The sequence below is a fragment of the Spirillospora sp. NPDC048911 genome (assembly GCF_043198015.1).
Taxonomy (GTDB): Bacteria; Actinomycetota; Actinomycetes; order Streptosporangiales; family Streptosporangiaceae; genus Spirillospora.
The window spans coordinates 57,276-114,946 of the sequence record NZ_JBICUD010000011.1 but is presented as its reverse complement, the minus strand read 5'-3'; the positions used below and the strand labels follow the sequence as shown (position 1 = coordinate 114,946).

Genomic DNA, 57,671 nt, shown 5'->3' with positions numbered 1-57,671 from the left:
GCCGGTGGCCCAGTGGCTGGCCGATCTCGATGAACGAGGCGTACCGGCGACCCTGCTCATCATCCCCGGGCCGTTCGGCGGGGGCCCGGGGCTGGCGGGCGCGCCCGATCTGGTGTCGTTCGTTCACAAGGCCGTGGGACGGGGCCACGAGCTCTCGTTGCACGGCTTCCTGCACGAGGGCGTGCCAGGAGGTCCACGCTGGCGTCGGCACGTGAACCAGTTGGTGGCCCGTGGGGCCGGTGAGTTCTGGTCCCTGTCCGAAGAGCAGGCACGTGAACGGCTTAGGGCAGGGCTGGAAGTGCTCGCGGACGCGGACATCGGCGTCGTCGGCTTCACTCCGCCCGGTTGGCTGGCTTCTCCAGGGACCCGGCGTGCTCTGGCGGCTCTCGGGTTCGCCTACTGGACGAGCCATCTGGCAGTGCATCGGCTACCGGATGGACCGACCCTCCGTATGCCTGCACTCTCGCATCGGCCTGGCGGTTTCGGTGAACGGACGGGCGCTCACGTGATGGTGGAGGCATCCCGAACGTTGGCCCGCGCACGTAGGCCGTTCCGCATCGCCCTGCATCCGGCGGATCTCGCCAGGCCAGGTCTTCGCCGCGCCGCACTCGTGGCCATCGACCAGGCGATGGCCTCGGGCGGCAGGCCGGCAACGTACGAGACGCTGGTGACGGAGTGAGAGTCGTACAGCTGGCGAACCTCTACAGCCCTGTCTCAGGTGGGCTCCGCACAGCTGTGGACCGGCTCGGCAGGGGATACGTGGAGGCGGGACATCAGCGGGCCCTCGTCATCCCGGGCCCCACGTACACGCGCAGACATACCGAGGCCGGGCTCGTCATCACCGTTCCAGGCCCATCGGTGGCGCCCGGCTACCGTTTCGTTCTCGATCCTCGCCCGGTGCTGCGCGTCCTAGGACGATTGCGGCCGGACGTCATCGAAGTCTCGGACAAGGCGACCCTGACCGTGGCGGCACGCTGGGGACGTCGCCGTGGCGTGCGAACGGTGTTGTTCTCCCATGAACGACTGGACGCGATCCTTGCGCCGCGTACACCTGGCTGGGTGCCGCTAGAGGCCGTCGCAGACCGCTGGAACCGCCGCCTGGCCGCGACGTTCGACGCGGTAGTGGTCACCTCGGCCTTTGCCGCCGCCGAGTTCGCCCGGGTAGAAGCCCCTGTCCTCCGCCGGGTTCCCCTGGGCGTGGATCTTCATACCTTCCAGCCCGCCACCCCTCCGCTGCTGGCCACCGCAAGCCCCGCAAGTCCTGTACGCCTCGTTCACCTTGGACGGCTTTCAACAGAGAAGCGGCCGGATCTCGCACTCAAAGCCACGGCGGAGCTCCACCGGCGCGGTGTTCCCGTGCATCTGGACGTGGTGGGCGACGGTCCGCTGTCCAGCACACTTCGTGGATTCGCGCAGCGCGAAGCCTTGCCCGTCCGCTTCCACGGCCACGTACCTGGACGCGCTGACATCGCCCGGCTGCTCGCCAACGCGGACGTGGCCCTCGCCCCCTGCCCGGTCGAGTCGTTCGGCCTGGCGGTGCTAGAGGCGCTGGCCTGCGGTACGCCCGTCGTCGCGGCCGATCGAGGAGCCGCGTACGAACTGCTGGTCCCGGGCGCGGGTGTGGCGGTGCCGCCGAACGCGGAAGCCATCGCCGACGGTGTGCAGCAGCTCCTCCGGCTGCCCGCCGAGCGCCGTCGTAAGGCCGCCAGAGTCCGTGCCGAGAGTTACCCCTGGGACGCCACCGTCACCGGCATGCTCGACGTCCTCGCTGAGGGGGTCTCCTAGCGGCCTCGACCTTTGCCCACCGTGGGCCGGGAACGCCTGTGGGTCTTACGAAGCCGGGCTTTGCGCTTGCGGTGATACTTGGCGCGATCGAGCTTCTTCTGGGCCATGTGTCATCGTGTGCTCGATCTACGGAGGAGCCCAGGGCTATGACCGCTTCCGGCCCCTGGATACCGTGAAGTCATGCTCGTACACCCCTGGGATGCTCCACTCGACGACGCCGAGTGGAAGCAATGGCTTGCCGCAGGGCGTGATTTCGGCCAGCTCATCGCCCCTGGCCAAGGGCGAGATCTGCCCGTGGTGGTGCCGACCCACTTCCTGTCCCCAGACGCAACCATGCCCCGGGGAGACAAAGGCCAGAGTGCCAAGGTTCAGAAGGGCGGGCCTAGAAGCCGGGAGGCTGGGGGAGTGAAGCGGTGTCGGGGGCAAGGAGCATGCCGCCGGTGCCGAGGGCCACGAGGGCGACGATGCCGAAGAGGCTGACCCAGGCCAGGCCTGGAACGCCCGTCAGGTGGGCCAGCTGGTCGGCGTCCGACGTGGGGGCCATGCGGCGCGCGCGCATGCGCTGGAGCTCGATGACGGGACGGGCGGCGGCGAACAGCAGGAACCAGGCGGCCAGGTAGGCGAATCCGGCCTGGGTCCTGTCGCCTCCCAGCCACGAGACGCCGAAGATGATCGCGCCGACGGCGAGGATGGAGAGCACCCCGTAGGCGTTGCGGATCATCACGAGCATGCCGCCGAGCAGCAGCAGCGAGAACCACAACATCAGGGTGATGCGGCCGCCGGCGAGCAGCGCCGCGAAGAGCAGGCCGAGCAGCGGCGGCGTGAGATAGCCCGCCATGGCGGTGAAGACCATCCCGGGGCCGTGCGGCTTGCCGCGCGAGACGGTGACGCCCGAGGTGTCGGAATGGAGCTTGATGCCGTCCAGCTTGCGGCCCGTGACCAGGGCGATCAGCGCGTGCCCGCCCTCGTGCGCGATGGTCACCACGTTGCGCGCGACGCGCCAGGTGGGGCCGTGGGCGACCGCGCCGAGGGCGACGAGACCCACCAGGATGACCAGCCACCACGGCGGGGTCTCTTGCGTGCTGGTCACTCGGTGCCACAGCTCGGCGATGCTTACTTGTTCCACGTCCACCCCGGGTTGTCGTTCGGCGTCCCAAGGTTAGGACGTTCGGGATAAGTGCCGCGTTCAGTTCCGTTCGGTAACGCCTTGCCGAAGCCAGCAGGAACTCTGCCGAAGCTGACCACCGGCCCCCTTGTTGGACGGAGAGTCCAGTGACGGACGTCACCATGACAGCGGTGATCGCGCCCTGCCAGACTGAACGCCGTTCTACTTTTCAGTAACCACTTCCTGGTCATCGACGGCCCGGAGTGCGGGTTTCGGACCAGCGGCTGGTCGGGAGCGTTCAATGTCGAGTCGTCGGAGAGCGGCCATGGCGATCGTCCTCGCCGGAACGACGGCCGGGGGTGCGCTGGTCACGGCCCCGCCCGCCCTCGCGCGTGTCGCCGCGCAGGCCCCGAAGGCCGCGTACGACTACCGGGAGATCAGCATCCCTGGCGCCGGCGGCATCACCCTCGACGGGAACGTGTTCGTGCCGCGAACGCCTGGTCCTCATCCGGCCGTGGTGTTCATCTCCAGTTGGGCACTGGAGGACCACGAGTACATCGCGCAGGCGGCGAAGTTCGCCGAGAAGGGCTACATCGTCCTGAGCTACACCGCGCGGGGGTTCTTCAACTCCGGCGGCGGCATCGATGTGGCCGGGCCGAACGACGTGGCCGACGGCTCCAAGGCGATCGACTGGCTCATCGCCCACACTCCGGTGGACCGCTCCAAGATCGGCCTCGCCGGAATCTCCTACGGCTCGGGCTTCAGCCAGCTCATCGCCGCGCACGACAAGCGGGTGGCCGCCGTGGTCGCGATGGACACCTGGGGCGATCTCGTGGAGTCGCTGTACGCGAACGAGACCCGCCACATGGGCGCTTTCTCCCTGCTCGCCGGCTCAGGGCTCGTGCTCGGGCGGTTCAGCCCGTCGACACGGACGATCCTCGAAGACTTCGCCGCCAATCGGAACGTTCCCAAGCTGATCGAGTGGGGCAGGGTCCGTTCGCCCGGCACCTACCGGGCTCGGCTCAACGCGCGCAGGGTGCCGGTCTTCATCTCCAACTCGTACGGCGAGACGCTCTTCGGGCCCAACCAGGTGCTGGCGCATTTCGACCGCCTGACCGGCCCCAAACGCCTCGACCTGTCGATCGGCGACCACGCGATGGCGCACGTGACGGGCGTCCTGGGTGTGGACAGCCGGACGTGGAACGACGCGCTCCGCTGGTTCGACCACTACCTGCGCGGCCGGGACAACGGCATCGACCGCGAGCCGCCCATCGCCGCCGAGGTCCACTGGAACCGCAAGGTCGAGACCTACCGCGACGTCGCCGATTTCACTGGCCGGAGCGAGCAACTCACCCTCACGGCCCCATCTCCAAAGGGCGAAGGCACGCTAACCCCTGCCGCCACCACACCCCCTCGATGGGCCAAAAAGTTGCGTTCCGGCCAGGACAGCGGGGCGAACGCGGGCATGGTCATCGTCAGCGCGGGCCTGCAGACCTTCGGGATTCCCAATCAGATCCAGACACGGTTGGTCTCCCGCAAAGCCGCCGGTGTCTGGTCCACAGCGCCGTTCAAGATGCCCAAGAGACTGCGGGGCGCACCCGAGCTGGATCTCACCGTCACCCCGTCCGCCCGTACAGCGACCCTAGTTTCGTACCTGTACGACGTGGACGCGCAGGGCAACGGCCGGCTGATCACGAACGAGGCGTACTCCCTGCTCCGCGCCGCCCCCGGCAGGGCGGTCAAGGTCCCGATCCATCTCCAGGCGACGTCGTTCGACGTTCCGGCGGGGCACCGGCTCATGCTGGTCGTCGACACCAAGGACCCGCTCTACGGCGACGCCACCGTGCCGGGCGCGACGGTCACCGTTCAGGCCCCGTCCACGGTGACGCTGCCGCTCGGCTGAGCGTCCTCCTGTCACATGCCGTGACCAGGCATGTTGCCGATGTGAGCTGAGTCACCGGAACGGGCGCCCGATCCGGCCACTCTTACCGTTCGTGAGGCGAATCGGGGTCCTGCCCCGTTATGTTGTGGGGTCCGCACGCAATAAGGTGCACTTCGCGCTAAAAGTGACGCTTCGTCCAGGTCAGAACGGAATGCGCTCGGCGCGACAGGAGGGTGACGGGGTTTGAGCGGGGTGAGATCCCCCGGTCGATCGGCGGTCCTTGCGAGACTATCGATGGGGCTGGGGCGGCTATCGATGGGGCTGGGGAGACTGTTGCGACGTGACCGGGTGACCGGGCAGGTGGCGATCGGCCTTGTCGGCGTACTGATCGTGTCCGCGCTCGTCTACGGCGTCGGTATGGCCAGCTCGCGCTACAAGCTGTCCGACGTCGGCGCCTGGCTGACCGCCACCGGCAAGGGCATGATCGTTCACGCCAACGGACTGCTCGGCAAGGTCGACGGCAAGACCCAGATCCAGGCGGCCCCCAACCACCGGATCAAGATCATTCAGGATGGTAACACCGTCCTCCTGGTGAACGAGACGACGGGCGTCGTCAGCCGCATCGACCCGTCCCAGCTCAAGGTCACCCAGAGCCAGCGCTTCGGCATCGGCCTCCAGATCGTCGCCTCCGGCGGCGTCGCCTACACCCTCGACCCGGTCAGGGGCCTCGTCCAGCAGATCGACCCGGTCACCCTGGCCCCGGTCGGCCGCGCCACAACGCTCACCCCGCCGATCCGGCCCGGCGGGCTCGACGACCGCGGCACGTTCTGGGTCCCCACCGAGCAGACCGGCCGGCTGGTCCCGTTCCAGAACGGCGTCCAGGGCCGGCCGGTGCAGGTGGCGCAGCCCGGCGCCCAGCTCCAGCTGTCGATGGTGGCGGGCGTCCCCACCGTGCTCGACACGACCTCCGGCAACGCCGCGATCGTCGGCCCCGACGGCGTCCGCAAGGTCGCGCTGCTCACCTCCGTCCGCGACCGTCCCAGGATCCCGGCCAAGGTCGAAGGCCAGACCCTGCCGATCCTCGGCCGCGGCGGCGCCCTCGTCCTGCTCGACACCGGAACGGGACGCCTCACCTCGGCGGGCCTCCGCCTGCCCCAGCGCCACACCTTCGGCGCCCCCCAGGTCCTCGGCCCCAAGATCTTCATCCCGGACGAGACCGCCGGCGCCCTCATCGTCTACAACTCCACCACCGGCCGCTTCGAGCAGACGATCGTCGTGTCCGGCAAGCCCGGCCCCCTCGACGTCTTCGTCAAGGACGGCATGCTCTGGGCGAACGACCCGAGCGGCGACAAGGCCGTCTCCGTCGACCAGAACGGCCGGCGTCACAACATCCAGAAGTACACCGACAAGGTCCCCGGCGGCGTCCGCCGCCCCATCCCCTCCCAGGGAGCGGGCGGCGACAGAGGCGGCAACCCCGGTGGCAACGGCGACCAAGGCGGCAACCGCCCCGGCCGCCCAGGCACCCCCAAAACCAAGCCCAAGCCCAACGACCCCCCAGGCCCGCCGACCGTGGACGCCACCGGCGACAAGCAGACCGTCACAGTGACCTTCAGGCCTTCGTGGCGCAACCGGATCGTGCCCACTGGCTACGTGCTCCTGAACGAGAAGAACCGGCCTTGGCCGAACGCAGATCCGCCCATGGCGCCTGACAGCCAGGGCGGTGGCCGCTTCACCGTCACTGGCCTTGAATGCGGCCGTCCCTATGTCTTCCGGGTCGCTGCGAAATACAAGGATCCCAAGTCGGGGCAACCTCGTACTGCCAGACCGGGACAGGACTCGACGTCGGCCTGCAAGGAGCCTGCTGCCCCCAAGAATCTCCAGGCCCGTGGCAACAACGACGGCTCGGTCACCGTCACCTTCCAGCAAGGTGACAACCCGGCGGCCGTCAGGGAGTACGTCCTGGCCGACGAGGCGAGCCGACCGGTCCAGAACGTCCAGCCAGTGAAACGGAGCGGACCTTTCGAGTTCAGGCCCACAGGTCTGGATTGCTCGCTGCAGTACAAATTCCGTGTAATCGCCCGCTATGTGCAGAACGGAGGGTCAGGGTCCGCGCCTTCGGAGGAGCTCGTCGAGGCGCGTCCGTGTGATGCGCCGACCAAACCGACCAGCTTCACCGCCAGCGGCGTCAACCATGGTGCGAGCTTGAGCTGGAGCGCCGCGTCCGGCCACGACTTCAAATACGTCGTGGAGGGCCCGAACGCGCCCGGTCCGGTCAACGGGACATCAACGACCATCACCAACCTGGTGAACAACCAGCAGCACACCTACACCCTCAAGGCGGTGAACGGCGCGGGTGACAGCGGACCCATCACCGCCGTTGCCGACCTCAGCTATCAGCGGCGGGCGTATCAGAACAAGGCCAACAACCAGACCAACACGCTGATCCGGTCTCAGCCGAAGAAGGACGGGCAGATCGGGTCGATTCCCAAGGGCGAGTACAGATCGCTCACCGTGATCTGCCAGATACGCGGTGAAAGCGTCACCGAATCCGAGACCGGCGAGACGAGCGCCTGGTGGAACCGGATCGAGTGGAACGGCGGGATCGGCTATCTCAGCGTGACGCTGATGGAAGGGCCGCGTGAGCCTGGCGGGGCGATGTTCGAGTGCGCCTCATGAGCATCGCGACCGCCTGGTTAGAAGCGAGTGGTAGGGAGCAGGACCGGTGACCGAGAAGCAGAACGGTGTTGTTGACGGGGAGGCGCTGGCGGGGCGGTTCGCGCAGATGTTCGCGGCGCTGGCGGGGAACATCGAGCGGGTCATCCGGGGCAAGCGCGACAAGGTGGAGCTGGCGCTGATCTGCCTGCTGGCGGAGGGGCACCTGCTGGTCGAGGACGTGCCGGGGGTGGGCAAGACCACGCTGGCGCGGGCGATCTCGGCGTCGGTGGAGGCGCGGTGGGCGCGGATCCAGTTCACTCCCGACCTGCTTCCGAGCGACATCACCGGGGTGTCGATCTTCAACCAGGGCAAGAACACGTTCGAGTTCCATCCAGGGCCGATCTTCGCGAACCTGGTGGTGGCGGACGAGATCAACCGGGGGTCGCCCAAGACGCAGTCGGCGCTGCTGGAGGTCATGGAGGAGCGCCGGGTGACGGTGGAGGGCACGCCGCATCCGGTGCCGCGCCCGTTCATGGTCATCGCCACGCAGAACCCGGTGGACATGGACGGCACGTACCCGCTGCCGGAGGCGCAGCTCGACCGGTTCCTGATGCGGATCTCCATGGGATATCCCGACCACCAGTCGGAGGTGGCGGTGCTCGCGGGCGCGCCGACGGGGGCGATGCTCGACACGATGCCGCCGATCGCGGGCCGTGAGGACGCCGGGCGGATGATCGAGTTCGCGACGCGGCTGCATGTGGCGGCGCCGCTCTACGACTACGTGGTGCGGGTCGTGGCGTCGACGCGGGAGCACCCGGAGCTGCGGCTGGGCGCGAGCCCGCGGGCGAGCCTGGCGCTGCTGAAGGCGGCGCGGGTGCGGGCGGCGGCGGCGGGCCGGTCGTTCATCGTGCCCGAGGACGTCAAGGCGCTGGCCGTCCCGGTGATCGCGCACCGCCTGATCGTGACGCCGGAGGCCGAGCTGCGCGGCCGTACCGGCGCCGACATCGTCGGTGAGGTGCTCGCGAACGTGCCGACACCGCAGGCCGCGGCCGTCTGATGCCGACTCCGCTGGGGTGGGGGACCGCGGCGGCCTCGATCGTGCTGTACGGGGCGGGCTGGTGGCTGGGCTATCCCGAGCCGGCGATGCTGGCCCTGGCCGGGCTGCTCGCGGTGGGCGGCGCGGTGGTGTGGACGTTGCCGCAGCCCAAGCTGGAGGTGCGGCGTGAGATCGCGCCGCTGAAGGTCGGACGGGGCGAGCCCGCCGTGGGCGTCCTGCATGTGACGAACGCGGGGCGGGGCATACGCAGCGGGCTCACGGGTCTGGACGCGGCCGGGGCCACCGACGTGAGCGTCGACATTCCGCGGCTGCGGTCGAAGGGCACGCGCACCGTCACCTACCGGCTGCCGACGGACCGGCGTGGCGAGATCGCGGTGGGCCCGCTGCGCCTAGTGCGGGCCGACCCTCTGAACCTGGCCCGACGCGTACGCGAGTACGGCACGCCACAGACTCTGCTCGTACGGCCCAAGACTGTTCAGCTCGGGCTACTTCCCTCTGGACGGGCCTATCACCTCGAAGGTCCGACCAGCGACAAGTCGCCTGCGGGCACGACGACGTTCCATGCCCTCCGCGAGTACGTCATCGGCGACGAGATGCGGCACATCCACTGGAAGTCGTCGGCGCGTACGGGCACGCTCATGGTCCGGCAACTCGTGGACGCCAGCCTGCCGACGACGACGCTCGTGATCGAGGCGCTGCCGGAGGCCTGGGGCGACCCGGACGACTTCGAGCTGGCCGTCGACGCCGCCGCGTCGGTGGCGGTGGGCGCCTGCCGGGCCAACTTCCCGGTCCGGATCCTGGCGGGCGGCGGTCCGGTCGCCGACACCCGCGGCGGCCCGGACGACGCCGAGGTGGTGCTCGACCAGCTCACCAAGGTGATGCCCGCGGACGGCGCGCAGCCGGTCCTCGACGCCGTCCGCCGCGTCCGGCCGGGCGGCTCGCTCATCGTGGTGACCTCGGGGACGGCCGACCTGAGCCGGATCGCGGCGGTGCGGAGCCGCTTCGACCGGATCGTGGTCCTGCGGGTCCGGCCGGAGGAGTCCGCCGTCGCGGCGCCCGGCGTCCACCTGATCGACTTCGCTGACCTGGCGGAGCTGGCGAACGGCTGGCAGCGGCTGGGGAGGGGCCGATGAAGCTCCGGCGCCACCTCTCCCTCATCGTGACCGCCTGCCTCACCATCGTCGCCGGGCTGGCATTCCACCGGATCTTCGGCTTCGGCCCGATCGTGCCGGTCGTCGTGGTCGCCACGGCGGTCCCGACGATCCTGTCGGCGCTCCTCGCGGGCCCGAAGTCGGATCGCCCCTGGCCGCTGTGGATTTCGCTGGTCCTCACCGTCCTCGCATCGGTCGGCACGGTCACCGTGGTGACACTGCGGTCCGCGCTGGGTGACGGGACTCTCCCGCAAACGCTCCGATCGGGTGTCCTCAGCTCGTGGAAGTCGATCCTGACGACGCTGCTGCCCGCCCCGGCCAAGCCCGAATTCCTCGTCCTCGTGCACGTGGTGGTGTGGCTGGCCGCGTTCGCTTCCGCCGAGCTGGCCCTCCGGACGTCGCTGCGGGCCGCGCCGTGCCTGCCCGCGTTCGGGGTCTTCGGCATCGCGCTGCTGCTGGGGGTGGACGGCCCCGGCTCCAACCTCGGGCTCGTCGCCGCGACCGTGGTCCTGATCGCCGTGCTGATCCTCGTCCGTTCCGGCGAGGGGGCGAACTGGCGGCCGATCCTGCTCGGCCTGCCCGTCGCCGCGGCTCTCGGCGGGCTGGCGTTCCTGTCCGGCCCGTACGTGCCGGTCAGCGCCGAGCCGTACAACCCGCGCGAGCAGGTGGCCGCGCCCCCGCCGCAGCAGCGCGACAGCGTCAGCCCCCTCGACCGCGTCGGCGGCTGGCTGCACAACGGCAACCAGTTCCTCTTCACCGTCCGCGGGGGGAAGGCAGAAGATCTGCGGCTGGCCGTCCTGGACAGGTTCGACGGGGTGACCTGGACGTCCACGGCCAAGTTCACGCCCACCGGGAGCCGGGTCCCCGCCGACCCGGAGCCGGGGGAACGCTACTCGGTGACCCAGCAGATCACCGTCAAGGACATGCCGGGTCTGTGGCTGCCTGCGGCAGACCGTCCCCGCCAGATCAAACCCCAGAGCGGCCTAGGCGTGGTCGTCGACCCCGACAGCGGAATCATGGCGGCGGCACAGCCACTCAAGCCTGGGCAGAGCTACCGGATCGACGCCAGAGTGCGGACGTGGAAGGACGCCGACTTCGGTGGCGCGGACGTTGCCCAGGACGCCGAGGCACAGGCCGCACTTGCGCTCCCCAACGGACCAGGCGCGACCAGAGCACCCGTCCAGATCGCAGAGTTCCGTGCCCTGGCCAAACGAGCCACGGACGGCGCAACTTCACCTGGCCAGCAAGCAGGCATGCTCGCCGAGTTCCTCAAGAAGTACGCCAAGTACGACATCAGTGCGCCGCCAGGTCATAGCTATCGGCAGCTCGACTACTTCCTTGGCGAGGCCAAGAGGGGCACACCCGAGCACTTCGCCACCGCCTACGCCCTGCTAGGCAGAACGATCGGCCTCCCCACCCGCGTCAAGGTGGGCTTCAGCGGCGGCACTCTGACCGGTGACGAACGCTTGATACGTTCCGGTGACGTGATGGTGTGGCCCGAGGTGAAACTCGAAGGCTACGGCTGGGTTCAGTTCGACCCGATCCCTGAGCAGGCCAGACGTTCCAAGGGCAACACAGTGGCCGCAGGCGAGACCCAAAAGGGACTGGCACAAGCCCAGCAGAACGCCATCAACCAAAACCGCGGCTCTGGCCCGGGCAAAGTCCCAACGGCTCCGCCCGCAAAACCGAACGCCGCCAAAGACGCGGGGATCCCACTCTGGACACTCCCCGTCGCCGGCATTGTCCTGCTGCTCCTCGCCTACCTCTTCGCCGTCCTGCTCATGCCGGCCCTGCGCAAGCGCCGCCGCCGCTCAGGCCCCCCGCCCGCCCAGATCGCGGGCGCCTGGCACCAAGCGCTGGAGCACCTGAACGACGTGGGGCTGGCCACCGCCCGCACTCTCACCGCCCACGAAGTGGCCCATTTCGGAGCGAAGAGCCTGGGCGAGACCGCCCTCGCCCACCTCCGCCCTCTGGCCGACCTCGTCAACCGCAGCCGCTTCTCGAACGGCCCCCAGGACCCCCGGGCCGCCGCCACAGCCTGGGAGCACAGCGACCAGGTAGGCCGCCTCGTCACCGCCAAGGCGGGCCGAGTGACAAGGCTCTACCGCCGCCTCCACCCCCGCTCCCTCCGCTCACGCTGACAACCGGAATCCATGCATTCACCAACCACCACCCGATCGCCCCGGGCCTTCACTTCCAGGGACCGGCCGATGCCGGACGCCGCCAACTCTCGTTTGGTTCGGGCAGGAACCGGCCGATTGGGGCTACTGGATTGTCATTGGCGTGGGATTACGCCGGGCGTAGGTTCGGGTGATGGAGGCCATCCAGAGCTGGAACGCCGGGGACGGCGCGTTGGATGCGATCGAGGCCAGCCTCAAGGAACAGGGCTGGAAGGACATCACGCGCGCGGGCGAGAGCGTTGAGGCGCGCTTCGGGTCTCGGCTGGCGTTCCGTCTGCTCGGGGGCTACCTGGCGCCGGGCAGGAAACGGTTCCCGCTGCACCTCGCCGTCTCCTCCAAAGGGCTCGATGTCACGGCGAAGCTGAGGAGCGACGAGGGCTTCTACGTCGCGCGCCTTTCGATCATGGACCGCGTCTTCAAGGAGCACGCCGACCGGCTCTTCGGGTCGCTCCGCGCCGCCACGGGGAATGTCGGACCCGCTCGGTAGGGTCACGAGATCAACGACCCAGGGGGACCCATGTCCAAGGCCCAGCAGTTGCGTTCGCTCCACGACGGGCTTCTCGTCCTGCCGAACGCGTGGGATGTGGCCAGCGCCGTCGCCATCGCCCAGGCCGGCGCGGCCGCCGTCGGCACCACCAGCGCGGGGATCGCCTGGTCGCTGGGCAGTCCGGACGGCCACCGGCTCAGCCGCGAGGAGATGGTCGAAGCCATCGCGCGAATCGTCGCCGCCGTCGACATACCGGTCAGCGCCGACATCGAGAACGGCTATGGAGAGAGTCCCGCGGACGTGGCCGAGACCGTCCGCCAGGTCGTCGCCGTGGGCGCCGCCGGCATCAATCTGGAAGATTCGCGCTCGTTCAAGGAACCTCTCCACACTCCCGAGGAGCAGGCCGCACGTCTCCAGGCCGCGCGCGAGGCAGGCGGGCGTGACCTGGTCATCAACGCCCGTACGGACGTCTACTTCTCCCGTGCGGTCGAGCCCGGCGCCCGCGCCGGAGAGGTGCGCGCCCGCGCCAAGATCTACGCCGAGGCAGGTGCCGACTGCCTGTTCGTTCCCGGGCTCCTCGACCTGGACGAGCTGCGTTCCCTGAGCGCCGAGTCACCGCTCCCGATCAACGTGATGGCCGATCCCGGCGGTCCGGACGTCCGCCGGCTCGCCGATGCGGGCGTACGCCGCATCAGCCTGGGCGCCGCCCTCCACCTGGCCACCTACGCCGCCACCCACCGCGCCGTGACCACCCTCCTCCGCGACGGCACCTACGAAGAGTTCGCCGACGCCTCCGAAGTGGCCCCCAAAATCGTCAAGTTCTAAACCGCCCGCATCGTGCACAGCCCGCGCTCTGCACGGTCCGCGGGTTGAGCTGCTCGTGCTGTGGCTTGCCGTGGATCATGAAGTCTGTGGTTCGGGTGCCGGCTGGTTCCCGTCCGTCCGTTGTGGCGGACGGACGGGAACGTTCAGCTGGTCAGCCAGGGCCAGGTTGCGGACTGGCCCGCCTCCAGCAGCGGGATGAGCTTGAACGCGGCGTCGTTCAGCCCGCCGAACGTGTGCCGGTTGCCGGAGCCGGACGGGCCGTGGCCGTGGCTGTAGCCCGCGAGGTTCCAGGTGTAGACCGGGATGCCGGTAGATACCTGGGCCGTGGGGTCGGCGCCGTGGCGGCCGCCCCAGGCCTGCTCGTCGGTCACGATCACGACGCGGTCGTGGGCGCGGTAGTTCGCGCGCACCGCCTCGGCCGTGTTGGTGCCGCCCATCGAGGAGAACCGCCGGAGCACGGTGAGCAGCGACTCGCCGCGGCGCACGTCGACCGGGCGGTGCGAGGTGCCGAACTCGATCAGGTCGGCCCGCTCGGCGCGCATGGCCAGCGCGGCGCCGAAGATGGCGGCCGAGTCGGCGCGGTTCAGCCCCGACTTGTCCGAGACCCGGCCGAACATCGAGCCGGACCGGTCGACCAGGATCAGCGTCCGGCCGCGCAGCGCCGGCACGTTGGCCAGCGAGTGGTTCAGCGCCTTCTCCAGCGTGTACGACCACCGCAGCGACGGCACGGCGTTGTAGGCGGCCAGGAACCGGAACGGGAACATCCGCGAGCGCGCGATCACTTCCGGGTCGGAGATCTTCGCGGCGACCTGGGCGGCGACCTCGTCGCTGACGCCCGCCTGGTCGAAGTTGCGCAGGTTGCGCACGAGCGCGAACACCCCCATGGAGGGGATGATCGCCTCCCACGCGGCGGCGTCCATCGGCCCCTGGAGCCAGCCCGCCAGGGCCTCCCAGGTGATGCCCGCGCGGCGCAGCAGCTCGGGGTCTTCCAGGACGCGGCGACGCTCGCCGACCGGCATCGACAGCAGCGCGCTACGGCGCGTGAGCGTCTCCAGTGACTCGGGGATCGAGACGTCGGCCTGGTAGGGGCGCCTCACTACGTATCCGAACAGGTCGTGCTGCCACGGCCCCTGGAAGCGGCCCCCCTGCGAGCTGCCCTTCCGGTCACCCGGGTGGGTGAGGTTGAGGATGTCGGCGAACGTGAAGCCGCGCGCCTCGGAGCTGCCCCACTTGAGGTAGTTGAACTCGGTGCCCAGCCGCAGCACGGCGTCGGCGACACCGCGCTTGACCGGCTTGGGGATCGCCCGGCCGTAGGTGGACGTCCAGTACGCGAGGGCCTCGCCCGGCTCGTCGGCGCGCGCCAGCACGCTCGACACCAGCCGGCGGTTGCCGCCGTGCAGCCCGGCGTCCAGGCGTGCCCGGACCGCTTCGAGGGCGCCGACGATCGGAGCCGAACGCATGTTGGCCTGAGTGCGCAGCCACGGGAGGAAGCCCGCCATCCATTCGCCGTCGTCCACGGCGGCCCGGTGGACGAGGGCGCGGTAGCGGTCGTCGCGGTCGCCGGCCTTCTCGTAGAACGTGCCCTCGCCGGCCATGTTGGTCACCGCGAGCAGGAAGAGTTCACTCTTGGTGTCGCGTGCGAAGCCGGGTGCGCCCTCATGCGTACGGGCGGACGCGACCGCTTCGGTCTTCACCGGACTCGACGTGGCGGCCCGGGTCTTGGTCCTGTTGAACTTCGCCATTGATAAAGGCCCCCTTTCATGCGGTAGAGGAGCCTTGTGCTTCGTGGAAATGCCCGAGGTCAGAAATCGGTGACGGCTCGACACGTCCGCTGCTCTGCCGACTGAGCTACACCGCCATGAGGCGGCGGTGGGACTCGAACCCACGACCCGCGGATTAACAAGGAAGTATCCGTCACCTGCGCACCGGGCATCCGCGAAACAGATGCTCCTCCCGAGATCAAGTCGGTGCACGGGGTGCCCTGCCAATTGGGCGGCAGCCGCACGAGCGGCTGAAGGAATCGAACCTCGAAGTACCCGTTCACCTGCGCACCGGGAGGTACGCGTGTTCAGTTGTGTGCGAAAGAGCGTGCCCGAGATCAAGGACGGCGAAGGACACAAAGCGCTCTGCCATTGAGCTACACCGGCCGTTAACCGATGACGGGACTCGAACCCGCAACCTCTCGATCCCTGGTCGAAGTAACCCTCGCCTACGCACCGGGCACGTTCTGAAGTTGTGGCCTCCCGAGATCGAAGACGACCGCAGGATGTGTTTCTTTTGGAAGAAGAAGTATCCCGTGGCCTGCACACCGGGAGGTTCGGTGTTTTCTCGGTACATTGAGCACACCACACCGCTCATCACGGGCTCAACTGAATTTATCGACCATTCCATGCCAGACCTCGACGATCTTGTTTGTGTGGGCTGGCCCGGCATGATCGGCCCGCGCTGGAGGACGTCCACGCCGGCGTGGCCGCGGCCGCGGCTGGGCGGGTGGCGGAGGATGATGATTCAGGAGGTGGCCATGCGTGTTGTCCGGGTGCCGGACGTTGCGGATCTGGAAAGGGCTTGGCGCGATGTGAGCGGGGTCTTGGAGCCCACTCCCGTCGTGTCGAGCGAGCTTGGGCTGCTCAAACTCGAGACCTTCCAGCCGACAGGCTCGTTCAAGGTCCGGGGAGCGATCGCCGCGCTGACGCCAGGCGAGCCCACGCTGACGCCGGGGGAGCCCGCTGTGACCGCCAGCGCCGGTAATCACGGCCTTGCCATGGCGTACGCGGCGTCGCGGCTGGGGGCGGAGCTGACCGTGGTCGTGTCGACCCGGGCCTCGGCGGCGAAGGTCGCAAAGCTCCGGTCGTATCCGGTGCGGCTGGTGGAGCACGGCGATGACTACGACCAGGCCGAAGCGCACGCGCTGAGCTTGCCCGGGCGCTTTGTGTCGCCGTACAACGATCCGCATGTCATCGCTGGTCAGGGGACGATCGGGTGCGAGCTCGACACGCAGGTCGACGGGCCGCTGACCGTCGTCGCGCCGATCGGCGGCGGAGGGCTCGGTGCCGGTCTCACCTTGTGGGCGCGGCAGCGCGGTGACGTGCGGGTGGTCGGAGTCGAGGCCGCCGTGTCGCGGGCCGTCGCCTCGGCGGTGGACGCGGGAAAGATCGTGGAAGTGGAGGTCGGTGAGACCATCGCCGACGGCCTCGCGGGCAACCTCGAACCCGGCTGCGTGACGCCCGAGGTGCTCCGGCATGCCGAGCTGACCTCGGTGACCGAGGCGGAGATCCGGGCGGCCATGCGCTGGCTGTTCGCTGAGCACGGCCTGGTCGTCGAGGGAGCGGGTGCCTGCGCGGTCGCGGCTGTGCTGGCAGGCAAGGTCGACATCTCGGGCCGCCTGGTCATGGTGCTGTCCGGCCGCAACATCACGATGCCTGTGTACAGGGACGCCTTGGCATGACGTCCGAGTAGAGGACGGGCGAGCTCGGCTAGCTGCTGATGCTGCCGCGCGGGGAGCTGAACGGTGTCAGCACAGGGTCGTGCAACGCGGCCGACTGCACATGGACGGGTCATCGGCTGTGCGACCTCGATCGCCGCCGGCCGCCACTCTGTGGGGAAGCCACCTCGCGGACGACCGACCAGCCGAGGTAGGGGCCGAGCTCGGCATCCCCTCCTCGACCGCCGTGCGGAACGCGGCGTCCTAGACGAGCAGGTCGGCGGGCGCACCTGCCGCAGGTCACATGGATGGGTGCACCTTGCCGCAGGTGAGATGCACGAGCGTGCAGGCGAGAGTCAGCCGCGGTATGCGGCATGGCGTCGCGCCCGGGGAGAGCGTTGCGCACTGGGGTGTCGTGCACGGGGGCGTCGTGCATGGCGAGGGGGTCGTGCATGGCGAGGGGGTCGTGCATGGCGAGGGGGTCGTGCACGGGGGTGGTGTGCACGGAGGGGCGTGCACGGAGGGGCGTGCACGGAGGGGCGTGCACGGAGGGGGCGTGCATGGCGAGGGTTTCTGCGGATGCCGCGGTTGCACGGCTGGCGGCGGGAGGCAGCTCACCGATGGCCATGGTGGGAGCCGAGGCCGTGTGCGGGCCGGGACGTGTCGTGTCCAGATCGCCGACGTCTTGCTGAGTGACCGACATCGGCCGCCTTGTGCAAGGTCAGGGTGAACGAGGCGGGTGCGAGCTAGTGTGTCCCGCGCGTCGGCGATGGGACGGGTGACGAGTGGGTCAGTCTGGCTTCCGCGGGGCGATGCGCGCTGCGTTCGGCAGGGACCGGGTGACGGGCCAGGTGGCGCTGGGTCTCGTCGGCCTGCTGCTCGTCTCGGCGGTGGTCTACGGGGTGGGCGTCGCCAGCGCCAAGTACCGGCTCGCGGACGTGGGTGCCTGGTTGAGCGCCAAGAGCAAGGGCGTGCTCGTCCACGTGAACGGACCCGCCGCCAAGGTCGACGGCAAGGCCGCGCTCCTTCCGCAGATGCGCGACCACCGGATCAAGGTCGTCCAGGACGGCAACACCGTGCTCCTCGTCGACATCGACACCGGAGTCGTCAGCCGGATCGATCCGTCCCAGTTGAAGGTGGTGCAGAGCAAGGGCCTCGGCGGGACCAACCTCCAGGTGCTCGCGAACGCGGGCAAGGCGTACACCGTCGATCCGGTCAAGGGCGCCGTCCAGCAGATCGATCCGGTCAGTCTGGCGCCGCTCGGGCCCTCCGCGACGTTGACGCCGCCGTTGGAGGAGGCCGGCGTTGACGTGCGGGGCACCTTGTGGGTGCCGGCGCCGCAGACGGGGCAGGTCACGCCGTTCCGCGACGGCCGCCCGCAGCCGCCGGTCTCCGCCGGGAAGCCGGGGGACCGGCTGTCGCTCGTGATCGCCGCGGGCGAGCCCGTCGTGGTCAACTCCACGGCCGCGAAGGCGATGACGCTCGGCGGCGACGGCGTCCGGCTCGATGTGAGTCTTCCTTCCACCGTGCGCACTCCGGAGGTGGAGACGCTGGTCCCCGCCCGTACGGAGGGGACGCTCGTACCGCTGCTCGTTCAGAGCACCGGATCGCTGGTGCTGCTCGACAGCGGGACGGGACGGCACCAGGGAGTGGCCCTTGGGCTGCCCAAACATCGCTATCAGGCGCCCCAGGTCCTGGGTCCCCGGATCTACGTTCCGGACGAGTCCCTGGGGCAGTTGCACGTCTACAACACCGCGACGGGCAGCAGTGAGAGGGCGATCCCCGTCGCGGGCCGCAACTCCAGTCTGGAGGTCTTCGTCAAGGAAGGCTTGCTCTGGGCACACGATCCTGGTCAGCCCAAGGCGGTCGTGGTGGACGGCAACGGCGGGGCGAGCGAGTTCGGCAAGTACAACGACGAAGTCCCTGGCGGCGACAAGCGCAAGCCCCTGCCGGCCGGGGGCGGTGGAGACCGCGGCGACGGCAGGGGACGTGGCGATGGAAATGGTCGGCCTCCGCCAAGGAGTCCCTTGCCAGACCCACCGGCCTCTCCACGTCCGCCCGGAACGCCGACGCCTCCCACAGGCCTGACCACGAGATTCGAGGCCGGCGCGATGCGGATCGGCTTCAAGCCGTCGCGCGGTGGAACGCCGACCGGATACGTCCTCAAGAACGTCACGCCGGGACTGGTCGCCGCGCCCCAGGTGATACCGGCCAACGCGGGCCCGTTCGAGTTCCGCGTCACGGGCGGCGACTGCGACAAGGAGTACACGTTCCGGGTCACCGTCCAATTCAAGGACGCCCAGGGCAAGCCATCGGCATCGGACTCCGACCCCGGCCCGCCCGTCCGGCCATGCACGGCCCCGCCCGCTCCCCGCGACGTGAATGCCAAGGCCACGGCCGCGGGTGCGAAGATCACTTGGGCGCCGGGCACGGGTACGAACGACGCCTCGACCCGCTACCAGGTGAGCTGGCAGGGCCCCGGAACCGCCAAGAGCAAGTCAGGTATCGAAGGCGTCGGCACGACCTTGGGTGACGTCTACACGAACGGGCGGTACTCGTTCACCGTCAGCGCCTCCAACGCCGCCGGCGGAATCCAGGGCACCAGCATCAACGCCACCCTCACCGGCCCGGCCCAGCAATACCCGATCCAGCACAACGGGAAGTCCGACGGGTATGCGAAGACTGCTCCAGATCACGACTCGGCCAATGTCCACGTCTACAACGACAACGGACACCAACTGACCGTCCTCTGCCAGATCAGGGGGAAGCGCTACGCGCATCCCACGGCAGGCGCGAACTTCGCCGGAACCCTCTACAACAAACTCCAGACCCCGAGCGGCGTCGGCTACATGATCGGTTACCTGGCGAACACTCCGGGCAGCGCGGGCAAGGGCTGGGACACATTCGTCGATCTTCCGCTCTGGCGCTGCGAATGACGACGAAAGCGGCGCTGTCAGCCCGCTACGCGCGCGCCGCGGATGCACTTCGGACGTGACCACGACACCTTGGGAGTGCCGTCGGGCCCCAGGCCGGGGACGGAGCCCACGCGGAAGCAGTAGCCCAGCTTGGGGTTGAGCCTCGAGACGGTCGTGGTCACGGCGCCGTTGTCCAGGGGCACGACCGCGCTCGTTCCGAACGGCGCCTGCTGGACGAGGATCGGCATCTGCCGGGCGGCCGCGGGCAGCCGCCAGTTGAGGCCGGCCGACGTGCCGAACGATCTCACCTGCAAGCCCTGCGGCCGGGCGGCGGCGAGCTGGGCCCGCGTGACGGGGGCGTTGCCCGCGGGTGGCTGGGTCCCGCCGGTCTTCGAGGTGAGCGGGCTCGACCCCGGCGCGGACGGGTCCTTCGAATCGCCGCCACCACCGGAGAGCGCGAGGGCGCCGATGCCCACCGCGAGCCCGCCGACCAGGGCGACCGAGGCCGCGATGATCAGGCCGCGCCGCGGGCCGTCCGAGCCGTCCCGGGGCTGGGGCGCGTGCGGATGGTCCGGCTGCGGCGGCCAGGTCGGGGCCGAAGCCTGGTCCGCCGCCGGAATGGCCGCCGCGGGCCCGCCCGGCAACCCCGGCTGAAGCCCTGCCTGAAGTCCTGCTTGAAGCGCCTGCGAGCCTCCGCCGCCTTGCCCGAACGGCGATGTCGTCTGCGGGGTCGTGGAGTAGCCCGTCGGTGGCGCGGAACGAGAAGACGCGCCCGGGGCGTCCGGGTGCCAGGGGGAGAGCGGCCCGGACGGCGACATCTGCTCGGTCAGCCCGTCCGGCGTCGCGGCCGGTGGGGCAGCGGAGGCCGGCGTGGTGGTGGAACGCGGCGTCGTCGGAGCCCACTCGGGTACCGCCGGGGGCCGCGGGTGCGCCGGGAACTGCGGGGCGACGACGGCGGCCGCGACGCCGCTCCCGCTGTGCGCGAGGTCCGTGATCGGCAGGCCCAGCTCGGCCTGGAGCTGCTGCAACCGCTGGGCGAACTCGACCGCGCCGGCGAAACGATGTTCCGGCGCCTTGGCCATCGCCTGGGCGATGACGTCGAAGACCGGCCCCGGCACGTCGCCGCGCTGGAACGCGGGCGGCGGCTCGTTCATGATCCGCAACATCAGTGGCGCGATGCCCTCGCCGCGCGGGCCCTTGAACGCGGGCCGGCCCGCCAGCAGCTGGTAGAGCGTGGACGCGAGCGAGTAGATGTCGGAGCCGACGCCCGGCGTCCTGCCCTCGAGCACCTCCGGCGCGGCGTGGTGCGGGGTGAACGCCTGCGTGTGGCTGTGGTCGAACGAGTCGGTCAGCCGGGCGATGCCGAAGTCGGCCAGGGCGGGCTCGCCGTACTTCGACACGAGGATGTTCTGCGGCTTGACGTCGCGGTGGAGCACCTCGGTCTCGTGCGTGGCCGCCAGCGCGCCCGCCATCTTCACGCCGATGCGCAGCGCCTCGCCGACGGGCAGCGGGCCCTCCCGTTCGAGCCGGTCGATCAGCGCGCCGCGCTCGAAGTACTCCATCGCGATGTACGGGCGGCCGGAGCGGGTCGTGCCGGTGTCCAGCACCGTGACGATGTTCGGATGCCCGGACAGCCGTCCGGTGATCTTGCATTCGCGCTGGAACCGGCGCATGGCCGAGTCGTCGACCGCGCTGATCGACAGGACCTTGAGCGCCACGGCCCGGTCCAGGCGTTCCTGGTGGGCCCGGTAGACGACGCTGAATCCGCCCTCGCCGACCTGCTCCAGCACCCGGTAGCCGGGAACGTCCTCGGTCATGGGATGAGCGGGTTCCTTCGGTCGGGAGGCAGCCGGGGGAGTTGCCCCGGGAGGACCAGGTTAGTACGGGGACGAAACGGGCGAGGCTGGACGGCCGGATGGGGCCGGTCACGGCCACCCCCCCCGCATGCTCCCCTTCCGGAACGCATTAGTCGTTAGGCATTGAACTACGCCCGGCTGACATGTCACGCTGCCCAGGTGTACGAGGCGCTGAACGACGAGCACGACTACGAGATCGACGAGATCGACGGAAAGCTCCCCGACGGCCTGACCGGCACGCTCTACCGCAACGGCCCCGGGCGGTGGGAGGTGGGCGAGACCCTCCTCGACCACATCTTCGACGGCGACGGCATGGTGTCGATGTTCGCGTTCGCCGAGGGCCGGATCCGCTTCCGCAACCGCTACGTCCGGACGCGCCATTACCGGCACGGGCAGCGCACGGGACGGGCAGGGCTGCGCGGCCTCGGCACGCAGCGGCCCGGCGGGATGCTCGCCAACATGTTCCGGCCGCCCGCCAACGTCGCCAACACGGGCGTGATCCTGCACGGCGGGCGGCTGCTCGCCCTCTGGGAAGGCGGCCGCCCGTTCCGGCTCGATCCCGACACCCTCGAAACGCTCGGCGAGCACTCGTTCGACGGCCGCCTGAAGGTGGCCGCCGCGTTCTCCGCGCACCCGTCCCGCTGCCCCGACACGGGCGAGTTGTTCAACTTCGGGATGGACTTCACGCGGGCGCGCGGCCTCCGCTGTCACCGTGTCGACACCCGCGGGCGGCTGCACCACCTGCCGCGGATCTCGCTCCCGTACAGCCCGTGGAACCACGACTTCGCGCTCACCCGCCGGCACCTGGTGTTCGTGATCAACCCGGTGATCCCGAAGCTCCTGCCGATCCTGCTCGGCACCGGCTCGATCGCCGGCGCGCTGCGGTACGAGCCGCACCGGCCGACCTGCTTCACGATCGTGCCGCGCCACGGCGGCGGCAAGGCCCGGATCATCGAGCACGAGGCGCTGCTGGGATTCCATTTCGTCAACGCCTTCGAGGACGGTGACGACATCGTCGTCGAATTCGTGCGATTCGCGGACTGGGATCAGGTTTCCACCGCATTCCGGGAATTCCGTACCAGCGATTTTCCGTGGGGCTGCGGGCTCATGCGTTACCGCATCACCCCCGCCGGCCGGATCGAGGGCCAGGAACTCTGCTCGCTGCCGATGGAACTGCCGCACGCCGACGTACGCCAAGCCGGGCGCGAGCACCGTTACACCTACTTCGCCGGACGGACGAGCCCGACCGCCGTCGGCATCCACGCGTACGACCACGTGACCGGCGCCCGTTCCGTCCACGAACTGCCGCCCGGCCATGGCTTCGGCGAACCGGTCTTCGTGCCGCGCGAACGTGGCGCGGACGAGGGCGACGGCTGGCTGCTGACCCTCGCGTACGACCCGGACGAGCATCGCTCCCGCCTGCTGATTCTTGACGCGCGGGACGTGGAGGCCGAGCCGCTCGCCGTGGCGCGGCTGCGCCACCATCTCCCGATGGGCTTCCACGGCTCGTTCACCGAACGCGTCGCGCTGTTGGGGAAATAGCGGAAATATCGCCCGGCCCGGTTAATCGTTCCGTCAATTCCGGGCCGCCGCGTCACGGCCCTCTCTTAATCTCTGGGGCGATATCGCTCAGCAGGTCAAGAGGGAGTTGGCTCGATGGCGAAAGATGCCGGGACGCGTACCGAGGCGGAGTCGCATTATCGCGATCTTGTCCGGTTGGCGTATTTCGTACTGCCGGGCAAGGGAAAGCGGTTCTACCGGCTCGCGCTCGCCCAGCGGATCGTGGACGGCGTCCTGTCCCGGCGGACGCTGCGCCGGATCACGCCCGCCAAACAGCGCACCAAGGTGCTGCGCAGGGCCATGCGTCCCTCCTGGCGGCTCCGGATCGGCCTCGGCCCCTGGTTGCGCGCGCTGCCCGCCAAACTCCCCGACCCGGCGCTGACCAAGGCGCTCGCGGGCATGGAGCCGCAGGTCCGCGTCGCGTACGTGCTGCGCCACATCGAGGGGCGGCCGCGCTACGCGGTGCGCGACCAGCTCGTCCAGCTGCGGATCCGCGACGTCTGGCCGCTGATCGACGCCGCCGACGCCGCCGAACGTCCCACGGTCCCGTCCGAGCCCTTCGAGCCCACCCCCGTCCGCCTCGGCCGCCGCCCCATCCTCCCGATCGCCGTCGCGACCCTGGCCACAGCCCTGATCGGCGCACTGATCGTGACCGAAAGGCTCGACGGCATGCCGTTCGCCGAGGCACGCAACCTGCGCCTGACCTCCGCCGCACCGGACGCCTGGACGCGCCGCCCGCCCTCCCTGGACGTGTGGCCCGCCCGGGGCGACCTGGTGAACGACAAGGCCTTCACCTCACGAGCCCTCGCCGCGTGGACCGAGAAGGGCCGCCTGGACGGAGACGCCCAGCTGCTCTACGCGGGCAGGGTCGGCGGCGTCCCGATCGCGCTCCTGCGCCACCGCGACCTGATCGCCCGCTACACCGGCTCACCTGACCCGCAAGTCTCCGCAGCCGGAGCCGACGCGTCCAGCCCCATCGCCCTCGGCGGCGGCCGCTACCTCCTCGCCCCCTGGGACACCACCGCCGTCACGCCGTCCGGCCGCAAGGTCAACGTGGTAGGTGGAGTGACCGACACCGTGACCGTGAAGACGCGCTGCCACCGCGGACCGCTCCTCGACATCATCGGCCGCGACGGCTCCCGCACCGTGGGCGAGTTCGGCACCCTCCGCCCCGCCACCCTGACCTACCGCTCACCCACCTCCAAGCCCACAGCGCCCACCACTCCACCAATCGCCCCAGCCAAACCCGCCCCATCACCCACCAACCCCGCCGCCGCACCCGCCAAGCCCGCCACTACGCCCGCCAAACCCGGTGTGGCGCCTGCCAAGCTCGCGCCTTCTGTTCGGCTTAAGGGGGCGAGTGTGAAGTTGTGGGATCGGCTTGGGTGCCTGCTGCCACAGCCTGCGCGGCCGGTGGCGGTGGCGGCGGCCTGGGACTTCTGGTCTGGGTCGTTGCCGCATGGCGGCGGGCATGCCCAATGGGTCTGTACCCGCATGTCCTTCGCGGACGGCGGCGACGCCGGGCAGGCGACGCTCGTGGCCGCGAAGGAGGGGTTCGTCACCGGCTCGTGCGACGCGCGGCAGCCGGTCAGCGGCACCTGGTGGAAGGCCCCGTCGGGCCGCTGGTACTACCTGGCAGCCGCTGTACGTGACCTCGTGCCGCACGCCGAAGGGCCGGTCGGCAAGCCCAAGGTCACCAAGGGGCTCCTGGTCGGCTCGGCCGCCAAGCTGCGCCCCGAAGCACCCGTCACGTTGACCGGTCGCCCCGGCTGAGTTCGCCGGGGTGGTCAGCGTGCACTTACCTCGATCGGGCACACTGGGGGGTGCACCGAATGAGGTTCAGGCGTTGGGTCGAAAGGGGTCGTCCATGGGCAAGGGTCCGCTCTCCGGAGTGCGGGTGGTCGAGCTGGCCGGGATCGGGCCGGGTCCGTTCGCCGCCATGATGCTGGCCGATCTGGGCGCCGAGGTGATCCGGGTCGATCGGGCCGCCGCCGTGGCCAGGGGCGGCGGGTTCGCCGGCACCGACTTCACCAACCGGGGCAAGCGCTCGATCGCCGTCGACCTCAAGAGCGAGCAGGGCAAGGAGGTCGTGCTCCGCCTGGTCGAGCGGTCGGATGTGCTGCTGGAGGGTTTCCGGCCCGGCGTGACCGAGCGGCTCGGCATCGGCCCCGACGAGTGCCTGGCCCGCAATCCCGGGCTCGTCTATGGGCGGATGACGGGGTGGGGCCAGGAGGGGACGCTCTCGCAGAGCGCGGGCCACGACGTCGGCTACATCGCGATCACCGGTGCGCTGCACGCCATCGGCCGCGCGGGCGGACCGCCGCAGGTCCCGATGAACCTGCTCGGCGACTTCGCCGGCGGCAGCATGTACCTGATCGTCGGCATTCTCGCCGCGCTGCTGGAGACCAGGGTGAGCGGCCGCGGCCAGGTCGTGGACGCCGCGATCGTGGACGGCACGGCCCATCTGTCGACGTTCATCCACGCCTTCCTCGCCGGCGGGATGTGGCAGGACGAGCGCGGCGTGAACATGCTCGACACCGGTGCCCCCTGGTACGACGTCTACGAGACCGCGGACGGCGGGCACATGGCAGTCGGGGCGATCGAGCCGCAGTTCTACGCCGAGTTCGTCCGGCTCCTCGGCCTCCAGGACGAGGATCTCCCCGCGCAACACGATCGGGATGGCTGGCCTGACCTGCGGGAACGGTTCGCGGCCGCGTTCAAGGCCAGGACCCGCGACGAATGGGCCGAGGTCTTCCTGCCCGGCGACGCCTGCGTGGCCCCCGTCCTCTCCCTCAAGGAAGCCGCCGAACACCCGTACAACACCGAGCGCGGCGTCTTCGTCGAGCGGGGCGGCCACCTCCAGCCCGCTCCGGCGCCCCGCTTCTCCCGCACCCCCGCCGAGATCGACGGCCCGCCGGTCACGCCCGGCGTCAACAGCCGCGACGTCCTCGCCGACCTGGGCTTCGACGAGGTCGACGCCCTGCTCGACTCCGGCGCGGTGGCCCAGGCCTGACGCGGAAGGCCCGGTGGACCGGCGGTCCACCGGGCCCCCTTCTCAGCCTGTCTCGACGGGCACGAGCTCGGCCGCCGGCCGATCCGGGACGTGCTTCGTCCGGGGCAGCACGACCGCGGCCACCACGGCCGCGATCACATAGAGACCGGCGGCCACGACGAGCGCGTTCGCGTAGCCGTCGTTCAGGCTGCCCGACGTGTGGGCGGCGACGGTGGCCAGGGACGCCAGACCGATGGCGCCGCCGAGCTGCCGGGCGCTGTTGAGGATGCCCGAGGCCGTCCCGGCTTCGCCCGGAGCCACACCCGTCGTCGCGGCGGCGGCCACCGGCGCCAGGCACAGGCCAAGCCCGATGCTGGTGATGGTGGACGGGCCGAGGACGTCGGCGACGAAACCGCCGTCCGGGCTGATCCGGCTGAACCACGCCATGCCGACGGCCGCGAGCAGGGCGCCGGGGATCAGCGAGACGCGGGGTGACCGGCTCGCCCCGAGCCTGGTGGCGGCGACCGTACCGACGATCACGCCCAGCGAGAACGGGAGGAACGCGGCGCCCGTCGCGGCCGCGCTCATGCCCAGAACCTGCTGCATGTAGAGGGAGACGAAGTAGAACGCGGCGAACTGCCCGGCCGCGGCCAGGAACACGAAGACGTTCGCCCCGCTGACCCAGCGGCTCCTGAAGAGACCGAGCCGGACGAGCGGCGCCTTCGTCCGCCGCTCCACCAGGACGAACGCCGCTAGGAGCGCGACCGCCAGGGCGAGCGTGCCGAGGGTGGTCGCGGAGCCCCAGCCGTGCCGGTCGGTGCGGACGACGCCGAGCACCAGCAGGCCGGTGCCCGAGGTCGCGAACACCGCGCCGAGCACGTCCAGGCGTTCCCGCGATCTCGGCCCGTCCGCGGGCACGGCCGCGACGCCGAGGACCAGCGCGCCGAGCACGATCGGGATGTTGATCAGCATCACCCAGCGCCAGCCCGCGTACTCGGTCAGCAGGCCGCCCGCCAGCACCCCGAGCGCGCCGCCCGCCGCGTTCACCGCGCTCCAGACGCCGAGCGCCCGGACGCGCGCGGGCCCCTCGGTGAACGTGGTGGCCAGCATCGCCAGCGCCGCCGGGGCCACGGCGGCGGCCGCGACCCCCTGCGCCGCGCGGGCGGCGATCAGCTGCCAGGGGGCCTGCGCCAGCCCGCCGAGCAGGGACGACAGCCCGAACGCGACGAGCCCCAGCAGGAAGAGCCGGCGCCGGCCGTACAGGTCGCCCGCCCGGCCGCCGAGCAGCAGGAAGCCGCCGAACGTCAGCGCGTACATGTGGACGACCCAGGAGAGGTCGACCGGATCGAACCCGAGCGAGGTGCGGATCGCGGGGAGCGCGACGTTCACCACCGCCATGTCCAGGGCGACCATGAACTGCGCCACGGCCACCGCCGCCAGGACGAGGCCCGGCCTCAATTTTTTATACATGTATAAAAACTAACCCGGACGGCTCCGGCTTGTCGACCCCGAGACAGCAGGCAGGGCGCGCGGGGCGGGCGCGGCGGGCATGGGCCAAGATGGGCGGGTGGGCACACGGACCGGGCGGCCGCCCAAGATCTCGCGGCCGGACATCATCGCGGCGGCGCGGCGGATCATCGACACCGACGGCGTGGAAAAGCTGACGATGCGGCGGCTCGCGCAGGACCTCGGCAGCACGCCGATGGCCGTCTACCACCACGTGCGCGACAAGGAGGAGCTGCTGCTCCTCGTGCTCGACGACATCGCGAGCGGCATGCTCCGGCCCGAGCTGCCCGCCGACCCGCGCGAACGCATCGTCGTCACGGCGCAGGCGATGCACGACACGCTGGCGCGGGTGCCGTGGGTCGTCCAGGTCATCACCGCCGACGACCTCTTCTCGCCCGCGGCCCTCTGGTACAACGAGAACGTCATCGACGCGGCCATGGCGTGCGGGCTCTCCATCGAGGAGGCCGTCTACGCCTACCGCAGCATCTGGTACTACACGGCGGGCGAGCTCATCATCCGGGCCTCCGCCGCCCGCCGCCGCGCCGAGGACGACCGGCCCACCTTCCGCGACCAGGTGTTCGCCGGCCTGGACGCGGACGAGCTGCCGAGGCTGTCGTCCCTGGCCGGCCGCTGGGAGGAGATCACCGCCCGCGACACCTACACCGAGGGTCTCCGCGCGCTCGTGGACGGGCTGCTCGCCGCCGCCCGCTAGCCCGTGATCTGCGGCTTTACCTGCGCTTTCTCGGCCATTTAGTCGAATTTAGGCGAATTCATCCGCACGTCGGTGTCGAGCCCCGGGGCGCGGGTGCGCCGAGTCCCCTCCTGTCCGAGCACGTCCGTCGGTTGCAGCGCGACGGCCACGGGGTCCTCGTCGTGACCGCCGCCGACGATGACGCCGCCCTCGCCGCCGACGTCGGCATCGGCCTCAAGCGTGACGGCGAACGTACCTGCTGGGGCGCGGACCTGATCTGCACCGGCGGCCTGGAGCAGGTCTGGCGCCTGCTCGGCGCGGTCGGCGCCGCGCAGGAGGGCCGTCCGCCTGGCCGTGGGCGGTTCGTCCCTCGGCACGCTCCTGGTGGTGACCGGCCGCCGTAGCACCTCGCCGCTCGATCTGGCGCCGGTGCACAGCGCCGCGGTGATGGCGATGCTCGGCGGCGTGGTCGCGGCGCGGCGGCTGGCCGCCCGTACACCGCCCGATCCGCTGCCGCGCGTCCCCTGGCACGCGCTCGATCCCGAGCAGGCCGCCGAACGCGCGCTGCGGCTCCGTCCCGGCGAGGACGCCACCCCGCGAAGACCGTCCCGCGGCCCGTCGCGGCCCGTCCGGGCGGTCACCGAGGTCGCGCAGGCCGTCGGGCACGAGCTGCGCGACCCGCTCACCCCGGTCCTGGTCCTGGGCGCCGCCGCGTCCGCCGTCGTGGGCTCCGGCGTGGACGCCGCCCTGGTCGGCGGGGTGATGGCGGGCAACGCGCTGATCAGCGGCGTGCAGCGGGCCCGCGCCGAGCTGCGTTCCGGCGAGTCGCAGCCGGTCACCAAGACGCTGGAGGCGGTGCCCGGCGCGGACCTCGCCGAACGTTCCTGCATGGTCTACGAGGACACCACCGTCCTCGCTGGCCGTGCGTACGCCGTCGCGGTCGCCACCGGCGCCGCGACCCAAGGGGGCCGCGCTGGCCGGACGCGGCGCCGCGCCGCCGTGATCGAGACGCCGGGGGTCAGCCTGTTCTTCGGCTGCGTCCCGCTGGGGCCGCTCGCCTGGGCGCAGGTGCTCGCCTCGGCCACGGTGGCCGTCGGGCCCTCCGCCTACGCGCCGCAGGCGATCGAACGCCTGGACGCGTGGTGGAGCGCCCGCTCGGAAACGGCGGCCTAGGAGGCGGGTCCGGGCGCGCCGTTGGCCCGAGCGGGCGCGGCGGTCAGAGGCCCAGGCGCTTGGCGACGATCTCGTTCATGATCTCGTTGGTGCCGCCGCCGATGCCGAGGATGCGCGCGTCGCGGTAGTGGCGCTCGACCTCGGCCTCCCGCATGTACCCCATGCCGCCGTGGAGCTGGACGGCCTCGTGGACGACGTGCTCGACGGCGTACACGGCCGTGTTCTTGGCGTGGGCGGTCTCGGTCAGCACGTCCTCGCCCGCGGCGTACCGCTCGGCGACGCTCCGGGTGTACGCGCGGGCCACGTCGACCTGCCGCGCCATCTCGGCGACCTTGTGCCGGACGAGCTGGCGGGACGAGAGCGGGCGGCCGAACGTCTCGCGGGCGCGGACCCACTCCAGGGTGAGGTCCAGGCACCGCTGCGCCGTCGCGTACGCCTGGACGGCCAGCGACAGGCGCTCGGCCACGAAGTTCCGCATGATCTGCAGGAAGCCGCTGTTCTCCGCGCCGACGAGGTTCGCCACAGGGACGCGCACGTCGGTGAACGAGAGCTCGGCGGTGTCGGAGCACTGCCAGCCCATCTTGCGCAGCGACCGCGACACCCCGAACCCGGGCGTGCCCTTCTCGATGACCAGCAGCGAGATCCCGCCGGCCCCGGGCCCGCCGGTGCGGACCGCCGTGGTCACGAAGTCGGCCCGCACTCCGGAGGTGATGAAGAGCTTGGCGCCGTTGACGACGTACGCGTCCCCGTCCCGGACGGCGGTGGTGCGGATGCCCGCCACGTCCGAGCCGGTGTCGGGCTCGGTGACGCCGAGGGCGCCGATCATCTCGCCCGCGAGCACCGGCCGGGCGAACCGGTCGATCAGCTCCTTGGCGCCGGTCTCCGTCCCGGCCGTGATGATGTGCGGCAGCGCGATGCCGTGGGTGAACAGCGACGCCACCACGCCGCCGGAGCCACCGGCCTGGATCATCTCTTCGGCCACGATGAGGGCGTCGAACACGTCGCCGCCCGAGCCGCCCGCCGCCTCGGGGAACCCGGCCCCGAGGAGCCCGGCCGCGGCGGCCTTGCGGTGCAGGTCACGGGGGAGTTCCCCGGCGTCCTCCCACGCCGGCAGGTGCGGCACGATCTCACGTGCGGTGAAGTCGCGGACCAGCGTGCGGAGCGCCGCGCGCTCGGGCGTGTTCCAAGGACTCAACGCCGTTCTCCCTCGATCGCGCCAGGATCAGAATCAGATTCGGAATCTAACAGCCGTGTCCGTTGGACCCGAACCGGAAGCGCTTCTGGCACTCTCCGTGTTCGTCTGATTACCTAGTGAAGTCGAACGGCTGTCACGCACATCGGGGAGACGGCGATGCACGCGAGACCTCGGCGAAAACCCAGACCCCGCTGGATGTGGGCGCCACTGGTGATGATCGCGATGTCCGCGCTCACCGCCGGCATGATCAGGCTCCAGGAGGGCGCCTGCGCCTCGACCACCTCGCCCCAGGTCTCGGCGGCCGCTCCGCTCGCGTCGTCGCCCTCGTCGCCGCTTTCGGCGGTCGCTTCGCGCCCGTCGCCGGTCTCGGGAGGGGCGGCCCCGCCGGCTCGCCGGGGTACCGCCGTCTACCATCGCCACTGGTCGGCGGTGCTGTGCTCGATGGGCCCGCTGCCCGCCGGAGGCCTCTACGTCTCGCTCTCGGCGGCCGACTACGGCCGGGCGTCGCTGTGCGGCTCGTACCTGGAGATCACCGGCCCGGAGGGCACCGTCCGCGCCCAGGTCGTCGACCGGTGCCCCACCTGCGTGCCCGGACGCCTCGACCTCAGCGAACGCGCGTTCGCCCGCATCGGCGACCGGTCCGAGGGCGTCATCCCGGTCCGCTACCGCCTGGTCCGCGACCCCAGGCCCGCGCCCCGCCTGGCCGTGCGCGTCAAGCCCGACTCCACGCGCGACTGGCTCGCCCTCCTCGTCCTCGGCCACGGCAATCCGATCCGCCGCGTCGAGCTGCGGGCGGCCGGCCGGCCGTGGCGGCCGCTGCGGCGCGGCCTGGACAACCACTGGGTGATCTCCAAGCCCGGCGAAAGCCCCTACCGGGTGCGCGTCACCGACCGCTTCGGCAACCGGGCGGTGCTGGCGCGGGTCGAGTTCGAGCCCGCCGCCGTCCAGTACAGCCGCATCCGCCTGTACGGGACGTTCCGGCGGCCGGCGGACTCGGCGCCGCCCGCCGCGCCCCTTCCGGCGCCCGGGCCGGCGACCCTGCCGACGCCCTTCAAGATCTCGCCGCTCTGCTCCTGACCCGCGCGTCAGCCGGTGCCGCACAACCGGGCGATCGAGTCGACCATGTGCTTCTCGATGAGGCGGAGCAGCCGCTCCTCATCGCCGTCGGCGATCGCGTCGACGAGACGGCGGTGCTCCTCGACCAGCTCCTCGGGCTCGGGGTACCTGGCCTGCAGCGCGTTCAGGCACATCCGGGTCTCGACCAGCAGCGTCCGCGCCATCCGCTCCAGCCGGGGACTGCCGGACGCACGCACGAGCACCTCGTGGAACGCCTGGTCGGCGTCGCTCATCTTGACCCGGTCACGTTCCCGCGCGGCCTCGACGAGCTGCTGCAGGGCCTCGTTCAGCTGCACGACGGCCTCGCCGCGGTTGCGTCCCATGAGCAGGACGCAGGCGGCGCGCTCGATGGCGAGCCGGGCCAGGTAGACGTCCTCGACGTCGTTCTCGTCCAGCGTGATCACGAACAGCCCGCGATGGGGCTCGCTGTGCAGCAGCCCCTCCTGGACCAGGCGCTGCATGGCCTCGCGCAGCGGCCCGCGGCTGATGCCCAGCCGCGCGGCGAGCTCGACCTCGCCGAGCTGGTCGCCGGGCGCCAGCGAGCCGTAGAGGATCGCGGCCCGCAGCTCGCCGTAGACGATCTCGACCGTGGACTTGCGGGGGACCGGCTCCAGCTCACCCGATCGGCCCATCGCGGGCGTCCTCCCTAGTGGCGAACCCAGTGGCGGACGTGGCGAACAGCGTGCCCAGGCCAGCGTGCGCCTGGCACCGCTCGCCGTGGGCACCGACGGCGGCGGCTCGGTCCGCATCCCGGCGGCCTTCACCGGCACGTTCACCCTCAAGCCCACGTACGGCCTGGTGCCGCATTATCCCGCGAGCCCGTTCGGCACCCTCGCCCACATCGGGCCGATCACCTGGACCGTGGCCGGCGCGGCCCTCATGCTCGACGTCATCACGGGCCACGACAGCCGCGACTGGTCAGCCCTCCCGCCCCCCACCACGCCCTTCACCGACTTCACCCCGAATGTCCTCGACGGCCTTCGTGTCGCCTACAGCCCCACCCTCGGCCACGCGGCGGTCCAGCCGGAGGTCGCGGCGCTGGTCGCCGCCGCCGTCGGCGTGTTCGCCGAGCTCGGCGCCAAGGTCGAGCAGGTCGATCCCGGCTTCGACGACCCGGTGCGCGACTTCGAGACGCTGTGGTTCGCGGGGGCCGCCAAGGTGGTCGAGCGGCTGCCCGCGTCCCGCCGCGACGAGCTGGACCCCGGGTTGCGCGAGGTCGCCGAGCAGGGCGCGCGGCTGTCGGCGCTCGACTACCTCGAGGCCACCGCGACGCGGGTGCGGCTGGGCCAGCTCATGGGCCGGTTCCACGAGGAGTACGACCTCCTGCTCACCCCGACCCTCCCGATCACCGCGTTCGAGGCCGGCCGCGAGGCGCCGCCGGGCGCCCGGGCCCGCTGGACCGGCTGGACCCCGTTCACCTACCCGTTCAACATGACCCGGCAGCCGGCGGCGAGCGTGCCCTGCGGATTCACCCCCGCGGGCCTCCCGGTGGGCCTGCAGGTGGCAGGCCCCCGCCACGCGGACGCCCTGGTGCTCAGCGCATGCGCCGCCTACGAACAGGCCCGCCCCTGGCACGCCCACCACCCCGCCGTCCAGCTCAGCTGAACGTGGTGTCAGGGTGATCGTGTGGTCAGTCGAACGTGATGACCGAGCGGCCTCGGGCGGTGCCGTCGACCATCGTGGCCAGGATGCGCGGGGCGTCGTCCAGGCCGACCCGGGTGACCTCCGGGACGATGCCGTGCGCGGTCGCGAAGGCGAGCGTGTCGCGCAGGTCCTTCGGGGCGCCTGAGGGGGAGCCCATGATGCGGCGGCGATGCAGGACGAGGCCGAGCGGGTGGAGCGTGACCGGCTCCGGGCCGTAGCCCAGGTAGAGCAGCGTTCCGTCCGGGCGGAGCCCCTCGAACGCGGCCAGGCCGGTGGCGGTGTCGGGCGCGGTGTTCATCGCCAGGTCGACGCCGCCGTCCCAGGCGAGCAGGGCCTTGGCGGGGTCCTCCTCCTCGGTGGCGACGAAGACCTCGGCGCCGAGGTCGCGCATCTCCTTCTCGGCGCGGCGCGACCGGGACACCACCGCGACCCGGGCCCCGATGGCGACGGCGAAGCGCACCGCCATCGTGCCCACGCCGCCGGTGCCGAGCACGGCGACCTTCGACCCGGCGACCGCGCCGCCCTGGCGCAGCCCGTTGAACGCGGTGATCCCGGCGCACATCAGCGGCGCCGCGGCGACCGGGTCGAGGCCCTCGGGCAGGGGGGTCACGAAGCCCGCGCGGGCGACGAAGTACTCGGCGTAGCCACCGTCGTGGTTGACGCCGGTGACGTGCTTCGGGCCGGTGCAGAGCATCTGGTCGCCACGCACGCAGTAGTCGCAGCGGCCGCAGGACGTGTAGGTGAACTGCGCCCCGACGGGGGTGCCGACGGCCGGCCAGTCGACACCCTGGCCCAGCGCGGCGACGACACCGCTGATCTCGTGGCCGGGGACGACCGGGAACCGGCCGAACGGGTAGTGGCCGTGAAATTGGTTGACCTCGGAGAAGCACATCCCGCAGGCGGTCATCTTCACCAGGATCTCGCCCGGGCCGGGCTCGGGCACGTCACGCTCGACCAGCTCGAGCGGCTTCTCAGGGGCGGTCAGGACGGCGCTGCGCATGGATCGCATCCTTCTGTGTAGCGTTGATATACGAGTTGATGTATCGATGGTATAGCAATGTAGCGGTGCTTGGCAAAATTTTGTAGCATCGATTTCATGAGTGCTGCCCAGGACGACACCAGGGACCGGATCCTGCGGGCCGCGTCCCGGCTCCTCGCCGAGGCGGACGGCGCGCCCGTGTCCACCCGCGCCATCTGCACCGCCGCCGGGGTGGGGGCGCCGACCCTCTATCACCACTTCGGCGACAAGGAGGGGCTCTTCGACGCCGTCGCGAGCCGTGGCTTCGAGGACTACCTGGCGAGCAAACGCGCGCAGCCGAGCACCGGCGATCCGGTGGACGACCTGCGGCGCGGCTGGGACCTGCACGTGGAGTTCGGTGTCACCCATCCGGCGATCTACGTCCTGATGTACGGCGGGCCCCGCACGCCGGCGGCCGCCAAGGAGGCCCACGCCCTCCTGCTCGGCCTGCTGGAGCGGGTGGCGCGCGCCGGCCGCCTCCGGATCCCGGTCGAGACGGCCGCGCGCATGGTCCACGCCGCCGGAACCGGCGTCACGCTGACGCTGATCGCCGAGCCCGACGCCGGCGACCTGTCCGCCCGCACCCGCGAGGCCGTGCTGGCCGCCATAACCTCCCCCGCCACCTCCCCCGCCACCTCCCCCGCTACCTCCGCCGCCTCCCGTGTGGCCGCCTCCCGCGCGGGCGCCACCATGTCCGCCACGTCGCGTCCATGCGCCCCCACGTCCGCCACGTCTGCCGCGTCGCGTGCTGACGGCGGCGCATCCGCGAGCAGGGCCGGTGGCGCCTCCGCCGACGCGTCCGGCAGCGGGTCCTACGGCGCCTCCGCCGACGCGTCCGGCGGCGGGTTCGATGGTGGCGAGGGGGAGGTCGGCGTGCGTGCCATCGCTCTGCGGGCCGCGCTCGACGCCGGCGGGGCCGCGCCGCTCAGCGCGGCCGAGGCGGCCCTGCTGCGCGACTGGCTGGATCGGCTCGCCGGGTAGCGGCCGGACCGTGGCGGCCCGGCTCTGGTCGCGGGGCCGCCGAGGCGCTAGTGTCCAAAACAAGCAAGCACATGCTCGGTTTTGGAGGTTCCATGCGCCGCGGCGTCCACCTGCTCGAAGAGGTCGAGTTCCACCCGATGAACTCCCGCCGGCCGCTGGAGTACCTGCGCTGGCTGACCGAGTACAAGCGGGAGGACGACCGGCTCGCCGAGGGCGCGCACGAGCTCACCGAGGGCATGTCGATCCGCTCCCGGGAGATCGACCTCGTCGGCGCGTTCTACGCCGTCGGCATCACCGGGCACCCGCAGTTCAAGGTGGTGACCCTCTGGGACTGCCACGGCGGCTGGGACGGCGGCTGGCGGCAGATGCTGGAGATCTACGACGACGTCAAGGAGAACCTCTTCCTCTCCGACATCGACGACCTGCGGTTCTCCGCGTTCTCCCGGCCGCTCGGGGCCGCGCCCGGCAGCCCCGCGCTGACCGACGTGCTGGCCGAGGGCTACGCCGCGCCGCTCTACCTCTTCGAGAGCGCCGAGGTCCGGCCGGGCGCCGCGCTCGACTACCTGGACGCCGTCCGCGAGGAACGCGCGCCGATGCTGGCCGACCACGGGCACCGGCTGATCGGCTCGTACGAGGTCCAGTTCTGCGACACCGAGGTCGTCACCCTGTGGGGCACCGACATCGACGCGCACCTGGGCCTGCAACGCGCGCGGGACGCCGCGCTCGGCATGGACGACGAGGTCGAGCCCGACCACCGGCTCGTCTCCTGGCGCAAACGGGCCCGCCAGTTCCTGTCCGGGCCGTGGCGGGAGAACCTGCTCAGCCCCTACCCGGGCAGCAAACTGGCTCCACGCGACTAGACGATCGGTGCCGGGCACGGCCGCCGGTGCGCTGACCGTCTCCCTTCGAGGCGGTCCGGATCGTCGCGAGCTCAGTCGTGGATGCACGGCGTGCGTCTGTCCCTGGTGATCCAGAGCAGGAAGGCGGCTGCGCCCAGCACGAAGGCCGGGGATCTCAGGCTCGAGCCGCCCAGCTGGGAAGAACGGATGTGCAGGGTCAGATCCTTGTTCGCCAGGTCGCGCAGCACGACGCGTGCCTGGTCGGCGCCCGAGGACGTGACGAGCAGGGTCTCGACCACGGCCTGGGCGGCCTGCGCCTCGGACAGGGACTCCCTGACCAGATCGCACAGGATCCCGGCCAGCTCGTCCCGGAAGATGTCCACGATGCCGAGCTCGGGGGCCAGGTAGCGCACCGAGCCCTCCATGTTCGCGAACGACTTCGACAGGATCGCGATCATCGGGCTGGTGGCGATGCCGCGCTTGGTGGAGCGCCTCAGGACGGTGGCGAGGGTGGCGCCGAAGTCCAGGTCCTCCAGTGAGGCGGTACGGACCCGGGGCACGATGTTCGCCAGGTCGCCGGCGAACGCCTTGGCCTGCGTCCAGGGGGTGGTGCGGCCCATCTCCGTCCAGCCCCGGGCGGCCGCGGGCGCGTCGTTGACGACGATGCCGAGCAGGGACTGCATCAGCGCCAGGCTCAGATGCCGGTCGACGGTGCCGACCATTCCCCAGTCGATGATCGACGCGGGTTCGCCCGGATGAACGAAGATGTTGCCCGGGTGGGGGTCGGCGTGGAAGAAACGGTCGACGAAGTAGCCGCGCAGCGACCACGCCAGCAGGTCCCGGCCGATGCCCAGCCGCTCCTCGGTGCTGAAGTCGCGCCATTTCGCGTCCCGGATGGACTGGCCGGGCGCCAGGCTCTGGATCAGAACGCGCGGCGTGGCATGGAGGACCTCGGGGACGTCCAGCGCGGGGTAGCGGTCGAGGGTGTCGCGTCCCTTCTCCATGTTGGCCGCCTCGACGCAGAAGTCGAGCTCCGGTTCCATGGCCTCGTAGACGATGCCGAGCATGGCGTCCAGGTCCATCACGGTCGCGAACCTCGGCGCGCACCGGCCGGCCAGCCGGACGGCGCGGCGCAGGATCCGCATGTCGGCGCGGACGATGTCGCGGACCCCCGGTCGCTGGACCTTGACCACGACGGGGCGTCCGTTGTGCAGCGTGGCGCGGTACACCTGGGCCAGCGAGGCCGCGCCGAGCGGGGCGCTGACGTCGACGTCGCGCAGGAGGCCGCGCCACGAGGCGCCCAGCTCGGCGCTCAGCACCGGTTCGAAGTGGGCGAACGGCGCGGGCGTGACCTGGTCGTGGAGTTTGCCGAGTTCCAGGCGGATCGGCTCGGGGACGAGGTCGGGCCGGGTGGACAGGATCTGGCCGACCTTGGTGTAGAAGGGGCCCAGCTCCTCGAACGCCGCACGGATCGCCCGCGGTCGCCAGTACCCGCCCAACGGCACGGATCCGTCCGGGTACCGGGCGCCCGCCCTTCGCTGCCGCACCTCCTGCCGGGCGAGGCCGGCCAGGACGCGGGCGACCAGACGTACCCGGCTATCGCTCACGGCGCTCGTCCTTCCCCGCCAGGTCGGCCCGGTCTGCCAGGTCGGTTCGGCCGGCTCGGTCGGTTCGGTCTGTCAGGAGGCGTTCGAGGTCGTGGACGGACGGCCGGAGCAGCGCGGACCCCAGGAGCGAGAGGAGGACGGCGATGGTGCATTCCTCTCCGGTGTCCCACCGCCACGCGCGGAACACGAGACCGTCGCGCACCTCCCCGGCCAGCGCGGCGGTGTCGATCCAGTCGCCGCGCCGCGTGTCGAAGAAACGGCCACCGCCGTCCCAGCGCAGGTTCCGCGGTGCTCTCTGCCGGTGATCTCTGTCGCGCATCGGCTCTTCCTGTTCTGCGGTCACACGCTCACGGAGGGTGGCCGTTCTTCGGTGGTCCTTGATGCGGGCCGGAGGGGATTTTCGGCCCAGGTGAAGAACCTGATCAGGCCTGCCACCGGGCTTTTCGGTTTCCCGCCGGTAAGGAACGGCGGGCCGAATAGAGTTTCTCCTAACTAAATCATCGGGAAGCTGTTTCCATTGCGTTAGTACGGATCCACTCGAACGCCGTGAGCAGGGACGACCGTAGATCGTCTCAATGGGGGTCGGTTCGGTGATCAATTTTCCTGCTTCCTCGAAGCCCGTCAGGGGTTGACTGCTTCTCGGAGTGTCGGCTACCACTGATGTTAGTGCAAGGTGTATGACACGGAGTTGAAAGGCAAGTCAAGTCACGCTTGTTCCCGCATTTAACATGCCTTGCAAATGGGCGGGCACGAGCGAGGAGGATTCCTGTGCCCAGAGACCGTGACGGCTACTACGCGCGCTCTTACGACTCTCGCCGGAGCTCCGGCTTCACGAGGTACCTGCAGGACCTGATGAACGGCACGAAGGACTACGTCGACGACGTCTTCGAGATCGGCAGTGACCTCCAGGACAGCATCCGTGACACGCTCCTGGGCGACGACCGCCCCCATGCGGGCCGGCGGTACGACCGTGGCCGGGACCGCGACCAGGACCGCGACCAGGGCCGTGACGGGGACCGTGACCTGCGGCGACGTGGCCGCGGGCGCTTCGCCGACATCGATGAGCGGCTGGACGAGCTGCAGAACGGGCTGGAGTTGCTCGCCCGGGAGGTCGGCCGGCTGTCGCCGCGGCCGTCCGAGGCCGCGCGCGCCCGGGCCGACGCCGGCAGCGAGACCGTCGACAGCAGGCAGTGAACCGGCGGAACTCCGGACCGCGCGCCCGGCGCCGGGCACGACGACGAATTCGGCACCGCGCGCCCCGGAGTTCCCACTCGAGGTACGACCCGGCCACCGGAGTGGACAGTGACAGCCGGCCGCGAGCCAGTCTCCCGGAAAGGTCTCGAATGTGACCGACAATCATCAGATCATGCCCTCCGACGCCCATGCGGTGCCGATGGGATCCGTGGATCGCTATCTGTCGGGCCTGGCCGACAAGTGCAAACAAACATCGAACATGCACATCGGCGGGATCGTCCGGGTGAAAGGCGTCGCGCCAACCCTGGAAGAATTGCGTGAGCTGGTCGCCGCCCAGATCGGCCAAACACCCGTTCTCGGCTACCGGCCCCACCGGGACCAGCGGCAATGGGAACCGGATCCTGATTTCCAGGTCGCCGATCACGTCACGGAGAGTCCGCTCCATCCCGGCGCCGACCTGCTGGCGCACGCGATGGAGGCGATCGGGCGGCCGCTGCCCGAAGACCGCCCGCCGTGGCGTCTGGTCCTGTTCCGGGGGGAGCACGACCCGGAGCACGATCGGGAGCGCTACGCGCTGTGCTACTACACCGACCACGCCTTCCAGGACGGCATAGCGATCAGCAGGACGGTCGAGGTGCTGTTCAACGGCGGGACCCTGCCCCGCCCGCGGCCGGACGAGTTCGCCGAGCCGGTCCGCCCATGGCGCTGGCCGGCCCCCTCCCGGCTGGCGGTGCCGGTGCGCCGGACGACGCCGTGGGCACCGTTCGGCGGCCCCTTCAGCGGCCGGCGCCGGGCGCTGAGCGTCGACTTCGACGCCGAAGCCGTCCGCGCGACGTCCGCCCGCTCCGGAGCCACCCGCAACCAGGTCTGCGTGGCCGCGCTGGCCTGGGCGCTGCGCGAGTGGGCGCCGGGCGAGTGGTCGGGGCCGAAGGCCCGCCGCGGGCTCAAGGTCGCGCTGCCGCTGAGCCTGCGCCCGCCGCGGGGCAGCGGCTGCCTGGGCAACCAGGTCACCGGGCTGCACATCACGCTGCCCTGCCATCTGCCCGCGCCCGCGGACCAGCTCCGGCACGTGATCGAACAGACCGGAGAGCAGGTCCTGCAGCGGCATCGGGCGCTGCACCGCGCGCTGTCGCCCCGGTTGCCGTACGGGCTGGCGCGGCCGTTCCTGGACCGGTTGTTCGACCCCGCCTACACCGCCATGTTCATCACGACGGTGCGGATGAACCGGCTCCAGGTGGGCGGGATGCCGATCGAGGAGGTCTGGGGCATCCCGCCGCTGCTGCCCGACCAGCCCCTGACGATCGCGCTGTTCCAGTACGACGGCACGGTGCGGCCGACGCTGCTGTGCGACGACGCGCTCCAGGGCTGCGACCGGCTCGCCGAACTCTGGCAAAAGGGCGTCTCGGTGCTGCACGAGGCGGTGTGCGCGCCGCGCTGAGCACCGCGTCCGGCGTCCCGGGGGCTGGTCCCGGGGCGCCGCCGACCTCCCCAGGAAAGGAAAGTGCGGAGCATGAGCAGCGGACACGGAGGTACCAGGGGCCCTGCCGCACCGATCGGCGTGCTGGGCACCGGCGGTTATGTTCCGGACCGGGTGCGGACCAACGAGGAGGTCGCGGCCGCGGCCGGGGTGAGCCCGGAATGGATCCTCGAGCGCACAGGGGTACGGCAGCGGCACGTGGCCGGCGCCGCGCAGGCGGCCTCGGACCTGGCGGCCGAGGCGGTGCGGGCGGCCCTGGCGCAGGCGGGGCTGGTCGCGGGCGACCTGGACCTGCTGGTGCTGGCGACCTCGACCCCCGACGAGCTGGGGCCCTCGACCGCGTGCCGGGTGCAGGCGCGGATCGGGGCGGGCAACGCGGTGGCGCTCGACGTGGCGGCCGCCTGCTCGGGCTGGGTCTTCGGGACGCGCGTCGCGCGGGACTGGCTGGTGGCGGAGGGGACCGGCGGCCGCGCCGCCGTCGTCGGCGTGGAGGTGTACTCGCGGTTCCTCGACGGGCGGGACCGCGGGACCGCGGTGCTGTTCGCCGACGGCGCGGCCGCGGCGGTGCTGGGGCCGGTCGCCGCCGGCCACGGGTTCGCGCGGATCACGCTGGGCTCGGACGGGACGCGCGCCGACGACGTTCTGATCCGGGCGGGCGGCAGCCGCCTTCCCGCGTCCCGCGAGACGCTGCGGGAGGGCCTGCACCACATCTTCATGGACGGCCGCGCGGTCCGGGACTTCATCCTGGAGATCTTCCCCGCGGCCGCGGCCGACGCGCTGCGGCGGTCCGGCATGACCCCCGGCGACATCGCCCTGGTGGTCGCCCACCAGCCGAACCCGCTCCTGCTGCGGCGCGCGTGCGCCGAGGCGGGCTTCGCCCCCGACCGGCTGATGGTGACGGGGGACCGGGTGGGGAACATCGGCGCCGCGTCGCTGCCCTACGCCTTGGACCAGGCGCACCGGCAAGGCCGGCTGCGTTCCGGCGACCGGGTTCTGCTCGTCGGCTTCGGCGCCGGGCTCACCTGGGGCAGCACCGTTCTGACATGGGGCACCGGAGTGCGGACGGTACGGGATGAACAGCATGAACAGCATGCCGGCGCCGTCGGCGTCTGAGACCGTCTTCGTGGTCCCCGGCCAGGGCGGGAACCCGCGCGGTGCGCTGCTGGAGGTCTACCGGGCCTGCGCCGCCGCCGAGGCCGAGGCCGAGCAGGTCCTCGAGCCGATCCAGCGGGCGCTGGAGGGAACGGGCGCGGGTCCGCCGCTCCGTACCCTCCTGCTCAGCGAGTCCAGGTCCGTCCCGGCCAGGCCCGGCGTCCCGCAGCTCGCCGGGTACACCGTCTCGGTCGTGCTCGGACGGCTGCTCACCCGCGCGCTGGGGCCCCCGGCGGCGATCGTGGGGCTGAGCTTCGGTGAGATCGCGGCGCTGGTGTGCGCCAGGGCCTTCGACGTCGCCGACGGCACCCGCGCGGTCTGCGCGCTCAACGCCGCCTTCGCCGAGGTGGCCGGGCAGGGCGCGATGGTGCTGCTGCCCCGGGTGGGGGAGGCCGAGTGCCGGCGGCTGCTGGCCGCGACCGGCCGCCGTGACCTGGTGCTGGCCTGCGTCAACGCGCCCGACCAGACCGTGGTCAGCGGTCCGCTGGACGCCATCGAGGCGCTGCTGGCCCGGCCCTCGCCGCCGATGGTCCGGCTGGCGGTGCCCTACGCCTCGCATCACCCGGCCCTGACGGCGGTCGCCGACCGCTTCCGGAAGGGAATGAGCGGGCTGCCGCAGCGGCGGCTGCGGATCCCCGTGCACTCGCCGGTGCGCGGCCGGGCCTATCACGACGGCGACGACTTGCGCCAAGCGCTCGCCGACTGCGTCACCAACCCCCTCGATCTGCCGGGGACGCTGAGGCGTCTGGGCCCTGGGCACCGGTACGTCGAGCTCGGCGTCGGCGACGCCCTGACCCGCTGCGTCCGGAAGACCCTGCCGGGCGCCCGGGCCCTCGCACCGCTGGGCGGTGACCTCGCCTGGCTGCGGGCGGCACTGTCGTGTGCGATCCCGTGAACCACGAGGGAGACGCGCCGGCGGACGGCGCGACGGAGGAATCATGAACCTGATCGACCTCGGCCAGGGCCACGCCTCGGCCACACCGCAGGGCTTCCCGCACAAGGCGATCCCGGCCGGCTTCTTCGACTACCCCGACGGGCTGGCGCCGCCGGAGCGCCAGGCCCTCACCTACCAGCGCCTCCGGCACGCCGTGCTGGCCGCCCCCCGCGCCGACGAGCTGCTGACCCATCCGGCGCTGCTGTGCGCGCTGCTGGAACGGGCCGCGGTCGCCGATCCGGCGCTGTTCCACCTCATGCTGCTGCACTACACCCTGGTGATGGCGCCGATCGTGCGGTTCGGGGACGAGCACACCGCCGAGACGCGGCGCCGGCTGGAGGCGATGGAGACCTTCGGCATGGTGGCCATGACCGAGGCGGGGCGCAGCAACAGCCACATGGCGCCGGGCACCGTCGCCCGCTTCGTCCCCGAGCGCCGGTCCTTCGTCCTGACGACGCCGGACGCCGCCGCGACCAAGTTCCCCACCTCGGCGGGGCACCCTCGCCTGCCCAAGACCGCGGTCGTGTACGCCAGGCTTCTCGTCGCCGGAAAGGACCACGGCGTCTTCATCTTCCTGGTGCCCCTGCGCGGCCCGGACGGAACACCGGCAGAGGGGGCCCAGGTGTTCCCCGCCCCCGACAACCACCAGCTGCCGCTGGACTGGGCGGCGGTCCGTTTCACCGAGCTGGAGGTCCCTTTCGGGGCATGGCTGGCCGCCGGCGCCAAGATCGCCGCCGACGGCACCTTCCACGACCCGATGGCCCGGGACCGTTCCGCCCTGGCGATGTCGACGACGCCGCACGTGTGGCGCTCCATCATCGCGGCCGCCGCGGCCCTCTGCCGGGCGTCCGCCGCCCTGCTGGTCCACCACTCCACCGGCCGGCCGACGCTGGGCGGCCTGGCGCCGGGGCGTCCCCTGCTCGACTACCGCAACCAGCAGGAGGCCGTCCTGACCGCGCTGGCCCGCGGCCACGCGCTGACGGCCGTCGCCGACCACGCGAGGGCCGCCGCCCCGGCGCAGTCGTCGGGCATGGCGACCTGGACGCCCTGGGCCGGCATCGATCTCACCCTGCCGCTCCTCAAGAGCGTCACCACCGCGCTCGCCGAGCAGACCGCGGCGCTGTGCCGGACGCACTGCGGAGCACCCGGCTTCGCGGCCTCCGACCGGCTCAACGGCTACCGCGGCCTCCTGCACGGCTACCTCAGCGCGGGAGGGGACAACCAGCTGATCCTCTTCGACGTCGCCCGCGCCATGCTGGAGAAGGACCGCTACGACGCGCCCGGCGACTCCGCCGTCGAGTTGTCCCTGTCGCTGCCGGGCTGCCTGACGGCCGCCCAGGCACTGGAGGCGCGGCTGGTGCGCGAACTGGCCGACCACGTCACCGATCCGGGCTCCCTCACCTCGTGGAACCCGCACCTCTCCCAGGCCGGCCGGACCGCCCGCGCGTTCGCCGACCGCAGGATCCTCGAAATCCTGCACAACGCGCCCGCACCGCTGCGGCCGTTGTTCGACTGGTACGCCCTCGACTGGGCCGAACGCAACACCGACCTCCTGATCGACGAGGCGGTGGCCCGGCCAGGCCTCAGCGAGCAGATCAGGGAACAGCGCGACGAACTGTGCGCGGCGCTGCTGCCGCGTGTCGACGATCTCATCGAGGCGTTCGAGCTTCCCGAACTCCGTACCCCCGCCTTCTGGAGCGCACCGTGGACCTGACCGGCAGAACCGCACTGATCACCGGAGCGTCCCGCGGCATCGGCCGCGCGATCGCCCTTCGCTTCGCCGAGGCCGGCGCGAACGTGGCCCTGCTGGCCCGCAGCGTCGACGCCCTGGCGGAGACCGCGCGCATGGCCGAGCGCCACGGCGTCAGCACCTTGGCGGTGCCCTGCGACATCAAGGAGCCCGCGCAGATCGACGCCGCGTTCGCCCAGGCCCTGGAGACCTTCACCGACCTGGACATCCTGGTGAACAACGCCGGGTCGGCGGGCTGCGTGGGCCCGTTCCTGGAACTGAGCGACAAGGACTGGCAGCACGTCATCGACCTCGATCTGCGCGCGCTCATCCACTTCGTCCGGCTGTTCGGCCGGCACGCGATCCCGCGCGGCAGCGGCTGCGTCCTCAACATCTCCACGGTGGCCGCCGACCGGGGCGTCCCGATGCTCTCCCACTACGCGGCGCTCAAGGCGGCCATGAACTCGCTCACCCGCTCACTGGCCGCCGAGTGGGCGGCCAGCGGGATCCGGGTGAACGCGATCGCCCCGGGATGGGTCGCGACCAACCTCACCGACACCTTCCACAGCGACCCGGCCGTCTCGGCGAGCCTGATGACGGCCGTGCCGACCGGCCGCTGGGCGATGCCCGACGACATCGTCGAGGGAGCGCTGTACCTGGTCAGCGACGCCGCGTCGATGGTCACCGGCTCCATCCTGACGGTCGACGGCGGCATGACGGCGTGCAACGGCGGGCCCGCTCTGATCGAGATGCTCGCCCTCGGCCGCATCGAGATCCCCTGATGCCCGCCGGGCGCGCCGCCGGCCGCCGATCATCTAGTCGGCGAGCTCGTCCCGCCTCTTCAGCTCCTTGCGCAGCCGCCGTTCCTCCCGGCGGGCCTTGCGCTTGACGTCGACGCCTCCCCAGAACGCCAGCCCGGTGACGACGACGCGCGGCGCGCCCGGGACGCCCGGGCCGCTCGCCCCGTGGTCGAACCCGCCCATGATCCCGATGCCCGTGACGTGCACGGTGAGGTCGTCGGGCGCGATGACCTCGATGCCGCCCATGACGGCGAACGCCCGGATGCGGACCTCCTGGCCGGGAACGAACCTGGCCTCGCGCAGGTCGATCTTGCCGCCGCCCCAGAACGCCACCCCGGTGAACTTCGCCGGGACGTTCCACACGCCCTGCCGCTTGAACTCGCTGCAGAACGCGAAGCCCCGCCGCCACGAGGGGGCGTCGGTGATGGGCGCGCCGAAGACCGGCGGGCCGGCCGGATGCGGCGCGGCGCCCGAGACCGGGAGGTCCCTCGTGATCGGCTCAAGCTCGGCGTAGGTCTTGGCGGCGTAGACCGCGGTGAGCCGCTCGTCCAGCTCGTCCAGGTCGAGCCGTCCCTCGCCCGCCGCCTCGCGCAGGACCTGCGCGACCTGGTCGCGGTCGGCGTCCGACGCCCGCATCGCCGGCGGCCGCGAGGATCGTTCGGGGAGATTCGTCATGTACTGAGCCTAATCGTCCGGAGGTCCGATCCACACGGCCTTCCGTCCGCGTGGCGGCGCCGGTCAGGCGCGTTCGAGGCGGATGACGACGGACTTGGACGTCGGGGTGTTGCTGATCTCGGCGGTGCTGTCCAGGGGGACGAGGACGTTGGTCTCGGGGAAGTACGCGGCGGCGCATCCGCGTGCCGTCGGGTAGGCCACGACGCGGAACCCGGGGGCGCGGCGTTCCACCCCGTCCGACCACTCCGACACCAGGTCGACCATGGCGCCGTCCGCGAATCCGAGCGCGGCCAGGTCGTTCTCGTGCACGAAGACCACGCGCCGGCCCGCCTTGACGCCGCGGTAACGGTCGTCCAGCCTGTAGATCGTGGTGTTGTACTGGTCGTGGCTCCGCACGGTCTGCAGCAGCAGCCGTCCTTCCGGCACGCGCAGCACGTCCAGGGGGTTGACCGTCAGGTTGGCCTTGCCGGTGTCGGTGGCGAAGCGCCGGTCGTCGCGGGGGCCGTGCGGCAGGACGAAGCCGCCGGGCTCCCGGATCCGGCCGTTGAAGTCGTCGAAACCCGGCACGACCCGGGACACGTGGTCGCGGATCACGTCGTAGTCGCGTTCCATCGCGTCCCAGTCGATGCCCGGGACGGCGGGCAGCGTCGCGCGGGCCAGCCCGCACACGATGGCCACCTCCGACCTGAGCTGCGGCGACGCGGGGGCGAGGCGGCCACGCGAGGCGTGGACCATGCCCATCGAGTCCTCGACCGAGACGAACTGCTCGCCCCCCGCCTGCGCGTCGCGTTCCGTGCGGCCGAGCGTCGGCAGGATCAGCGCCTGCTCGCCGGTCACGGCGTGCGACCGGTTGAGCTTGGTCGAGACCTGCGCGGTCAGGCGGCACGAGCGCATCGCCGCCTCGGTGACCGCCGAGTCGGGGGTGGCGCGCACGAAGTTGCCGCCCATCCCGAGGAACACCTTCGCCCGGCCGTCGCGCATCGCGCGGATCGCGTCGACCGTGTCGAAGCCGTGCTCGCGCGGCGGCTCGAAGCCGAACTCCTTGGCCAGCGCGTCGAGGAACGCGGCGGGCGGCCGCTCGAAGATCCCCATCGTCCGGTCGCCCTGCACGTTGGAGTGCCCGCGCACCGGGCACACGCCCGCGCCCGGCCGCCCGATGTTGCCGCGCAGCAGCAGGAAGTTGACCACTTCGCGGATGGTCGGCACCGAGTTGCGGTGCTGCGTCAGGCCCATCGCCCAGCAGACCACGATCCGGTCGGCGGCCAGCACGTCGCCTAGCGTGGCTTCGATCTCGTGTTTGGCCAGGCCGGTGGCCTCCAGTACGTCGTCCCAGTCCAGCGTCCGGACGTGGCGTTCGAACGCCTCGAACCCCGCGGTGTGGGCGGCCAGGAACTCGCGGTCGACGGCGCCGGGCGCGTCCGACTCCAGGAGCAGCCGGTTGAGGGCCTGGAAGAGCGCGAGATCACCGTTCAGCCTGATCTGCAGGAACCGGTCGGCGAGCGCGGTGCCGCGGCCGGTGATCCCGGACGGGCGCTGCGGGTTCTTGAACCTCATCAACCCGGCCTCGGGCAGCGGGTTCACCGCGATGATCTTGGCCCCGGAGCGCTTCGCCTCCTCCAGCGCCGACAACATCCGCGGGTGGTTGGTGCCCGGGTTCTGCCCGACGACGAAGATCAGATCGGCCTGGTGGATGTCTTCCAGGAGCACCGAGCCCTTGCCGATGCCGATGGTCTCCTTGAGCGCCGAGCCGGACGACTCGTGACACATGTTGCTGCAATCAGGGAGATTGTTCGTCCCGAAGGCGCGGGCGAAGAGCTGGTAGGCGAACGCGGCCTCGTTGCTCGTCCGGCCCGAGGTGTAGAACAGCGCCTCGTCGGGGGAGCCGAGGGCGTTCAGCTCGGTGGCGAGCAGGCCGAACGCCTCGTCCCACGACACCGGCTCGTAGTGCTCGGCGCCCGCCCGCTTGATCATCGGCTCGGTGAGCCGGCCCTGCTGCCCCAGCCAGTGGTCGGATCGTTCGCCGAGTTCGGCGACGGTATGGCGGGCGAAGAATTCGCGGGTGACGCGCCGCGTCGTGGCCTCTTCCGCGACGGCCTTGGCGCCGTTCTCGCAGAACTCCGCGACGTGCCGCTTGTCGCCCTCCGGCCACGCGCAGCCGGGGCAGTCGAAGCCCTGCTTCTGGTTGACCCGCAGCAACGTCAGGGCCGTGCGCCTGGCGCCCATCTGGTCGAACGACTGGCGAAGCGCGTGCGTCACGCCGGGGATCCCGGCGGCGGTGTCCTTGGGCGCCGAGATCCGCAGACCGTCGTCGCCGGTGTCGTCCACGGGTGCTTTGCGGCTCATCGCGACCGATCCTGGCTCATTCCGACTGATCCTGGCTCATTGCTGTGGTTCCTGGTCCATGGGGTTCCACTGTCGCATGTCCGGTCCGGTGCTCGGCCCGGTGCTCGACCGCGGAACGATCGTGATTAGGTAGTGCCATGGCGGGTGACAGGGCGAAATCGGCTATGGCGAAGGCGGATCGGGGCACGGAGGTCACCACCCCTCCCGAGCTGCTCGCCGCCCCCGGATACGTGGCCCGCCGTCTCTACCAGTCGTACGTGGCGCTGTGGACGCGGCTGGTGGACCCCGTCCTCACCGGCCCGCAGTTCGCGGTGCTGACCGCCGTGAACAAGTACCCCGGCGTCGACCAGGGCTCGCTGGCGGCCTCGGTCGCGCTCGACCGCTCCACGATGGCCGACATCGTGCGGCGGCTGGAGGACAACGGCCTGATCGTCCGGCACACGGCGACGCACGACGGCCGCCGCAAGCTGCTCTACCTGACCGACGAGGGCGAGCGGCGGCTGGACGAGGTCAACCGGCGCGCGCGGCAGCTCGACGAGGACCTGATGCGCGGTCATTCGGCCGTCGACCGGGAGCGCTGGCTGCGCGAGATGTCCTCGCTCGCCGCGCACTGGGAGGGCCTGCTCGCCGAGTAGCCCTGCTCGCCGAGTGACCCTGCTCGCCGGGCGGCCCTGGCCGCCGAGCCGAGCCAGCCGTGCCGCTCGTTGAGCAACCCGCACGTTCGCACTTCGCTTCTCCTCCGTTAAGTCCGTCCGGGGGTCTTGCTTTTCCGAGATCGTCCGTGTTCGGATTAGTTTAGTCCGAACACGGAGGATCTCGAATCCTTCGTGGATCGGTCGTGCGTGCCGCGTTTCCGATCGTTTGGAGGAGCATTGACGGCGAGCCAGTCGTACAGCGTCACGATCGTCGGAGGCGGCCTCGGCGGGCTGACCGCCGCGCTCGCCCTCCGGCAGCGGGGACTGCGCGTCACCGTCCTGGAGCAGGCCGCGGAGCTCGGCGAGGTCGGCGCGGGCATCCAGACGGCTCCGAACGCCAGCCGGATCCTGCTGGGGCTCGGACTCCGCTCGCAGCTGGAGGCCATCCACACCGAGCCGCTCGACCAGGTGCGGCGGCGGTGGGCGGACGGCAGCGTCATCGCCCAGACCCCGCTCGGTGACTTCTGCAAGCGCACGTACAACGCCCCCTACTGGCACTACCACCGCGCCGACCTGCACAAGGTGCTGCTGGACGCCTGCCTGTCACCGGACGTCCCGGGGCCGGCCGTCGAGGTGCACACCGGCCAGAAGGTGGTCTCGATCGACCAGGGCGACCCCGCCCGGCCGGTCGCGGTGACGGCGGCGGGAGCGCGGTACGAGTCGGATGTCCTGGTCGGGGCCGACGGCATCCGTTCCGGCGTCCGTGACGCCCTCGGCATGCCCGACACCCTGCTCTTCTCCGGCGAGATGGCCTACCGCGTGCTCATCCCCGGCGACAAGATCGCCGCCGATCCGGCGACCCGCTGGCTGGCGGACCGGTTCCAGAGCACGATCTGGTACGGGCCGGAGCGGCATCTGGTGCACTACATGATCCGCGGCGGCCAGTACCTCAACGTCGTCGCGATCGTCCCCTGCTCGCCCGAAGTGGAGGAGCGGTGGACCGTGTCGGCCACCGTGGACGAGCTCGTCGACGCGTTCCCGGGCTGGGACGACCGGGTGGCCTCGATGCTCGCCAAGGCCGAGGGCGAGATCTCCGCGTGGGCCATGTACCACCGCCGCCGCGACCCGGTGTGGGTGGACGGGCACGTGGCCCTGCTCGGCGACGCCTGCCACGCGATGCTGCCCTACCAGGCACAGGGCGCGTCGCAGGCGATGGAGGACGCGGCCGTGCTCGCCGAGGAGCTCGGCTCCGTCCCGGTGACGGGGGTGGCGGAGGCGCTCGCGCGCTATGTGGCGCGGCGCGCCAAACATGCCGGGATGGTCCAGGACGCGGCCTGGCGCAACATGAGTTTTTACCACCTGCCGGACGGTCCTGAGCAGCGCGAACGCGACGCCAAGCTCAAGAATTTCGGTGGGGAGTCAGACGTCTCCTACGAGTGGCTCTGGAGCGGCACGCCGCTCACCGATCCCGACCAGGAGTCCTTCGCCTACCAGTTCCACGGCTGAACGGGAGCGCGCATGAAGACGGGAAACCAGATCGTCCAGGATCTGCCCTGGAAGTGGGGCGTCCAAGGAAAGATCTTCATCATCGGCGGCCTCGGCTACATGTTCGACGCCTGGGACGTGGCGCTCAACGGGTTCCTCACGCCGCTGCTGGCCAAGCACTTCGAGCTGTCGGTCGGCGAGAAGGGCCTCATCGCCACCGCCAACCTCATCGGCATGGCGGTCGGCGCGGTCGCCTGGGGCACGATCGCCGACCGGATGGGCCGCAAGAAGGCCTTCAGCCTGACCCTGCTGATCTTCGCGCTGTTCTCGATCCTCGGCGCGCTGTCGCCGAGCTACGAGGTGTTCCTGCTGTTCCGGTTCCTCGCGGGAGTCGGTCTCGGCGGCTGCATCCCGGTCGACTACGCGCTGGTCGGGGAGTTCTCGCCGAGCCGGCTGCGCGGCAAGATCCTCGCCGCGATGGACATCTGGTGGCCCGTCGGCGCCACCCTCTGCGGCGTGGCCGCCACCCTGCTGGAGCCAGTCCAGGGCAACTGGCGCTGGATGCTCGCGGTGATGATCATGCCCGCGCTGCTGCTGTTCTGGGTCCGGCGCGGCATCCCCGAGTCGCCGCTCTACCTCGCCAAGGCGGGCCGCGAGGCCGAGGCGCGCGAGATCATCGACGATCTGGTGCTGCGGACCGGCGCCCCCGCCGAGCCGTACGTCATCGCCGCGCCACCGGAGGAGACGGGCGGGAAGCGGGGCCTGCGCGCCGCGTCCGACCAGCTCCGCCTGGTGTGGAGCTTCAGCCCGCGCATAACGTCGGTGGCATGGTCACTGTTCGTCACGGTCATGACCGTCTACTACGTCGCGCTGAGCTGGATGCCCACGATCCTCAAGGACGAGGGCCACACCGACGCCGCCGCGTTCGCCAAGACCACCCTGATGACGGGGGTCGGCATCGTGGGCGTCGTCGTCTCGGCCTCGCTGGTGGAGGTCGTCGGGCGCAAGTGGGTCATCGGCGCCTCGGCCCCGGTGTCGGCGGCGGCCCTGGTCGCCTTCGCGGCCTCGCTCGACCTGAAGACCGCGGCGCTGGTGTGGCTGGGGATCTTCGGCTTCCTGATCCAGGTCGCCATCCCGGTGCTGTACGCGTACGTGTCGGAGCTCTACCCGACCCACATCCGGGCCAGCGGGTTCGGGTGGGCCTCGTCGGCGAGCCGGGTGGTGTCGGGCTTCATCCCGTTCATCTTCGGCACCCTGCTGTGGCCCACGCTGGGCCTCACCTGGACGTTCGCCGTCCTGGGCGGCGTGACGGCCGCGGTGGTGCTGTGGATGGCGGCCGGAGCGCCGGAGACCAGGGGCCGGGAACTGGACCACGTCACCGAGCCGGAGCGCGGGCCGGGGTCCGAGCGCGAGCCGGGATCCGACCCGACCGTCCCGGTGCGGGCGTGACGCAGGACATGTGTGATGCGGACAGGGTGACGCAGCCATGAAGCCCGCGCCCTTCACCTACCATCGCGCCCGCGACGTCGCCGGGGCGGTCGATCTGGTGACCGGGCTGGGGCCGGACGCGAAGTACATCGCCGGAGGCCAGAGCCTGGTCGCGATGATGAACTTCCGGCTGGCCCGGCCCTCGCACCTGGTCGACCTCGGCGCCCTGCGCACTGAGCTCGCGTACGTACGGCGGGACGGTGACTCCGTCCGGATCGGCGCTCTCACCACGCACCACGAGGTCGAGACGGCGGGCCTCGGGTTCCTCAGCGGGGCGATGGAGTGGGTCGGCCACCTGCCCATCCGCACGCGGGGCACGGCCGGCGGCAGCATCGCCCACGGCGACGCCACCGCCGAGTGGTGCCTGCTCGCGCTGCTGCTGGACGCCGAGATCGTCGCGCGGGGACCGGAGGGGCGCCGCACGATCCCGGCCGCCGAGCTCTTCCTCGGCTTCTTCTCCACCACGCTGGAGCCGGCGGAGATCATCGTCGAGATCGTCTTTCCGCGTTCCGGTCGCCGGGCCGCGCTCACCGAGTTCGCCGAACGGCGCGGTGACTTCGCGACCGTGGCGGCGGCCGTCGACCTGGAGACCTCGGCCGTCGTGCTGGGCGGCGTGGCTCCCGCGCCTGTCCGCGTCCCGGCGGCGGAGGCGGTGCTGGCCTCGGGCGGATCGTTCGCCGACTGCGCCGAGGCCGCCGCGGACGCGATCGATCCGCCCGGCGACGCCAACGGGAGCGCCGAATACCGCAGGGTCCTCACCCGGACCCTGGTGGCCCGAGCCTGCGAGGAGGCGGACGCGCGATGACCGAAGCACGAGGAACCTGGGTCGGCTCGTCGGTGGGCCGCCGCGAGGACCCGCGGCTGCTGACCGGCCGGGGCCGGTTCGTGGACGACATCCACGTGCCGCGGATGCTGCACGCGCAGTTCGTGCGCAGCACCGTCGCGGCGGGGACGGTCGTCTTGATCGACCTGTCCGCGACGCTGGCCGTACCGGGCGTCGTCGCCGCTTACACGGCCGCAGACCTGGAGATCGGCGACGTCACCGCGATGCTCGACCGGCCGCCGTCGGAGTTCGTGCCGACCGCCATGCCCGTCCTGGCCCGGGACCGGGTGCGGTACGTGGGCGAGCCGCTCGCGATCGTGCTCGCCGAAGATCCGTACGCGGTCGAGGACGGTCTCGAAGCGGCCCGCGTGACCTACGACGCCGGCGCTCCCGTGCTGTCGGACGAGGCCGCGCTGGCACCGGGCGCGCCGCTCGTCCATGACGCGGCGACGGCGAACGTGCTGGTGGACGTGTCGATGTTCGCGACGGAGGGGATCGGCCGGATCCTCGACGAGGCACCGTGCGTGGTGCGCGTCCGCGCCAAGACCGGCCGCCAGAACGCGCTGCCGCTGGAGACCAGGGGCGCCGTCGCGAGCTGGGACGCGCGTGACGAGCAACTGCTCGTCCAGACCTGCACCCAGGTGCCGCACCAGGTCCGGACGGTGATGGCGGACTGCCTCGGCCTCGCCGAACGATCGGTGCGCGTCCTCGTGCCCGACATGGGAGGCGGCTTCGGCCAGAAGTGCGTGGTCGGCAGGGAGGAGATCGCGGTCGGCGCCGCCTGCCTGAAGGCCGGGCGGCCGGTGAAGTGGATCGAGGACCGCCGGGACGCCCTGACCGCCTCGTTCCTGGCGCGCGAGCAGCGATACGACGTGCGCGCCGCGTTCGACGGCGACGGGCGCATGCTGGCGCTGGACGCCGACATCGTGTGCGACATGGGCGCGTACTCCTGCTATCCGTTCACCGCGGGAATCGAGCCGCTGATGGCGTCGGCCGAGCTGCCGGGCGTCTACAAGGTGCCCGCATACCGCGTCCGTGGCCGGGCCGTCACGACCAACAAGGTGCCGACCGCGCCGTACCGGGGGGTGAGCCGCCCGCAGATCGTCATGGTGATGGAGCGGCTCTTCGAACGGGCCGCCCGCGAGCTGGCCATCGACCCGGTGGAGATCCGCCGCCGCAACCTGATCACCGAGTTCCCGTACACCGGGGTCAACGACATCACCTACGACCCGGGCTCGTACCTGGAGTCGCTCGACCTCTGCGAGCAGGTGCTCAAGGACGAGGGCTGGTACGACCGCCGCAACGAGGGCCGTTTCATCGGGATCGGCTATTCCTGCTTCAGCGAACGGACCGGCTATGGATCGGCGGCGTTCGCCAAGCGCAAGATGGCGGTGGTGCCAGGCTTCGACATGGCCGAGATACGGATGGACCTCACCGGCGCGGTCACCGTCACCACCGGCACGATGAGCCATGGGCAGAGCCACGAGACGACGCTCGCCCAACTCGTCGCCGACAGGCTCGGCCTCGACATCGCGCAGATAAAGATCCATCAGGGTGACACCGACCGCGTCACATACGGCTTCGGCACGTTCGCCAGCAGATCCGCCACCATCGGCGGCAGCGCCGTAGCCCGCGCCGCGACGGCCCTGGGAGAACGACTCCTGACGCTAGGCGCGCACCTTCTGGAAACAACGCGCGACAACGTCACGTTGGACACCGCCCACGTCCGGCGCCGCGACGACAACCGCGCCCTCACGTTCAAAGAGCTGGCCGAGGTCGCCTACCTGAAGGCGCACCTCCTGCCGAAGGACGCGGAACCCGGGCTCACCGCAAGCGCGACGTTCGACGTCCACGGCGACGGCACGTTCAGCAACGCCGCCCACGGGGTGGTCGTCGAACTGCATCCGGGCACCGGCCAAGTCCAGATCCTGCGTTACGTCTGCGTCGAGGACTGCGGCGTCGCGATCAACCCGCAGGTGGTCGAAGGCCAGGCACGCGGCGGCATCGCCCAGGGCATCGCGGGCGCCCTCTTCGAAGAGGTCACCTACGACGAGCAGGGCGAGCCGTCCTGCGCCAGCTTCATCGACTACAAGGTGCCGACGGCCAGCGAAATCCCCGACATCTCGATCCACCACCTGGAGACGCCATGCGAGTTCACCGAGAGCGGCGCGAAGGGAGCGGGCGAGGGCGGCACGATCGGCGCGCCCGCCGCCGTCCTCAACGCGGTGAACGACGCGCTGCGCCACACCGGCGTGGAACTCGACGACACCCCCATCCGCCCGGAGACCGTCCAGCGGGCGCTGGCCACGATCGGAGTGTTCGCATGAGACGTGCATGTTCACAGCACCGCCGCCCAAGCGCATGCCCCACTGAAACCGCGGCCCCCCACACCGCTCGCCCCTCTCGCGCCGCTCGCCCCTCTCGCGCCGCTCGCCCCTCCCACACCGGTAGTCCCTCCCACGTCGGCGGTCCCTTCCGCGCCGGTTGTCCCCTCCGCGCCGGTGGTTCTTTCCGCGCCGGTGGTTCCTTCCGCGCTGGCCGTCCCTTCCGCGTCGGTCGGTTCTCCCGGGTCGGTCGTTCCCCCTTCCTCAGTCCAGACAAGGTGGCGCCATGACCGAGAAACTCCTGATCAGCCTCACCGTCAACGGCCGCGTCCACGACGACCTCGTGATCGAGTCGCGGCACACGCTCGTCGACGTCCTGCGGCACACGATCGGGCTCACCGGCACCCACGTGGGTTGCGAGCACGGCATCTGCGGCGCCTGCACCGTCCTGCTGGACGGCGCCCCCGTCCGCGCCTGCCTGGTCTTCGCCGCCCAGGCCGAGGGCCGCGACGTCCGCACGGTCGAGTCGCTCGCCACCGACGGCGAGATGAACGACCTGCAACGGGCGTTCTCCGCCCACCACGGGTTGCAGTGCGGCTTCTGCACGCCCGGCTTCCTGATGCTCGCCGAGGGCTTCCTCGCCGAACGCCCCGGCGCCACCCGAGAGGAGATCCGCGAGGTCGTGTCCAGCAACCTGTGCCGGTGCACCGGCTACCAGACCATCGTCGACGCGATCGAGGACTGCGCCCGCGCCCGGGAGGAGGCCCGATGATCCTGGACAACGAGATCACCGTCGCCGCCGCCCCGGACGAGCTCTTCGCCCTCATCAACGACGTCGAACGCGTCGTCACGTGCCTGCCCGGCGCCGCCCTCGAAGGCCGCGACGGCGACGCCTACCGTGGCGGCGTCAAGGTCAAGGTAGGCCCCATCACCGCCGCGTACGCGGGCACCGTGCGGTTCCTGGAAGCGGACTCGACGCGCCGCCACCTGCGCCTCCAGGGCCGCGGCGCCGACACCCACGGCGGCGGCGACGCCGAAGCCGAGGTGACGCTCACCGTCGACGAGGCCCCCGAGGGCTCGATCCTCCGCATCAGAACGGACCTGCTGATCCGGGGCAAGCTGGTGCAGTTCGGCAAGGGCGCGATCGTTACCGTCTCGAACCGTCTCCTGGAGCAGTTCGCCAAGAACCTCGCCGCCCTGATCGAGGCCGACCGCACCGGAACCTCGGCCCCCCAACCCGCGGCCGCCGGAACGACCGCGAACGGTTTCGCCGCCTCGGAGCCCGCCACCGTCTCCGCCCTGATCCCGCCGTCCGCTGCCAAGTACGCGCCGATAGCCGCCGCGTTCGCCGTGGGCCTCTTCCAAGGCTGGCTGCTGGGCAAGCTGAGGGCGCAGTCCAAGCAGCTGAAGGAGCTGCGCCGTGACTAGCCTCTACGACGACGAGACCAACGACACCTACGCCACCGCGGGCTTCGGCGCCGCGGTCCGCCGTGGTGAACGTCCCGCGATCATCGTCGTGGACCTGACGAACGGCTTCACCGACCCCGCCTACCCCTCAGGCGCGGACTTGTCCGACGTGGTCAAGGCCACCACGACGCTCCTCAACATCGCCCCCGTCCCGGTCATTTTCACAACGATCGCCTACACACCGGCCGAACTCGACGCCGTGACCTGGCTCCAGAAAGCCACCGGCATGCGGGCCATGCGCGAGGGGACGCCCGCCGTAGAGATCGACGCCCGTCTGCCCCGCGGCCCCGGCGACATCTTGATCACCAAGAAGGGCGCATCCGCGTTCTTCAACACACACCTGGCCGCGACACTCACCGCACTCCGCCGCGACACCGTCCTGATCTGCGGCGCCACCACCAGTGGCTGCGTCCGAGCCACGGCCGTCGACGCCGTCCAGTCAGGGTTCTCGGTGCTGGTGCCACAGGAGTGCGTGGGCGACCGTGCGCCCGGCCCCCACGACGCGAACCTCTTCGACATCCAGGCCAAGTACGGCGACGTGATCACCCTGGCCGACGCCTGCGACTACCTGGCGGGAGCCCATGCTTGAACGCACCCTCACCCAGCAAGCTCTGGCAGACCTCGCAGCCATCCCCGCCCAGAGCCGCTGGACGACCTCCAACGGACTCCGCCTCCACGCCCTCGACTACGGCGGCCCCCGGACACCCCTGGTCATCATCCCCGGCATCACCAGCCCGGCCATCGCGATGGACTTCGTGGCCCGCGAGCTCACCGACCTGGTACGCCCGATCGTCCTGGACGTTCGAGGCCGGGGCTTCTCCGACGACGGCCCCTCGTACACGCTGCAGGACTACGCCGCCGACACCCAAGCGCAGCTAGCCGACCTCAAGGCACCCATCCTCCTAGGCCACTCCATGGGCGCCCGCATAGCCGCCCTGGTCGCCACCAGATCAACCCTCCGCGGCACGATTCTTGTCGACCCGCCTATGAGCGGCCCTGGCCGAGGCACGTACCCCACCACCCTCGCCGCGTTCCAGACCCAGCTCGCCCAAGCCCAGCAGGGCACCACCGCCGACGAGGTCGCCAAATCATGGCCCCGCTGGCCCCGCCGAGAACAAGAGCTCCGCGCTCGTTGGCTGTCCAGCTGCGGCGCCGACGCCGTCACCGCCACCCACCAGGGCTTCGAGACCGAGGACTTCTTCGACACCTGGCCGGCCGTCCCGGCCCCCACGGCTCTGATCTACGGCGCCGACAGCCCCGTGGTGACGTCCACCGGAGCCGAAGAAGCCGCCCGCACCAACCCCGCCGCCGCCCTCACGGAAATCCCCGACGCCGGCCACATGGTCTTCTGGGACAACCCGGCCGCCGCCCTCAAGACCACCCGCGAAATCCTCCGCACCCTCGTCTAGCGCAGGCACAGCCGCCCGCGCCCGCCGCTCCTCCGGACAGGCGGATCAACAAACACCTCGGCCATGGGATGTCGAGCCGGTAGTACCAACCGGGC

47 protein-coding genes (1 of these 47 only partly in view) are annotated in these 57,671 nt (G+C 71.1%); 35 read left to right on the top strand and 12 right to left on the bottom strand.

Annotated elements, in window-relative coordinates; genetic code table 11:
* Together ACGFNU_RS39760 and ACGFNU_RS39755 are read left to right on the top strand one after the other, a co-directional pair.
* Positions 1 to 679, top strand: the 3' portion of a protein-coding gene (locus ACGFNU_RS39760) for a DUF2334 domain-containing protein (protein ID WP_392601778.1). The gene continues 65 nt to the left of window position 1, outside the view; 679 of the gene's 744 nt are visible here — the last part of the coding sequence; the start codon falls outside the window, past its left edge; the stop codon is at positions 677 to 679.
* Positions 676 to 1,785: a glycosyltransferase gene (locus ACGFNU_RS39755; RefSeq protein ID WP_392601777.1), complete on the top strand. Its 1,110-nt coding sequence runs from the start codon at positions 676 to 678 to the stop codon at positions 1,783 to 1,785. The genes ACGFNU_RS39760 and ACGFNU_RS39755 overlap by 4 nt, the downstream gene beginning before the upstream one ends.
* 382 nt (positions 1,786 to 2,167) lie before the next feature.
* Here ACGFNU_RS39755 and ACGFNU_RS39750 read toward each other — a convergent pair whose 3' ends face one another.
* Positions 2,168 to 2,911, bottom strand: coding sequence for a M50 family metallopeptidase (locus tag ACGFNU_RS39750; protein WP_392601776.1), 744 nt, complete (start codon positions 2,909 to 2,911; stop codon positions 2,168 to 2,170).
* A gap of 304 nt (positions 2,912 to 3,215) precedes the next feature.
* On the opposite strand from ACGFNU_RS39750, the gene ACGFNU_RS39745 reads away from it, so the two are divergent.
* The 7 genes from ACGFNU_RS39745 (at position 3,216) to ACGFNU_RS39715 (ending at position 13,127) form a co-directional block, all read left to right on the top strand.
* Positions 3,216 to 4,793, top strand: coding sequence for a CocE/NonD family hydrolase (locus ACGFNU_RS39745; protein WP_392601775.1), 1,578 nt, complete (start codon positions 3,216 to 3,218; stop codon positions 4,791 to 4,793).
* 312 nt (positions 4,794 to 5,105) lie between these two features.
* Complete coding sequence (locus tag ACGFNU_RS39740) at positions 5,106 to 7,448, top strand: hypothetical protein (RefSeq protein WP_392601774.1); 2,343 nt, start codon at positions 5,106 to 5,108, stop codon at positions 7,446 to 7,448.
* A gap of 46 nt (positions 7,449 to 7,494) precedes the next feature.
* On the top strand, positions 7,495 to 8,484 hold the full coding sequence (locus ACGFNU_RS39735; RefSeq protein WP_392601773.1) for an AAA family ATPase: 990 nt from the start codon (positions 7,495 to 7,497) through the stop codon (positions 8,482 to 8,484).
* On the top strand, positions 8,484 to 9,617 hold the full coding sequence (locus ACGFNU_RS39730) for a DUF58 domain-containing protein (protein ID WP_392601772.1): 1,134 nt from the start codon (positions 8,484 to 8,486) through the stop codon (positions 9,615 to 9,617). The genes ACGFNU_RS39735 and ACGFNU_RS39730 overlap by 1 nt, the downstream gene beginning before the upstream one ends.
* On the top strand, positions 9,614 to 11,776 hold the full coding sequence (locus ACGFNU_RS39725; protein WP_392601771.1) for a DUF3488 and transglutaminase-like domain-containing protein: 2,163 nt from the start codon (positions 9,614 to 9,616) through the stop codon (positions 11,774 to 11,776). Before ACGFNU_RS39730 ends, ACGFNU_RS39725 begins: the two co-directional genes overlap by 4 nt.
* A gap of 172 nt (positions 11,777 to 11,948) precedes the next feature.
* Positions 11,949 to 12,302, top strand: coding sequence for a hypothetical protein (locus ACGFNU_RS39720; RefSeq protein ID WP_392601770.1), 354 nt, complete (start codon positions 11,949 to 11,951; stop codon positions 12,300 to 12,302).
* A gap of 30 nt (positions 12,303 to 12,332) precedes the next feature.
* Positions 12,333 to 13,127, top strand: a complete 795-nt coding sequence (locus tag ACGFNU_RS39715; RefSeq protein WP_392601769.1) for an isocitrate lyase/phosphoenolpyruvate mutase family protein — start codon at positions 12,333 to 12,335, stop codon at positions 13,125 to 13,127.
* A gap of 143 nt (positions 13,128 to 13,270) precedes the next feature.
* Here ACGFNU_RS39715 and ACGFNU_RS39710 read toward each other — a convergent pair whose 3' ends face one another.
* Positions 13,271 to 14,869, bottom strand: coding sequence for a TROVE domain-containing protein (locus ACGFNU_RS39710; protein WP_392601768.1), 1,599 nt, complete (start codon positions 14,867 to 14,869; stop codon positions 13,271 to 13,273).
* A gap of 491 nt (positions 14,870 to 15,360) precedes the next feature.
* Here ACGFNU_RS39710 and ACGFNU_RS39705 point away from each other — a divergent pair, with 491 nt between their 5' ends.
* Positions 15,361 to 16,572 carry a pyridoxal-phosphate dependent enzyme gene (locus ACGFNU_RS39705; RefSeq protein WP_392601767.1) on the top strand — a complete coding sequence of 404 codons (1,212 nt, stop codon included), beginning with the start codon at positions 15,361 to 15,363 and terminating at the stop codon, positions 16,570 to 16,572.
* 788 nt (positions 16,573 to 17,360) lie between these two features.
* The gene (locus ACGFNU_RS39700) at positions 17,361 to 19,484 is read left to right on the top strand and encodes a hypothetical protein (protein ID WP_392601766.1); all 2,124 of its coding nucleotides are present in this window, start codon (positions 17,361 to 17,363) and stop codon (positions 19,482 to 19,484) included.
* 17 nt (positions 19,485 to 19,501) lie between these two features.
* On the opposite strand, the gene ACGFNU_RS39695 is transcribed toward ACGFNU_RS39700, so the two are convergent.
* Positions 19,502 to 21,280 carry a serine/threonine-protein kinase gene (locus tag ACGFNU_RS39695; protein WP_392601765.1) on the bottom strand — a complete coding sequence of 593 codons (1,779 nt, stop codon included), beginning with the start codon at positions 21,278 to 21,280 and terminating at the stop codon, positions 19,502 to 19,504.
* Between the two features lie 198 nt (positions 21,281 to 21,478).
* On the opposite strand from ACGFNU_RS39695, the gene ACGFNU_RS39690 reads away from it, so the two are divergent.
* The 3 genes from ACGFNU_RS39690 to ACGFNU_RS39680 all read left to right on the top strand — a co-directional run bounded on the left by ACGFNU_RS39690 (position 21,479) and on the right by ACGFNU_RS39680 (position 25,892).
* The gene (locus ACGFNU_RS39690) at positions 21,479 to 22,861 is read left to right on the top strand and encodes a carotenoid oxygenase family protein (protein ID WP_392601764.1); all 1,383 of its coding nucleotides are present in this window, start codon (positions 21,479 to 21,481) and stop codon (positions 22,859 to 22,861) included.
* A 174-nt stretch (positions 22,862 to 23,035) separates the two neighbouring features.
* Positions 23,036 to 24,652 (top strand): hypothetical protein, encoded by a 1,617-nt coding sequence (locus tag ACGFNU_RS39685; RefSeq protein ID WP_392601763.1) that lies wholly within the window; start codon positions 23,036 to 23,038, stop codon positions 24,650 to 24,652.
* A gap of 94 nt (positions 24,653 to 24,746) precedes the next feature.
* Complete coding sequence (locus ACGFNU_RS39680) at positions 24,747 to 25,892, top strand: CaiB/BaiF CoA transferase family protein (protein ID WP_392601762.1); 1,146 nt, start codon at positions 24,747 to 24,749, stop codon at positions 25,890 to 25,892.
* Positions 25,893 to 25,934: 42 nt separating this feature from the next.
* Here the strand turns inward: ACGFNU_RS39680 and ACGFNU_RS39675 are convergent, their stop codons facing one another.
* Positions 25,935 to 27,341: an MFS transporter gene (locus ACGFNU_RS39675; protein WP_392601761.1), complete on the bottom strand. Its 1,407-nt coding sequence runs from the start codon at positions 27,339 to 27,341 to the stop codon at positions 25,935 to 25,937.
* A gap of 97 nt (positions 27,342 to 27,438) precedes the next feature.
* On the opposite strand from ACGFNU_RS39675, the gene ACGFNU_RS39670 reads away from it, so the two are divergent.
* Positions 27,439 to 28,089 (top strand): TetR/AcrR family transcriptional regulator, encoded by a 651-nt coding sequence (locus tag ACGFNU_RS39670; protein WP_392601760.1) that lies wholly within the window; start codon positions 27,439 to 27,441, stop codon positions 28,087 to 28,089.
* Between the two features lie 38 nt (positions 28,090 to 28,127).
* Here ACGFNU_RS39670 and ACGFNU_RS39665 read toward each other — a convergent pair whose 3' ends face one another.
* Positions 28,128 to 28,445: a hypothetical protein gene (locus tag ACGFNU_RS39665; RefSeq protein ID WP_392601759.1), complete on the bottom strand. Its 318-nt coding sequence runs from the start codon at positions 28,443 to 28,445 to the stop codon at positions 28,128 to 28,130.
* 10 nt (positions 28,446 to 28,455) lie between these two features.
* Between ACGFNU_RS39665 and ACGFNU_RS39660 the strand changes: the two genes are divergently transcribed.
* A complete protein-coding gene (locus ACGFNU_RS39660; RefSeq protein WP_392601758.1) occupies positions 28,456 to 29,241 on the top strand; it encodes a hypothetical protein in 786 nt (261 codons plus the stop codon).
* 43 nt (positions 29,242 to 29,284) lie between these two features.
* On the opposite strand, the gene ACGFNU_RS39655 is transcribed toward ACGFNU_RS39660, so the two are convergent.
* On the bottom strand, positions 29,285 to 30,436 hold the full coding sequence (locus tag ACGFNU_RS39655) for an acyl-CoA dehydrogenase family protein (RefSeq protein ID WP_392601757.1): 1,152 nt from the start codon (positions 30,434 to 30,436) through the stop codon (positions 29,285 to 29,287).
* Between the two features lie 195 nt (positions 30,437 to 30,631).
* Between ACGFNU_RS39655 and ACGFNU_RS39650 the strand changes: the two genes are divergently transcribed.
* Positions 30,632 to 31,513: an expansin EXLX1 family cellulose-binding protein gene (locus ACGFNU_RS39650; RefSeq protein WP_392601756.1), complete on the top strand. Its 882-nt coding sequence runs from the start codon at positions 30,632 to 30,634 to the stop codon at positions 31,511 to 31,513.
* 8 nt (positions 31,514 to 31,521) lie between these two features.
* On the opposite strand, the gene ACGFNU_RS39645 is transcribed toward ACGFNU_RS39650, so the two are convergent.
* Positions 31,522 to 32,184, bottom strand: coding sequence for a GntR family transcriptional regulator (locus ACGFNU_RS39645; RefSeq protein WP_392601755.1), 663 nt, complete (start codon positions 32,182 to 32,184; stop codon positions 31,522 to 31,524).
* Between the two features lie 64 nt (positions 32,185 to 32,248).
* On the opposite strand from ACGFNU_RS39645, the gene ACGFNU_RS39640 reads away from it, so the two are divergent.
* Positions 32,249 to 33,157: an amidase family protein gene (locus ACGFNU_RS39640; RefSeq protein WP_392601754.1), complete on the top strand. Its 909-nt coding sequence runs from the start codon at positions 32,249 to 32,251 to the stop codon at positions 33,155 to 33,157.
* Between the two features lie 25 nt (positions 33,158 to 33,182).
* On the opposite strand, the gene ACGFNU_RS39635 is transcribed toward ACGFNU_RS39640, so the two are convergent.
* Positions 33,183 to 34,196: an alcohol dehydrogenase catalytic domain-containing protein gene (locus ACGFNU_RS39635; protein ID WP_392601753.1), complete on the bottom strand. Its 1,014-nt coding sequence runs from the start codon at positions 34,194 to 34,196 to the stop codon at positions 33,183 to 33,185.
* 96 nt (positions 34,197 to 34,292) lie between these two features.
* Between ACGFNU_RS39635 and ACGFNU_RS39630 the strand changes: the two genes are divergently transcribed.
* A complete protein-coding gene (locus ACGFNU_RS39630; RefSeq protein ID WP_392601752.1) occupies positions 34,293 to 35,195 on the top strand; it encodes a TetR/AcrR family transcriptional regulator in 903 nt (300 codons plus the stop codon).
* A 92-nt stretch (positions 35,196 to 35,287) separates the two neighbouring features.
* Positions 35,288 to 36,055, top strand: a complete 768-nt coding sequence (locus ACGFNU_RS39625; protein WP_392601751.1) for a hypothetical protein — start codon at positions 35,288 to 35,290, stop codon at positions 36,053 to 36,055.
* Positions 36,056 to 36,126: 71 nt separating this feature from the next.
* Here the strand turns inward: ACGFNU_RS39625 and ACGFNU_RS39620 are convergent, their stop codons facing one another.
* Both ACGFNU_RS39620 and ACGFNU_RS39615 read right to left on the bottom strand, forming a co-directional pair.
* Positions 36,127 to 37,641 (bottom strand): ABC1 kinase family protein, encoded by a 1,515-nt coding sequence (locus tag ACGFNU_RS39620; protein ID WP_392601750.1) that lies wholly within the window; start codon positions 37,639 to 37,641, stop codon positions 36,127 to 36,129.
* Entirely contained in the window at positions 37,631 to 37,960 is a 330-nt protein-coding gene (locus ACGFNU_RS39615) for a hypothetical protein (RefSeq protein ID WP_392601749.1), read from the bottom strand. Before ACGFNU_RS39615 ends, ACGFNU_RS39620 begins: the two co-directional genes overlap by 11 nt.
* Before the next feature lie 449 nt (positions 37,961 to 38,409).
* Between ACGFNU_RS39615 and ACGFNU_RS39610 the strand changes: the two genes are divergently transcribed.
* The 6 genes from ACGFNU_RS39610 (at position 38,410) to ACGFNU_RS39585 (ending at position 44,909) form a co-directional block, all read left to right on the top strand.
* A complete protein-coding gene (locus ACGFNU_RS39610; RefSeq protein WP_392601748.1) occupies positions 38,410 to 38,835 on the top strand; it encodes a hypothetical protein in 426 nt (141 codons plus the stop codon).
* Positions 38,836 to 38,986: 151 nt separating this feature from the next.
* A complete protein-coding gene (locus ACGFNU_RS39605; protein WP_392601747.1) occupies positions 38,987 to 40,273 on the top strand; it encodes a wax ester/triacylglycerol synthase domain-containing protein in 1,287 nt (428 codons plus the stop codon).
* 72 nt (positions 40,274 to 40,345) lie between these two features.
* Positions 40,346 to 41,425: a 3-oxoacyl-ACP synthase III family protein gene (locus tag ACGFNU_RS39600; RefSeq protein WP_392601746.1), complete on the top strand. Its 1,080-nt coding sequence runs from the start codon at positions 40,346 to 40,348 to the stop codon at positions 41,423 to 41,425.
* Complete coding sequence (locus tag ACGFNU_RS39595) at positions 41,403 to 42,359, top strand: ACP S-malonyltransferase (protein WP_392601745.1); 957 nt, start codon at positions 41,403 to 41,405, stop codon at positions 42,357 to 42,359. Before ACGFNU_RS39600 ends, ACGFNU_RS39595 begins: the two co-directional genes overlap by 23 nt.
* 43 nt (positions 42,360 to 42,402) lie before the next feature.
* On the top strand, positions 42,403 to 44,112 hold the full coding sequence (locus tag ACGFNU_RS39590) for a hypothetical protein (RefSeq protein WP_392601744.1): 1,710 nt from the start codon (positions 42,403 to 42,405) through the stop codon (positions 44,110 to 44,112).
* Positions 44,103 to 44,909: an SDR family NAD(P)-dependent oxidoreductase gene (locus ACGFNU_RS39585; RefSeq protein ID WP_392601743.1), complete on the top strand. Its 807-nt coding sequence runs from the start codon at positions 44,103 to 44,105 to the stop codon at positions 44,907 to 44,909. Before ACGFNU_RS39590 ends, ACGFNU_RS39585 begins: the two co-directional genes overlap by 10 nt.
* A 33-nt stretch (positions 44,910 to 44,942) precedes the next feature.
* Here ACGFNU_RS39585 and ACGFNU_RS39580 read toward each other — a convergent pair whose 3' ends face one another.
* Entirely contained in the window at positions 44,943 to 45,602 is a 660-nt protein-coding gene (locus ACGFNU_RS39580) for a DUF1707 domain-containing protein (protein WP_392601742.1), read from the bottom strand.
* 63 nt (positions 45,603 to 45,665) lie between these two features.
* Entirely contained in the window at positions 45,666 to 47,945 is a 2,280-nt protein-coding gene (locus ACGFNU_RS39575) for an FdhF/YdeP family oxidoreductase (RefSeq protein ID WP_392601741.1), read from the bottom strand.
* Positions 47,946 to 48,109: 164 nt separating this feature from the next.
* Between ACGFNU_RS39575 and ACGFNU_RS39570 the strand changes: the two genes are divergently transcribed.
* From ACGFNU_RS39570 to ACGFNU_RS39530, 9 genes are all read left to right on the top strand, one after another.
* On the top strand, positions 48,110 to 48,580 hold the full coding sequence (locus tag ACGFNU_RS39570) for a MarR family winged helix-turn-helix transcriptional regulator (protein WP_392601740.1): 471 nt from the start codon (positions 48,110 to 48,112) through the stop codon (positions 48,578 to 48,580).
* A gap of 237 nt (positions 48,581 to 48,817) precedes the next feature.
* Positions 48,818 to 50,086, top strand: a complete 1,269-nt coding sequence (locus ACGFNU_RS39565) for an FAD-dependent monooxygenase (protein ID WP_392601739.1) — start codon at positions 48,818 to 48,820, stop codon at positions 50,084 to 50,086.
* A 12-nt stretch (positions 50,087 to 50,098) separates the two neighbouring features.
* A complete protein-coding gene (locus tag ACGFNU_RS39560; RefSeq protein WP_392601738.1) occupies positions 50,099 to 51,514 on the top strand; it encodes an MFS transporter in 1,416 nt (471 codons plus the stop codon).
* Between the two features lie 37 nt (positions 51,515 to 51,551).
* Positions 51,552 to 52,358, top strand: a complete 807-nt coding sequence (locus tag ACGFNU_RS39555) for an FAD binding domain-containing protein (RefSeq protein WP_392601737.1) — start codon at positions 51,552 to 51,554, stop codon at positions 52,356 to 52,358.
* Entirely contained in the window at positions 52,355 to 54,703 is a 2,349-nt protein-coding gene (locus tag ACGFNU_RS39550) for a xanthine dehydrogenase family protein molybdopterin-binding subunit (RefSeq protein WP_392601736.1), read from the top strand. The genes ACGFNU_RS39555 and ACGFNU_RS39550 overlap by 4 nt, the downstream gene beginning before the upstream one ends.
* 283 nt (positions 54,704 to 54,986) lie before the next feature.
* On the top strand, positions 54,987 to 55,472 hold the full coding sequence (locus ACGFNU_RS39545) for a (2Fe-2S)-binding protein (RefSeq protein ID WP_392601735.1): 486 nt from the start codon (positions 54,987 to 54,989) through the stop codon (positions 55,470 to 55,472).
* On the top strand, positions 55,469 to 56,128 hold the full coding sequence (locus ACGFNU_RS39540) for an SRPBCC family protein (RefSeq protein WP_392601734.1): 660 nt from the start codon (positions 55,469 to 55,471) through the stop codon (positions 56,126 to 56,128). The genes ACGFNU_RS39545 and ACGFNU_RS39540 overlap by 4 nt, the downstream gene beginning before the upstream one ends.
* Positions 56,121 to 56,756, top strand: coding sequence for an isochorismatase family protein (locus ACGFNU_RS39535; RefSeq protein WP_392601733.1), 636 nt, complete (start codon positions 56,121 to 56,123; stop codon positions 56,754 to 56,756). The genes ACGFNU_RS39540 and ACGFNU_RS39535 overlap by 8 nt, the downstream gene beginning before the upstream one ends.
* Positions 56,749 to 57,576: an alpha/beta fold hydrolase gene (locus ACGFNU_RS39530; RefSeq protein ID WP_392601732.1), complete on the top strand. Its 828-nt coding sequence runs from the start codon at positions 56,749 to 56,751 to the stop codon at positions 57,574 to 57,576. Before ACGFNU_RS39535 ends, ACGFNU_RS39530 begins: the two co-directional genes overlap by 8 nt.
* The last annotated feature ends 95 nt before the right edge of the window (positions 57,577 to 57,671 follow it).

Bases quoted from the DNA above. Each gene is read 5' to 3' on its own strand.
- ACGFNU_RS39545 (WP_392601735.1), top strand. From the start codon at position 54,987: ATGACCGAGAAACTCCTGATCAGCCTCACCGTCAACGGCCGCGTCCAC.
- ACGFNU_RS39720 (WP_392601770.1), top strand. From the start codon at position 11,949: ATGGAGGCCATCCAGAGCTGGAACGCCGGGGACGGCGCGTTGGATGCG.
- ACGFNU_RS39555 (WP_392601737.1), top strand. From the start codon at position 51,552: ATGAAGCCCGCGCCCTTCACCTACCATCGCGCCCGCGACGTCGCCGGG.
- ACGFNU_RS39540 (WP_392601734.1), top strand. From the start codon at position 55,469: ATGATCCTGGACAACGAGATCACCGTCGCCGCCGCCCCGGACGAGCTC.
- ACGFNU_RS39635 (WP_392601753.1), bottom strand. From the start codon at position 34,196: ATGCGCAGCGCCGTCCTGACCGCCCCTGAGAAGCCGCTCGAGCTGGTC.
- ACGFNU_RS39590 (WP_392601744.1), top strand. From the start codon at position 42,403: ATGAACCTGATCGACCTCGGCCAGGGCCACGCCTCGGCCACACCGCAG.
- ACGFNU_RS39650 (WP_392601756.1), top strand. From the start codon at position 30,632: ATGTGGGCGCCACTGGTGATGATCGCGATGTCCGCGCTCACCGCCGGC.
- ACGFNU_RS39730 (WP_392601772.1), top strand. From the start codon at position 8,484: ATGCCGACTCCGCTGGGGTGGGGGACCGCGGCGGCCTCGATCGTGCTG.
- ACGFNU_RS39725 (WP_392601771.1), top strand. From the start codon at position 9,614: ATGAAGCTCCGGCGCCACCTCTCCCTCATCGTGACCGCCTGCCTCACC.
- ACGFNU_RS39645 (WP_392601755.1), bottom strand. From the start codon at position 32,184: ATGGGCCGATCGGGTGAGCTGGAGCCGGTCCCCCGCAAGTCCACGGTC.
- ACGFNU_RS39615 (WP_392601749.1), bottom strand. From the start codon at position 37,960: ATGCGCGACAGAGATCACCGGCAGAGAGCACCGCGGAACCTGCGCTGG.
- ACGFNU_RS39595 (WP_392601745.1), top strand. From the start codon at position 41,403: ATGCCGGCGCCGTCGGCGTCTGAGACCGTCTTCGTGGTCCCCGGCCAG.
- ACGFNU_RS39630 (WP_392601752.1), top strand. From the start codon at position 34,293: ATGAGTGCTGCCCAGGACGACACCAGGGACCGGATCCTGCGGGCCGCG.
- ACGFNU_RS39575 (WP_392601741.1), bottom strand. From the start codon at position 47,945: ATGAGCCGCAAAGCACCCGTGGACGACACCGGCGACGACGGTCTGCGG.
- ACGFNU_RS39710 (WP_392601768.1), bottom strand. From the start codon at position 14,869: ATGGCGAAGTTCAACAGGACCAAGACCCGGGCCGCCACGTCGAGTCCG.
- ACGFNU_RS39745 (WP_392601775.1), top strand. From the start codon at position 3,216: ATGGCGATCGTCCTCGCCGGAACGACGGCCGGGGGTGCGCTGGTCACG.
- ACGFNU_RS39570 (WP_392601740.1), top strand. From the start codon at position 48,110: ATGGCGAAGGCGGATCGGGGCACGGAGGTCACCACCCCTCCCGAGCTG.
- ACGFNU_RS39680 (WP_392601762.1), top strand. From the start codon at position 24,747: ATGGGCAAGGGTCCGCTCTCCGGAGTGCGGGTGGTCGAGCTGGCCGGG.
- ACGFNU_RS39530 (WP_392601732.1), top strand. From the start codon at position 56,749: ATGCTTGAACGCACCCTCACCCAGCAAGCTCTGGCAGACCTCGCAGCC.
- ACGFNU_RS39675 (WP_392601761.1), bottom strand. From the start codon at position 27,341: ATGTATAAAAAATTGAGGCCGGGCCTCGTCCTGGCGGCGGTGGCCGTG.
- ACGFNU_RS39715 (WP_392601769.1), top strand. From the start codon at position 12,333: ATGTCCAAGGCCCAGCAGTTGCGTTCGCTCCACGACGGGCTTCTCGTC.
- ACGFNU_RS39550 (WP_392601736.1), top strand. From the start codon at position 52,355: ATGACCGAAGCACGAGGAACCTGGGTCGGCTCGTCGGTGGGCCGCCGC.
- ACGFNU_RS39580 (WP_392601742.1), bottom strand. From the start codon at position 45,602: ATGACGAATCTCCCCGAACGATCCTCGCGGCCGCCGGCGATGCGGGCG.
- ACGFNU_RS39695 (WP_392601765.1), bottom strand. From the start codon at position 21,280: ATGACCGAGGACGTTCCCGGCTACCGGGTGCTGGAGCAGGTCGGCGAG.
- ACGFNU_RS39600 (WP_392601746.1), top strand. From the start codon at position 40,346: ATGAGCAGCGGACACGGAGGTACCAGGGGCCCTGCCGCACCGATCGGC.
- ACGFNU_RS39700 (WP_392601766.1), top strand. From the start codon at position 17,361: ATGCGCGCTGCGTTCGGCAGGGACCGGGTGACGGGCCAGGTGGCGCTG.
- ACGFNU_RS39560 (WP_392601738.1), top strand. From the start codon at position 50,099: ATGAAGACGGGAAACCAGATCGTCCAGGATCTGCCCTGGAAGTGGGGC.
- ACGFNU_RS39625 (WP_392601751.1), top strand. From the start codon at position 35,288: ATGCGCCGCGGCGTCCACCTGCTCGAAGAGGTCGAGTTCCACCCGATG.